Consider the following 53,751-nt stretch of genomic DNA (forward strand, 5'->3'; position numbering starts at 1 on the left):
CCTTCACGCAACGCCATCGTAGAACTCGCCGCGCTCGCGCGCATGTGTCAATCAGGCGGCCTTCGTCGTATGCGTACCTTCTTCCCAATGTGATCGCGGTGCTCAATTTGTCTGCCGCTTTTGAACCGAAGCCTGGTGGATTAGGAAATCGTCCAACTCCCGGCCACCTCGAAGCTGCGGCCACAGCCACCGAGGCAGCCTGGCGCGTCCCGACCATGTCTCCGCGGGGTTCTTTGGATTGCTATATTTGGGGCGAACGGGCGCGTATGGACGGCGCTTACGATCGAGCCGTACGGCTTTCTCGGCCCGGCCAATTTTGTGGAGCCGCTCCTCCAACCGTGTTTTTTGCACCAAAATTTTCTGACTGAGTGTGGCGGCGACCTGTGGTGAACTACCCAGAGCTCGTCAAGGGAAGGCGATCTGAAATGCTCGGTGTTCATCGCTCGATCCGATTCTTGGGAGATGGGCCACGCAGACAAGTCGGGAATGAAGGAACAGACAAGCCATGAGTTAAATAGTGGTCGTACGATCCACATTTATTTGAGCAAGTAGAACGGGAGAAAGGTGGACGGGGGGATATCGTGACGTAAGTATTTAATTTGGTGCGAGGGGCGGATCCTCGCTTAGGCCCGCACACCTGCATCGTGACATCCACAACCAACCGCTCGACCGGTTGCGCGTTCATTGCCATGGCCGCTGCGAAAATGAGCGCAACGCGGTCGCGTCGCGGATCGCGAGCGGGATCGACGCTGGGGTAACGCGTGTGGCTCGATTTAATCGAACGCATTGCCGCGCGTTGCAAGCGAAGAATGTTGGATAGACCGATTTAATTCGGATGCCACCAGCACAATAAATCCATCACGTTGCCAGATTTAGGCCGCACGGGAGCCCATCTCGCCGCGAAGGGTCGTGCGGAGTGGGGGGCGCCACACCGGGAGTTTTCGATGTCCCGTCGCATGAGACTTTACTTCGCCAGTCTTGCCCTTGTCGGAGGTCTTTCGGCGGCACCAGCGTGCTCGGACCCTTTTACCAACTTGTTCAATATTGCTCCTCGCGAGCCCGCTGCAACCTCGTCGGCGCAGCCGGAATGCTTGCCGCGGTCCGGCAATTCGCCCGGACCAAGCCAGCACTGGGTCTATCGGCGGGACGGTCATCGCAAATGCTGGTTCCTGACCGACAGCATCGCAACGGTGCGAAAGCGGGTGGCCAACCGCGCCGCCAGTCTTGACAAGAATGGGGCTGCGCTGCCAAGGCCGGCCCCGGTGATTGATGCGCGCGCGGAGTTGCTAAGCTCTTTGCCGTCCGAGGGAGCTCATCTGATGCCGTCGGCAACCGAAGTCATGGTTGCTGACGCCGCTTCTGTTTTCGATGCAGGCGCGCCGCCCCTGGCCCGGGCGGCTCCCGCCGCGGATCTTGCCACCGGCCAACTCACGTCAGAGCACTCCGTACCGTCCCACGTTGACGTAGAGAAGCTTACCGTGGCCGTACGAGCCGGGGACTCACCTCCACTTATGCCGATGGACGCGAGCAATGCAGAGGCGCGCGATGAGTCGCGCAGTTGGGCGGTGACCTGGCTAGGCGTGCTGCTGATTACGATGGGGGGCTTTTCGATCTTAAGCTCGAGCCGCACGATCCGGCACACGGTGAGAGTACGCCACTGAAGCGCGCTTTACGGGGCAGGTTGTTACTCTGACTTGCCGGACACAAAAGCGATCCCGATGCCCTTGGCCGAGCGCCACACGGCTCGACACGGCCGGTCCAATTCTGCCGTCGGAATTCTTAGACTGAACTCGTGCGGAATACCAAGCTGACTCGGTACCTCCAGGAGGGCCCCGGTCTCGGAGAGGTCACGCACAACGCAACTGACGGCGCCACCGGGCAATTGGATCAATGCGGCTTTGAAGACGCGCCGCCGGCGTACTTTGCGGTTTTCCATGACCCCGAGATTACGAGGCATAAATGAGAAGTTGTTGAAACTTGTCGCGGAAAGTTACGCGACAATTCCGGCGGTCACTTAAGGGTGCAGTAACCACGAGTGGCATGCAATGGGGTATACCGACACACGAAGCGGCCAGTGAAACGCCCTGTTGCAGGAGGAAGCGCAATGCACGCGACAACGCAATATTCTTGGTTCTTGTTACGACAACGTTGGCTCTCGTGGTCGTTAAGCTCCGCATTCTCAAAGGACGGCCGGAATGATCTGTGCAGTCGTGGGGGCCGTACCTCGGGCGCGAGCTTTGAAGCACCGCGATCGACGCTGCAATCTGCTCCCTGACCGCCACAGACAGGGAAAAGCCGCAGCATGCCGGGAGGTGCCAGGCTGCCCGTGTGAGCCGGGGGGCCAATCGAAAGGCCAACTCCTCCCAACGACCTCCAAGACGCCATCGCCGGGAACAATTCGCACGTTGCCGAGAATTATCCCGATGACGTTTCCCCAATAACGTCAAGTACACTATGGCCTCAGCTCACCCCTCTTGCCCCGGGGCTGAGGCCGTTGTCTTGCAGCCATTGTGAGATCGAACCTCGGCTAAGACCGACGCACCGTTAGCAACCCCTTTGTCGTTTTTGGCTCGCGATGACCACTTTGCTCCCGATGCGGCCGCTGATCCGATAAAGCAGTTTGCATGTCGAGTGCCGTAAAATGATTGATCCGCACCAGGTGAATACAATCATGTCCACGACGATTTGCGGGTTTTTTGCACATCACCCGGACGCGAAAATTGGAATTGAAGAAGCTAAGCAGCACGCGAAGCAGATTGCGGAGGCTCTCAACGAGGCAGGACTGCAGATTGCCGCCGCCGATTCGACGAGTGCAACTGACTAGTATGCTCGTGGCGATCAATCGTTCTGGCTTGTCTTGATATCATGCTGAACAGTCATGACATGCGGCTCGTCAGTGGCGGGGTTTCTGCACGCCTGCGTCTTCGATGATATGGCTCGCATCCGGCTCTTCAATTCCCGCGTCTATGTCCGGCGACCTGTTGCAGGCGCACGGCTCACCCGCGCCGCACTGGCAGCCAAGTTCCTCGCTCCAGGCTCGGTCCGGGTGGTTCTCGCAGACAAAGCCTAAGCCGAAGCAGATGGGGCAGGTGGGATTGATCATGGCATGAAAAGCGCGCGGGCCTTGCTCCAGAGAACGCAAGCATACCGCGCGCCTCGGTTACGCCGCCAATTGTTTGCGAACGGCGGCGGCCGAATTGCCTACTTTGTCGACGGACTTCTGCAGCTCGTCCTTCGAAACACCGAGTGCCTTAGTCCAGTACTTGACCTCGAAGTCTTCATGCATGTTGATCTTGCTACGGTCGCGCTGGTCCCGTTTGGTGAGATTGTCGCTCATCTTCCTCCTCCATCGCCTGTACAAGCCGCTCATCGTCGAGAACGGCCAGCAGGTCGTTGATCGTGTTTTCGCTGTCCCTCGGCCCAGGCTCGACATAGCGAGCCAGGATGGCTTGGGCTTCTTTTACCGCTCGGGTTACGCGATCCGGCATGCCGGTACTCCACTCACTGGTGGAGAAAACGCCGTCAGGAACGCCGCGTTCCTTTGCTAAGCCCCTTGAATGAGCTGGCCCGCAGCAGGCCTTCGGAGGTGATGTCCCGATATTCGATGTCGGCGTAGAACTTCGGCTCGACCCAGGTCGCCTTCGGTTTCCTGACAGGTTTGGTGAGCTTCTGCTTCGGGCTGACGACGGTATCGAGCGCCTTGCGGATCTCCGCCGATTTCGTCCGGCTCCAGCCCGTCCCGACCTTGCCCATGTAGCGCAGCTCTTTTCCTTCCTGCTTGCCGAGGTAGAGCGCGGCGACTCCGGACGGGTCCTTGACGAAACCGACAACAGGGAATTTTTCGCGCTGCACCGTCTTGATCTTCTGCCAGGCTTCCACCCGGTCAGACCGGTACGGCGCATCTACTCGCTTCGAGACGATGCCCTCGTAGTTGAGCTTGCTCGCCGCCTCGAATAGCGCCTGCCCGTCACCTTCATGGTGCTCGCTGTAGAAGATCGGTGCTTCCAGCTCATTCTCTTCGATCAGCTCCTTCAGCAGCTCTTTGCGGGCAAGCTGCGCATGTTTTCGGAGGTCTACGCCGTCCAGCCACAGGAGATCGAAGGCGAAGTACTGTAGACGGTCCTGGTCGCCTCTGCCGAGGTCTGCCTGGAGTTCGGAGAAGTTGGTGCGCTCTTCGTGGATGACGACCACCTCACCATCGACAATGGCTTGCCCTTCGATGTCGAAGGCGCCGGCAATGGCCGAGAACCGGTTGATCCAGTTATGGCCGTTCCTGGTGAAGGCTTTACGGCTGTCGCGGTCAATGTGGAGCTGGATGCGGTAGCCGTCGTATTTGACTTCGTGAATCCACTGAGCCCCCGAAGGAGCTTTCATCTTCAGGGTCGCAAGCTGGGGGCTGATAAAGCCCGGCATGAAAGCTTGCGGCTTCTTGGCCGGTGCTCGGGTACGCTTTGCCACTAACGCAACTCACAAAAAGCCCGCCGTCGGTGGGGGGAGCCGACGGCGGGCAGTCTACCTATACCTTACTTAGGACTCTCCAACCGCGAAGCCCACGCGGCGTTCCCACGCGTTCTAGATACAACCGCAATCGCGATTCCAGGTTGTATTTTCAACGTCAACGAGAACGGCAGACGAACGGCTAGAGAACGCGGTGTGATAGAGCGTTCGTCCAGAGGAACGCCCTCAATACTGCGGCCTCTTCAAAAGCTCCGGCAGCCGGGAGATGGCCTTTGCGATCCGCCTCGCCTCGTCACGAGTAAGGAATTGCGCGGCGTACTGTGGTATGGGCGGCGGTGAAGGCCTCGCGGTGAGGCACAGAGCAAACGGAGAAGCCATTTGCATCCTTCACCCGGAAACATTGCTCCTCCTCCACCATCACCCACGGCGCCGGAAACCGCCGGAGGTTATCCATCACGCCCTTCGGTTTGCCGGTGTGCCACGTATCCGTTTACCGGATGAATAGGTCGGGCCTTCCTTTGCCGTCCTAACCTGCCGGTCACGCTCAGCGCAGAGATCGTCAACCTTGCTCAGCATCCGCTGAAGCAGGGTCTCAGCCGAGGCGGTCGATATCCCCGCCCATTGAAGCTGGAGGATTTCCTTGCGCTGGCGGCTTACCTGCGCGCGCATACGCTCGATTTCCGAGCGGAGATAGTCGAGTGTGGGCATGGGCAAACCTGGGATTTCGCTCCAATTGAACGAAACAAGAACAAAGAGTCAAGCAGGGCGTTTAGTCCCTTCTGGCCACGGCTCGTTTTAACTCGTCAATCCCTTGCCTGTCGGGGGCTGGCTCAGATCCCGAATGACGTTTTGGATTATTGGGGAATGCTGCTGACGCTACCCACGCAGCGGCCTCCGTTTATTGCCCGCTTGTTCGTGGAGTGAGTCAAAGTTGCTTTCAGAAAAGCTCAGCGAGCGGGCCATCTCTAAATGGATGTGGCACTGGAGGCCTACAGGCTCATACTGGTCGCATTTGAAGCGCCTCCGCGCGCGTAAATGCAATCCAAGAACGATCGGCGATCCGGCATTTCCGCTACACTTGCCAATTCACCTGCGTGAAGACCGTATTCATCCGGGCGAGAACAAAGGCTAACTTGGCCCTACGAACGCGGACCAACCCACTAGCTGGTTTGATGTCGCGCCTCGCAGATAGCGCTGAACCCCGGGGGAGCCGAAATGTGTACCCAGAGAGACAGCTAGGTCGGCTGACTACTTCATTAAATATGCTGCGGACCCCTGCCGTACCTTGCTCCTCTCCAGCAGAAGTCGTTCCATCGCCGCGAGTCCACCTCGTAGTTCGTCCAGCGCCTTCACCAATTTCTGCTTCGCATCCGACTCTTGCGGCGTCAGGTCCTCGCGTCCGCGCAGCCGTTCGATTTCCCTGTTCGCTGCCACGCTGACGCTATCGAACGGCCTGAACACGGCCAACTGCTTAATCGCCCGGCGGCCGACCTCAGCGCGGCGTCGCACGATCTCGTCACGGGCGAGCTGTCTGCTTCCTTCGATCTCGATGCAGTCGTTGTCAAAGGCGTGGGCGAAGTCGTAAAGCTGCTGTACGCACTCATGCAGCTGCCTCCAAACGGCGCTCGTGGAAGCGTCGGGCCAGCGCAGATGGGTTGGTACGATGCGAATGGCTATCTCGTTCTGGGTCAAGCGCTTCATTGTGGTTCCCTCTTTTTTCAGGCCTCGTGTTATTGCGATTGATTCACCTTCAGCCACCTAATGCGCTCTCGCTCAATCGGGCGCATAGTCTTTGGATCGAGCTCGCAGCCCGGGCTGCTGCCCACCACCGGATAAGTAAAAACCCGGAGCCGTGGACGGACTGCGAGGTTGGAAGCCAGGACGCCGGCGACCGCGTTTGCTAGATCGTCGTGAGCCCCCGGGGGATGGTCGATCGATTCTCGACCGCTCCTGGCAGTGCGCCGCTCTAAGGCGGTGAGCTGGGCGACGAGTCGCGGGTTGTCGAGCAACTCAACCCGACGGCTATTCAGCAGCGGCAGCAGGTCGAGATACAGCTCGCTCTTCGACTTGTTTGAGACATCGTAGCTGATGCCATGCTTGCGAAACTGCTCGCGTGGAAACTCGCCTGCGTACCTGTCCCCTACGATCCGTGAGACACGGTACGACCTGCAGGTAGTGGCGAACTCTGCGATTGCGGCCTCCGGAGAGAACGGCGGCTTGATCTCGCGAAGACAGTCTAGGATTAGGCTGTCGTTCTCTCGATGCGCGACAGCGAGCGTGAAGCTGTCGGATGACCCGCCACTCGGGTCAGTGAAGACGAGGTAGCGTAGGCTTGATCTCGGCTGGCGCTCGAACGTGCCTCTACTGATGCACGCCTGCACGGCTTCGAGGTTGATGAAGGACTCGACGTCGGATCTGAACTCCGCGCCGAACTCTGCGCTCGCAGAGGCGGGATCGCGCTCATACGCCTGGTCAATCAAGCTCTGCGGGATCGTCGGGTTCATCACCCTGGTCGGTGCTTGCCAGACCAGAACCGGATCAGCATCGCGGCCGAAGTGCCTGCGGTGAGCGTCCCACAGCGCGCCGCGTCGCGCGTAGGGGCTGGAAGCGCAGAGCAGCAGCGAGTTCGGGAACTGCGCCATGCCGGGCCGCAGCGCGTTTATGATCTCGAAGTCGGGCTCCGCCGCGTCGTCGGTTGGCCAGAAGGCAATCTCGTCGCAGAGCGCGGCAACAATGCTGTAGCCGCGGGTACTCCGGAATGAGGCGACATGAACCTCGATGGTGATCTGGTTGTCGAGATCGAATGCCTCCGCCGTCTCGCGCTCGATCATCTGGGCAAGGAGCGGAACGCGCAGCAGTGCCCGGATGTATCTGAGAATGATACGGGCCTGCTGCCGGTCGCGGGCGATCACCATGATCGTGCCGCGCTCGCCGGGCGCCAGGAATTGTCGGCAGTCGCGGAAGCAGGCGATGAATACCGCCAGCATTGCCAAGACGAACGATTTACCGCCCCTTCTTCCGACGGCCAGCCAGGCCTCGGCCGCCGCTGTGGTAGGCAGCGCTTCGCGCCCCGTGCAGGCTCGATACACTGAAGCTTGCTCCTCCGTCATTTCGAGCGCGAACAGCGCAGCAAGAAAGGCGAACCACGCGGCCCAGTGTTCGCGGTTCTTGAACCAAGGCGCGAAGAGATGTCGGTCGAGAGCTGCGTCGAGGATCGAGATCATGTCTCGTCCTCCTCGTCCCCATCCAACTTGCCTTTGAGATAGCTCTCCAGCGAAGGCAGGACCTCCCGCGCCCTGCGGTTGATGCCGATCCGCTGGGCGACCCGGACCATCGTCGACGTAAGCGTCGAGTGGGTGGCCACGTCGATGGGGTGGCCCAGCGCGAGCTGCGCCTCCATCTGCTCGGCGACAACAGCGCTGGCCGCGAAGCGGCGGATCAGCTGAAGCCGAGTCTCGCTCAGGTGATCGGCCCCGCCCTGGTCTGCGGCGACGGCATCGGCCACGTCCCGGAACCTGCGGGCGATCAGGCTTCGGCCATCGACGCCCGGCAGGACCTCCTTACCGTTAGTCACCCGGCTCTGAGCCTCCGGCTTCCGCTTAGCTAGTTTTCGGCTTGTTGTCGGCATTCCTCCACCTATCAAAGGGGAATAATTTTCTCCTTCAATTAGGTCAGAGCTTGGTGACATGTGCCAGGAAAATGAGGCCTTTGGCGTTACCCTGGAGGCACCCCGGTCAGGGAGTGTCGCTGTTTTTGTCAGGCAAATCTATGATATTGCTACGTTTTTAATTATTGAGCTCCGGACTACTAGACCGTAGCCCGAAACCTTGGCCTCCGTCCTTGGGTTCTAGGACGAAGAAGAATATTCTAAAAGCGAGCGCAATTTTGGGACGGCGGCGGCCTATAGGATTTTCTTAGTCTCTCGACGTCTGAGGCAGGGGCCCAAGGGCCAGCAGCCTGTAGCTTGGGGGCCCTTTTCCCTCAGTACCGAAAGAACTGCCCACGTGACCTCCCTGGTCGGCCCGTGGCTCCCTTTCGGAGGGAACCTTTGGGGCAGGCGGGGGCTCCTGGTCTAAGCAGGTCAAGGCATTAGCGGACCCTATCGCGGGGAAGGAAGGAAACTTACCTCATTATAAGGGAAGGTTCGGAAATACCCTGCCATGCTTGGACCGGACACCCTCACATCACATGCGCGATGCCGCTATACCGCCGCTTTCGGCGGTCGCCCTCGCGGAGCTTGGGGGTGGCTAACTGGCCCGGAAGGGCAGTGTGTAGATCGCGCCCGAACCACTGCTTGCTGTTCGGCTTGAGTCCTGCTTCTTGACACCATCGCTCATAAGCCTTGTACAGCTCATCGACCTCGACGCTGTGGGTCGGCCCGACGACGCATTCGTCGCGAATGAAAGCCTTGATCGGAGAGCCGAGCGTCTCCATCGCATCTATCGCCTCGATGGCGTTGTCCGGCTGGACGAAGTGCCCGCGCTTCCGCAATGCGTCGTAGCCGTCCAGCGCCCAGTTCAAGATGCCCGGCAGCTCCAGCAGCAGCTCGTTGGTGAGCCCGACATTCTCTTGACCGTAGAAGCTCTTCGTAAACAGCAGCACGATGAACCTGCCGACGAGGGCGCCGGAGCCGTCGGTCAACGACAGCATCTCGTTGGTCAAGATCACCACCCGCGTCGCCAGCTGTCCCGACCACGCTTGCTTGTATTTGCGTCCCACGGTCAGCTGATCCTCACCTGAGATCGTCAGCAATCGCTCGACGATGACGGACTTGTCGGAGCGCTGGCCGATCCGCGCGTCGGAGATGATGGCCAGCGACTTGGCCAACCAGGGCTCCAGGCCGAAGGGCTCGCTAAGAGAACCCATGGTCGGTCCGACGACCGAATTCTTGCCCAGTAAGGCCGTCAGCACGCGGGCGACGGTGCCCTTGCCTGACCTCTTCGGCCCGATGCCTAGCAGTATCTTCTGCCGCGACGTGTCGACCGAGAGCGCGTAGCCGAACCATTCTTGCAGCATCGAGATGGCGGTCTCGTCCGCAAGAACCTCCTTGAGAAAAGCCAGCCATCGCTTTGGTTCGTCCGCCTGCATGTCGAAGGCGACGGTGGATGCGTTGAGATTGAAGAACAGCGGGGTCGGCAGCAGCAAGTCCCGCGTCGGCAAGTGCAGCAGTCCATTGGCTACGGCCAGGCACTCACGCGCAGGCGGGTGAGTCCCTTCGTCCAACCAGCTCGGAGCGTCGATCCCGTTGTCAAGCTGGCAGATCGCGCCAAGCGCCTCCAGCACGTTGGCGACGGACGTCTTGTTGGGCTTGAACGGCACCGGCTTGCCTTCCTTGTCCAGGCGGTCGGCCTTCTCCAAGAATTCCCAGATGCCGGAGCGGATCACCTCGTCGTCTGCGCTCCGGTAGTGGCTTGTGCTCCATCGCCAGAACTCGCCGCGATAGCGATGGATGATGCGCGCGTCGCCCTTGGTGTAAAGCGAACGCATCAGCGCCCTGGCAGTGCGCATCGGGTTGCTGGGATCGAGCGTCGGGATGCCCTCGGCGCGATCAACCATGTGGATGATCTTCTCGTTCAAGGCCTGCCTCCCTCACGCAGCAGGTCGTTAAAGTCCTTGCCGAGCGGTGCCCTGGCGATGCGCACCTCTCGCTTTTCGTTTCTCCAGCGCCTCGCCGCGGCCCTGGCGGCCTGTTCCCCTGGGTCGTCGCCGTCGGCGAGGATCGTGACTCTCCTGACCTCTTCCGGCAAGATGACGTGGCGCATCATGACGGCGCTGCCCGCCGCCCAGCCGTGCTTGCCGGTGGCCTGCATCACCGAGAGCGTGGTCTCGATGCCTTCGCCCACCATCAGTTCGTTCGATACTGGTGAGAGACGGATCGCCGTTCCCTTGACGTTGCCGAGGTCCATGCGCGGCGGCTCGACGTTCGCCTTTCCGCTGCCGTCGTGCCTCAGAAAGGTACGGTGGATCGCGACGACTGCTCCGGCCACGTCACGCCGCTCGGCCACTATCGCCGGGAGGAAGGAACCGCTGGGCCCGTGCCGGAGCAGCCCGTGAAAGCGCAGGCAGGGCGGCGGCGGCAGTGTCAGCGCCCTGGCGCGGAGGTATCGCTCGACAAGGGTTCTTGACGCCTCTTCGGACTCGAACAAGATTTTCTTGATGTGGTCGCTGCTGTCCCGGGGCGGCTCTGCTACGAGGCCCAGCCCCCGGCGTACGTGCGCGTAGGCCGCGCCCAGGCGCCCCGAGCACTCGTAGATGAAGAACGACGCCGGTCCGGTGAACTGCACCCACATTGAGCGGTCGTTGTCGTCGCACCCGGGGCTGGGGCACCTGACGAACTTGCCGTCGACGTCGCCGCCCAGCAGGGCTGCGAGCTCATGCAGGTCGACATCGACGCGGCCGGCGGGGTTCTCGCGCAGCTCGAAGGCGAGCTTCTTGAAGCCGCTCATCTCGTCATGGCCTTAATAAAATGATGATCAACCACCTCTTCGCTGCATCGTCACCGCTTATCGCCGTGTGGCCTTGCCCCGAAACGATCGGCTCGGCTTGGCCTAGTCGCGGCCACCGTGTTCTTGATCGCCCTGTCCCTCAGCCAGGCATCCCACTCTGCGATGTCGTTGTACTCAGTGCCGTTGATCACGACGGCCTTGGGACACTTGAGATCGTCGTCGTGCTTCCATCGCCACAAACACATGGTGGTGACGCCCATGTAGTCGGCGAGCTGCTTATTGCGGGCATATTTTTGATTTGGCTTCAGGAGAGCAGGCATGTCTCTTTCCTTGATGTTCGAAAATCCAGAAGCCTATGATTAGGGCAAGCGGCCGGGGCGTTCCCACCCCGGCAGATGGAGGTCTGGTTAGGAAAAAAATTACAGGGAGGGGAATTCCGCCTACTGGAGGCCGGACCATCTCACCAGCGTGAGACCTATTCCCGGTAAGTAGAGGGCATTGCCGCCCCGGCCATCGGGAACGATCTCGCACGCGAGCTCAAGTTCGCCGCCGTTCTCTGCGGCCATCTGGACCAGATGTTCTCCTAGCTCCGGTGGCAAGCATTCGAGTGAGATTCTGAAATCATCACCTGCGTCTTCGAGCTTACTCGTGCCAAGTAGGATGCCGGGGTCGTATTGCTTCTTAGACATTCGCATGTTCCTCTTGATAGATTGTAACGAGGAACAACTTGGTCGAACTGAGCGCCGATTTTCTATCTCGGCAGATGGGACTCTGGTTGTAAGAATTAGGAGGAGGCCTTCGAGCTGATTCTCTTCACGGCCCGCTTGACGCCGTCTTCGGAGACGCCCCATCGCTCAGCGGCGAACCACTCCACGGACCTCTCGCCCTTGCGAGTTTTGCGGTTCGTCTTGCCGGTGTACTCGTGTAAGAACCGGCGGATCAGCGACAACTCGCGCGCTGCGGCCATCTCCCGATCTTCGACGCTTAGTTTCTCCTCGCGGGCCGCGACGTCCGGTCTCGCATCGGCCTCTAGGGACAGGTTTGGACGCCACCTTGCCCGCCGCTTCCTTACACTGTCATGGGTTTCCCCGTGCTTCATCGTCGGTAGGCAGAGCATCCCGAACCTCGCGAGTTCGGGCAACCGCTTGCTGATCGGCCTGAGGTCGCCTTCCAGGGCCGCCTTTATGTCGTCGGCATACTCGCCGGCGGGAGGGGCTTCGCCGTAGATGTCTAGCTCCCTCTCTTCGCGAAGCTGCCTGACGTCCTCAAACGGCGGCGCATTGCGTGCCGTCTCGCTCACGCGCGACGCGTAATATTCGTCGAGCCTGTCACGCAGCCAGCGAAGCGTGGCATGGTCTGTAGCGTTACTGCCAGGTCTGGTCATCGCTTCGCCTCCCAGATGGAGACGACGTTGCTAGCCGCGACATCGCCGACGAGCCGGTCGAGGTGCGAGGCCCAAGCCGCCAGTGCCTCGCGTTTCTCGTCCTCATACTCATAGACGTTGTAGTTGCCGGCGACGCCGGCCCTGAAGCCGCTGACATGATTGAGGCAGGCCTCGGCGACGTGAGGAGGGACCTTAATCGATGCCATCCCGGTACTGACGGTTCTCCGGAGGTCGTGAATCCTCCATTCCCGAAAGCTCTCCCTAAGCTCCTCCCGCATCATCTGGTCGATGCGCGGCTTGATCTTGCTAAAGCCGCTGACAGGTGTCTTGCCAGTAGTGGTGAAGATGAGGCCGGAGCCGCCGCTGAACTTAGAAGCATCGACGAGGAGGTCGCGGCTCTCTCTCGATAGCGGGATTAGGTGGGGCAGCTTATTCTTTGTCCGCTCGCTAGGGATTATCCAGCGCTCGCCATTCTCGCTGATCTCGCTCTGGTGAACGCCGGCGACCTCGTCCCTACGGCAGCCGGTGTACAGCAGACCTCGGATCAGCGGACCGAACGGATAGCCAAGCTTCTCGGTCGCCTTCCAGAGTGCCCTAATCTCGGCGGCGGTCAGTGAACGCTGTCGCTTCGCGGGCGGGGAAGGGACGAAGGTGTCGTCGGTCGGATCGACCGCGATCTTGCGCTGCTGCTTGAGCCAGCCGAAGAGCTTGCCCAGTGCCCGGCCGAGGTGTCTGCCCCGAGCATCGGACACGCCCTTAGCTCGCCGCTCAAGTCCGGGGATGCCCTTCCTCCGGGCCTCCTCGACAGCGGCGTGAATGTCCGCCTCGGTGATCTCTCCAACCGGGCGATCGGACCAGCGCGCGGAAAGAGAGCCCTTGATGATCGAAAGCTCGTCGTTCTTTTCGTGACGTGCGAGGCCGAGGACTCTCGCAACATCGGCCCAGCCCCTGTTGATCCCGTGCTTCTTTCGGGGATTCCTCAGGTACTGGTCGACGAACTGCCGTACGGCGATGGGAAAGGTGAGGGCGCGGGCGTCGAGGTCGATCCGCCGCCTGGCCTTCGCGGCCGAGAGGTCAGCGATCACATCGTTGCCCATCGCCCGCTGTCGGTTCACCTCCGCCGCAAGCCAGCGGGCAGAGGCGAGGGTCAGCCTCATGCCGACCTGCGGCGCCCCCTCCAGCTCCGGCGCGTCCGGGTCGAACTCTCCCAACGTCAGCTTGGCGCTGCGGCCGTCTGGTCTCCTGAACCTCATGATGAAGCTCTTGTGGCCGGATGGCTGGATCAAGAGGGAGAGCCCGCTGGCTGCGTCCCGCACCTCCCGCCGGCTCTTGCCGGCCTTGAGCTTGGCAACGGCGGCGGCTGTCAGTTGCTTGGTCACGCTTTGGCCTCTTCTAGTTGCTCTGGCAAAACGCGCCGCTGCGGGTCCAGCCGGAGGGGCAGGAGTTGCCAATGCGCGGGATCGCCGGTTGGGAGCGAGGGCTGGTCGGGCTGCAGTAGTTTCCCGTGCTGTAGAAGCCAGACGGGCAGGAGGGAGGAGCCTTGAGGCTTGGCCACTGGCAAGGGAGCCAGGGCTGCCGCCACAAGGACGATGAAGAGTGTCAGGGTAAACATGGGGTATACTGAAATAATGGTTAAGTAGTGTTACCCCGGGTTATAACCCTATTTAAAAATAAGTACATAGCTTAGCAAAACCAATACCTTGGTCAGGTAAGAAGTTATTCCCGGTTAAGGCCGGTTAAGAGCTAGCACCGGTCTCCAAAACCGGGGGTCGCAGGTTCGAGCCCTGCCACTCCTGCCAGCGAAATCAAACACTTAGCTAGAACGTGGGCGATCAGCCATCGGCCGGATATTGCTGCCGGACGGCGTGAATCCTAGCCGCTGACCTGCCGTTTCCAGATCGCCTCTGCAAGGGCGATCTCGGCCACGGAATCTGCGCCGGAAGCCACGGCGTCCTCTGCTCCACGATATCGGCGACGAATGCCTCGGCCTGACGCCGAAACGCCCAACTCTTGCCGCGCGACAATTCAGTGGGTTGTCCTTGCTGATGGAGAACGACCTCTGCCTCCTGCTCGGCAAAGGCGGGGGCAATTCGATGGTCAGCGCGCCCAGCTCGAACGCGTTGGGCTGCGACCTTGGGACGGCGCATTGCAGGCGGCAGATAAACCCTTGATCGGCCTGATCTCTGGTCCGTCGCCCGTGGAGGCCGTTTTGCCCACGCCGGCCCTCTCTATCTTGACCTTTGGTCCCATCCGCAGTAGATACCGCGCACTCGCAGCCGGCCCGTTAGACGCGGATCTCCGGCGCGGCTTTGAAATCCCCGAACAATCGAGCCCGATTTCCGGCTCATCCTTCGACAGAGGGCTGGGCCAACGGCGGCTGTTCGGATCCCTGAAATTCATTCGCGTCTGTCGACGGACGTTGGACATCAAACGATGGCAGTCAGCCCGTTCAAGTTCTTGCAGGAAGTCCGCTCGGAGACCGCCAAGGTCACCTGGCCGACCCGCCGCGAGACCACGATCACCACCATCATGGTGTTCGTCATGGTCGCCGTGGCCTCGATCTTCTTCTTCGCCGCCGACCAGATCATCCGCGTCCTCATCACCTTCCTTCTGGGCATTCACTGATGGCAACAGCAACGGCTCAATTGTCTGACAAGCGCTGGTACATCGTCCACGCCTATTCGAACTTCGAGAAGAAGGTCGCCGAATCGATCCGCGAGCAGGCCAAGCAGCGCGGGCTTGAGGAGTTGTTCGAGCTGGTGCTGGTCCCGACCGAGAAGGTCACGGAAGTGCGCCGCGGCCGCAAGATCGACGCCGAGCGCAAGTTCTTCCCGGGCTACGTGCTGGTGAAGATGAAGCTGACCGACGAGGCGTTTCATCTGATCAAGAACACGCCGAAGGTGACCGGCTTCCTTGGCGCGGAAAACAAGCCGATGCCGATCTCGGAAGCCGAGGCCATGCGCATTCTGCACCAGGTGCAGGAGGGCGTGGAACGGCCGAAGGCGTCGGTGTCGTTCGAGATCGGCGAGAACGTGCGCGTGGCCGATGGCCCGTTTGCCTCGTTCTCGGGTGTGGTCGAGGAAATCGACGAGGCGCGCTCGCGCGTGAAGGTCGCGGTGTCGATCTTCGGCCGCGCCACGCCGGTCGAACTGGAATTCGGTCAGGTCGAGAAGGTCTGATCGGGTAGGCGTGAGGCTTCGGTCTCGCGCAACAAGAGGCCGTGGGAGGGAGAGGGCGGTTGCCAGCCGCATCCGACCCAGACCACGAACCTGAAACCGCCGGCCCAGGCCGGCCCAACAGGAGTGATACATGGCAAAGAAAGTGACCGGATACCTGAAGCTTCAGGTCCCGGCCGGTGCGGCGAATCCTTCGCCCCCGATCGGTCCCGCGCTCGGTCAGCGCGGTCTCAACATCATGGAGTTCTGCAAGGCGTTCAACGCCCAGACCCAGAAGGAAGAGAAAAACACCCCGATTCCCGTCGTGATTACGATCTACGCCGATCGTTCCTTCACGTTCGAGATGAAGACGCCGCCGATGTCCTTCTTCCTCAAGCAGGCTGCCAAGATCCAGTCCGGCTCCAAGGCGCCGGGCCGTGACAAGGCGGGTGCGGTGACCAAAGCGCAGGTGCGCGAGATCGCCGAGAAGAAGATGAAGGATCTCAATTGCGATTCCATCGAAGCGGCCATGAAGATGGTCGAGGGCTCTGCCCGCTCGATGGGTCTGGAAGTGGCAGGGTAAGCGGTCATGGCAATCGGAAAACGTTTGAACAAAGCCCGCGAAGGTATTGATCGCGAAAAGCTTTACCCGCTCGCAGACGCCATCAAGATGGTCAAGGAACGCGCGAAAGCGAAGTTCGACGAGACCATCGAGGTCGCGATCAATCTCGGCGTCGATCCGCGTCACGCCGACCAGATGGTCCGCGGCGTTGTGACCCTGCCGAACGGCACCGGCCGTACGCTCCGCGTCGGCGTGTTCGCCCGCGGCGCCAAGGCCGACGAGGCCAAGGCTGCCGGAGCCGACGTCGTCGGCGCCGAGGACCTGGTCGAGAAGGTGCAGAACGGCACGATCGATTTCGACCGCTGTATCGCAACCCCCGACATGATGCCGCTGGTCGGCCGCCTTGGTAAGGTGCTCGGCCCGCGCGGCCTGATGCCGAACCCGAAGATCGGCACCGTGACCATGGACGTCACCGGCGCCGTGAAGGGCGCCAAGGGCGGCTCGGTCGAGTTCCGCGTCGAGAAGGCCGGCATCTTGCAGGCGGGCGTCGGCAAGGCCTCGTTCACCGAGGAAAAACTGGTCGAGAACATCAAGGCCTTGGCTGACGCTGTGTCCAAGGCCAAGCCGGCCGGTTCCAAGGGCACCTACATCCAGCGCGTTGCGGTGTCCTCGTCGATGGGCCCCGGCGTGAAGGTCGAGCCGGGCACCATTCTCGGCTAAGGTTTGCAAATGACATGAGGCGAGGGGCGGAATTGGGCAACCGATTCCGCCCCTCGTCGTTTGTGACGGCGTTCACCGGAAACAAGAACAATGACTGACAAGGTCCTGATCTACTCGCGCTTTCCCAAGACGATGATGGCGCGCTTCGCCGAGCGGTTCGAGCTGCTCGACACCGGCGGCAAGCCGGCGCGGGAGATGTTTTCGGCCGACGCGCTCGGCGATATCCGTGCAGTGCTCACCGCCGGCGGCACGCCGCTGGGCGCGGAGGCGATGGACCTGTTTCCCAAGCTCGGTGCCATCGTCTGCTACGGCACCGGCTATGACGGTGTTGACCTGAAGGCCGCTGCTGCCCGCAATATTGCGGTCGGACATAGCCCGGGTGCCAATGCGGCCTCCGTCGCCGACATCGCGATGACCCTGATGCTCGCGGCGACGCGGCGAATCCTGGTGGCCGACCAGTACGTCCGAAGCGGCGATTGGGCCGCGTCAAAGCCCTCGCCGATGATGCGCCCGCAGGCCGGGATGCCGGGCCGCCGCATCGGCGTCTACGGCATGGGCGAGATCGGCCGCAAGATCGCAGCGCGCTGCGCGTCCTTCGAGAGCGAGATCGGCTATTTCAGCCGCAGCAGGTACGATCTGCCCTATCAATATTTCCCGACCTTGGAGGCGCTGGCCGACTGGTGCAGCGTGCTGATGATCGCGGTCCGGGCAGGAGCCGAGACCCAGCATGCCGTCAGCGCCGATATCCTCAGGCGCCTCGGGGCGGACGGCTATGTCGTCAACATCTCCCGCGGCTCGGTGATCGATGAGAAAGCCCTGGTGCTGGCGCTTACCGAGAAGACCATCGCCGGAGCCGGTCTCGATGTCTATGACAAGGAACCGCACGCTCCTGACGCGCTGACGGCACTGCCCAACGTCGTGTTCTCCCCCCATATTGGCGGCCACACCCTGGAATCGCACGTCGCCATGCAGAACTGCGTGCTGGCGAACCTGACCGCGTTTTTCGAGGGCAAGAAGTTGCCTTACGCGGTCAAATGAGCGGAAACCGGCCCTTTTCGGCCATGGTTAAGCGCGAGCGGCAACGGATTGGAACTGGTGTGAATTTTGCTCTTGGCAAGCAGGCCCCGAGCGGTTAAAGAACCGCTTCCGGACGTGCCGGCCTCGGCTGGCGCGTTCGTGCACGCATTCCGAAAACAAGCGATGGAGATCATTCCTTTTCAGGGCGTCCGTGAGGATTTGCTGGAAAGGGAGGGAAAACCGTCGGGTGTGGGGTGCGGGCAGAGGTCGGGCGGTTCGCCGGCTGACCTTGTCCTGTCCAAGACTGCAGGCGCCCGCGGGGAATTCCGATTTCTCAACGGCTTAATCGCATGGCCTGCATAGACGGGTGAAGACCGGATTTCACTTCGTGGCCACCTTAGGGTCGGTTGCGGAATGGGTTTGGTTCGGACCTCGACACGCCGTGGGCTCTAATGGGCTCTCGGAGGGCAGGCTTTGAATTGTCGTCTTGCCCGGCGTGTCCGATGGGTTTGGCCCTGAGGTTCAGGTTTGGGCGGGACGATGGGTGCAACCCGGCGGTCCCGCTTTCGCGATGACCGCCAACCGGAAAGAGCTTGCTGTGGAACGAGCGGCAAAAAAGGAAGCGGTCGAACAGCTCAATGGGGTCTTCAAGACCACGAGCGTCGCGGTCGTTGCCCAATATTCCGGCCTGACCGTTGCCCAGATGCAGAAGCTGCGCTCGCAGATGAAGCAGGCTGGCGCCTCGGTGAAGGTCTCGAAGAACCGTCTCGCCAAAATTGCTCTTGAAGGCACTGACGTCGTTGCCATCGGCCCCATGCTGAAGGGACCGACCGTGATCGCCACTTCGGACGATCCGGTAGCGGCGCCAAAGGTCGCCGTCGAATTCGCCAAGGCGAACGAAAAGTTCGTCATCATTGGCGGCTCGATGGGAACGACCGTCCTGAATGTCGACGGCGTGAAGGCACTTGCCTCGCTGCCGTCGCTTGACGAACTGCGCGCCAAGATCGTCGGCCTGCTTGTGGCCCCGGCGACCAAGATCGCTCAGCTCGCCAACGCGCCCGCGGGCAAGCTCGCGCGTGTCATTCAGGCTTATGCCTCAAAGAGCGAAGCGGCCTGACGCCCTTCGCAAAACTCAAACCCGAACCAGACTTACATTCAAGGAAACTGAACAATGGCTGACCTGCAGAAGATCGTTGACGACCTCTCGAGCCTCACCGTGCTCGAAGCTGCCGAACTCGCGAAGCTCCTCGAAGAGAAGTGGGGCGTTTCGGCTGCCGCGGCTGTCGCCGTGGCCGGCCCGGCTGGTGGTGGCGCTGCCGCCGCTCCGGCCGAAGAGAAGACCGAGTTCACGGTCGTTCTTGCCGCCGCCGGCGACAAGAAGATCGAGGTCATCAAGGAAGTCCGCGCCATCACCGGCCTGGGCCTGAAGGAAGCAAAGGACCTCGTCGAGGGCGCGCCGAAGCCTGTCAAGGAAGGCGTGAACAAGGACGAAGCCGAGAAGCTCAAGGCCCAGCTCGAGAAGGCTGGCGCGAAGGTCGAGCTCAAGTAAGCAGCGCTTACTGGCACGAGATCCCGGTCAGCATCATCGCAACCGGGGTCTCGGTCCGCTCTCCGAAAGGGCGGGCCGGATGCAAAAGGCGTGCGACGGAACGACCCCACGCAGGCCGAACACGAAAAAGTGTGGGGATTTGAGGGTTTGTCCCTCGAATCTGCACTAATGTCGCCCCATATCGGGTCGGCAGCACGAAAGCGCGGTGGGCAGGGATGCCGCATTCCCTGTAAGCCGTTGGGAGAGCAAGCTATTTCGGGCTTTTGCAGTCCGTGAAGAGGTTGGTTGTGACGGGCGGGCGCGCTCCTGCGCCCCGCGCGTCGTTTTGCGTTTTGAAGGTCTGAAGAACAGATTCAGGACATTCCTGCCTGAAACTGAGTCTCCGGCCCCCAAGACGGGTTCGAAAAATTCAACCCGGGGAGCGGCGGTCGCCGCGTTCCGGAGGGCGCGCCCAAATCGGGCGACGAAAATGAGAGGCCACGATGGCGCAGCAGACATTCACCGGTCGCAAACGCGTTCGCAAGTTCTTCGGACACATCAAGGAAGTGGCCGAGATGCCGAACCTCATCGAGGTTCAGAAGGCGTCCTATGACCAGTTCCTGATGGTCGACGAGCCCCAGGGCGGTCGATCGGACGAGGGCTTGCAGGCGGTGTTCCGCTCGGTGTTCCCGATCTCCGACTTCTCGGGCACCTCGATGCTGGAATTCGTCCGCTACGAGTTCGAGCCGCCGAAATACGACGTCGACGAGTGCCGCCAGCGCGGCATGACCTTCGCGGCCCCCCTCAAGGTGACGCTACGCCTCATCGTGTTCGATATCGACGAGGAAACCGGCGCGAAGTCCGTCAAGGACATCAAGGAGCAGGACGTCTACATGGGCGACATCCCGCTCATGACGATGAACGGCACCTTCATCGTCAACGGCACCGAGCGCGTCATCGTCTCGCAGATGCACCGTTCGCCGGGCGTGTTCTTCGACCACGACAAGGGCAAGACCCATTCGTCGGGCAAGCTGCTGTTCGCCGCTCGCGTGATCCCGTATCGCGGCTCCTGGCTCGACATCGAGTTCGACGCCAAGGACATCGTCTATGCGCGTATCGACCGTCGCCGCAAGCTTCCGGTGACGTCGCTGATGTTCGCGCTTGGTCTCGACGGCGAGGCGATCCTCAGCACCTTCTACAAGAAGATCCAGTACAAGCGGATCAAGGAAGGCTGGCGCGTTCCGTTCGACGCCAATCGTTTCCGCGGCTACTCGACCATTAACGACCTGATCGATGCCGATACCGGCAAGGTCGTGCTCGAAGCCGGCAAGAAGCTCACCGTGCGCGGTGCGCGTCAGATGCAGGAGAAGGGGCTGAAGGCGCTGCGCCTCTCGGATGCTGAGCTCGTCGGCAACTACATCGCCGAGGACCTCGTCAATCCCAAGACCGGCGAGATCTACGCGGAAGCCGGTGAAGAGATCACCGACAAGTCGATCAAGGTTCTCAACGAGCACGGCTACAAGGAGCTGCCGCTGCTCGACATCGACCACGTCAATGTCGGCGCCTACATCCGCAACACGCTCGCGGCCGACAAGAACATGACGCGCGAGGACGCGCTGTTCGACATCTACCGCGTGATGCGTCCCGGCGAGCCGCCGACGCTGGATTCGGCGCAGGCAATGTTCCAGTCACTGTTCTTCGACGCCGAGCGCTACGACCTCTCGGCGGTCGGTCGCGTCAAGATGAACATGCGCCTCGACCTCGATGCGCCCGACACCCAGCGCACGCTACGCAAGGAAGACATCCTCTCCGTCATCAAGACGCTGGTGGATTTGCGCGACGGCAAGGGCGAGATCGACGACATCGACCATCTCGGCAACCGCCGTGTGCGTTCGGTCGGCGAGCTCATGGAGAACCAGTACCGCATCGGCTTGCTCCGCATGGAGCGCGCGATCAAGGAGCGCATGTCTTCGGTCGACATCGACACGGTCATGCCGCAGGACCTGATCAACGCCAAGCCGGCGGCCGCCGCCGTGCGCGAGTTCTTCGGCTCCTCGCAGCTCTCGCAGTTCATGGACCAGACCAACCCGCTGTCGGAGATCACCCACAAGCGCCGCCTGTCGGCACTTGGACCGGGCGGTCTGACCCGCGAGCGCGCCGGCTTCGAGGTCCGCGACGTGCATCCGACGCATTACGGCCGCATCTGCCCGATCGAGACGCCGGAAGGTCCGAACATCGGCCTGATCAACTCGCTCGCGACCTTCGCGCGCGTGAACAAGTACGGCTTCGTCGAGACGCCTTACCGCAAGGTCAAGGACGGCCGCGTCACCGACGAGGTCGTGTACCTCTCGGCGATGGAAGAGGGCCGCTATACGGTCGCGCAGGCCAACGTGCCGCTCGATCCGAAGGGCCGCTTCACCGAAGATCTCGTGGTCTGCCGTCACGCCGGCGAAGTCTTGCCGGTGACCCCGGACAAGGTCGACTACATGGACGTGTCGCCGAAGCAGCTCGTTTCGGTCGCGGCCGCGCTGATCCCGTTCCTCGAGAACGACGACGCCAACCGCGCGCTGATGGGCTCGAACATGCAGCGCCAGGCGGTGCCGCTGGTTCGCGCCGAAGCGCCGTTCGTCGGCACCGGCATGGAAGGCGTGGTTGCGCGTGACTCGGGTGCTGCGATCGCGGCGCGCCGTTCGGGCGTGATCGACCAGATCGACGCCACCCGCGTCGTGATCCGCGCCACGGAAGATCTCGATCCGACCAAGTCGGGCGTCGATATCTACCGGCTGATGAAGTACCAGCGCTCCAACCAGTCGACCTGCATCAACCAGCGTCCGCTGGTGAAGGTCGGCGACATCGTCAAGAAGGGCGACATCATCGCCGACGGTCCGTCGACCGATCTCGGCGAGCTCGCGCTCGGCCGGAACGTGCTCGTCGCGTTCATGCCGTGGAACGGCTACAACTTCGAAGACTCGATCCTGCTCTCCGAACGGATCGTGAAGGAAGACGTGTTTACCTCAATTCATATCGAAGAATTCGAGGTGATGGCCCGCGACACCAAGCTCGGACCCGAGGAAATCACCCGCGACATTCCGAACGTCTCGGAAGAAGCGCTGAAGAACCTCGACGAAGCCGGCATCGTGTACATCGGCGCGGAAGTACGCGCCGGCGACATCCTGGTCGGCAAGATCACGCCGAAGGGCGAAAGCCCGATGACGCCGGAAGAAAAGCTCCTGCGCGCCATCTTCGGCGAGAAGGCTTCCGACGTCCGCGACACCTCGCTGCGCGTTCCTCCGGGCGTGCAGGGCACCATCGTCGAAGTGCGCGTGTTCAACCGGCACGGCGTCGACAAGGACGAGCGTGCGCTGGCGATCGAGCGGGAAGAGATCGAGCGTCTGGCCAAGGACCGCGACGACGAGCAGGCGATCCTGGACCGCAACGTCTACAACCGTCTTGCCGAGCTGCTCGAAGGACGGCAGGGCATCGCCGGTCCGAAGGGCTTCAAGAAGGACACCAAGATCACCCGTGCGGTGCTCGAGGAGTACCCGAAGTCGCAGTGGTGGCTGTTCGCTTCGCCGAACGACAAGCTGATGGCCGAGATCGAGGCCATGCGGAAGCAGTACGACGAGTCGAAGAAGGGGCTGGAACAGCGCTTCCTCGACAAGGTCGAAAAGCTTCAGCGCGGTGACGAATTGCCGCCCGGCGTGATGAAGATGGTCAAGGTCTTCGTCGCGGTGAAGCGCAAGATCCAGCCCGGCGACAAGATGGCCGGCCGCCACGGCAACAAGGGCGTGGTGTCGAAGATCGTGCCGATCGAGGACATGCCGTTCCTCGAAGACGGTACGCATGCCGACATCGTGCTCAATCCGCTCGGCGTGCCTTCGCGCATGAACGTCGGACAGATCCTCGAGACCCATCTTGGCTGGGCCTGCGCCGGCCTCGGCAAGCGTATCGGCCAGACAGTCGATGCCTATTTGTCGAAGCAGGACATCAGGCCGCTGAAGGAAACCTTGAAGAAGGTCTACGGCGAGGACGAGACGATCAAGTCGCTCAACGACAACGAATTGATCGAGCTCGGCCACAATCTGAGCCGCGGCGTTCCGATCGCGACGCCGGTGTTCGACGGCGCCAAGGAAGCCGACATCGAGGAGATGCTGAAGCTTGCCGGTCTCGACGCTTCGGGTCAGTCGACCGTCTATGACGGCCGCACCGGCGATGCCTTCGATCGCAAGGTGACGGTGGGCTACATCTACATGCTCAAGCTGCACCATCTCGTCGACGACAAGATCCACGCGCGTTCGATCGGTCCGTACTCGCTCGTTACCCAGCAACCGCTGGGTGGCAAGGCGCAGTTCGGCGGCCAGCGCTTCGGCGAAATGGAAGTGTGGGCGCTCGAGGCTTACGGCGCGGCGTACACGCTCCAGGAGATGCTGACCGTGAAGTCGGACGACGTCGCCGGCCGTACCAAGGTGTACGAGGCGATCGTGCGTGGCGACGACACCTTCGAGGCCGGTATTCCGGAATCGTTCAACGTGCTGGTCAAGGAAATGCGCTCGCTCGGCCTCAACGTCGATCTGCACAATTCCAAGGTCGGACCGGGGACGGCGGAAGCGGCCGAGTAATACGACCCTCATGCCCGGCCTGAATGGCCGGGCATCGGCGCCCAGTCCTGGAATCGCAAGGGCAGGGTGCCCCGCATAGTGATTTTCGAATTTGCTGCCGGAGGCGACCGGCACGCGAGGAGAAGACGATGAACCAAGAAATTATGAATCTCTTTAATCCGACGACGCCGGCTCAGGTCTTCGACCAGATCCGGATCTCGATCGCGAGCCCCGAGAAGATTCTGTCCTGGTCGTACGGCGAGATCAAGAAGCCGGAAACCATCAACTACCGTACCTTCAAGCCCGAGCGCGACGGCCTGTTCTGCGCCCGCATCTTCGGGCCGATCAAGGACTACGAGTGCTTGTGCGGCAAGTACAAGCGCATGAAGTACAAGGGCATCATCTGCGAGAAGTGCTCGGTCGAGGTCACGCTGTCGCGCGTCCGGCGCGAGCGCATGGGCCATATCGAGCTCGCGGCCCCCGTCGCCCACATCTGGTTCCTGAAGTCGCTGCCCTCGCGCATCGGCCTCCTGCTCGACATGACGTTGAAGGATCTCGAGCGGATCCTCTACTTCGAATATTACGTCGTGCTCGAGCCGGGCCTCACCGCGCTGAAGGACCGTCAGCTCTTGTCGGAAGACGAGTATCTGAAGGCGCAGGACGAATACGGCCAGGATTCCTTCACCGCCATGATCGGCGCGGAAGCGATTCGCGAGCTGCTCAAGGGCATGGACCTCGAGAAGCTCGAGCTGACCTTGCGTGCGGAGATGCAGGAGACCGACTCCGACATCAAGCACAAGAAGCTCGCCAAGCGCCTGAAGATCGTGGAAGCGTTCCGCCACTCCGGCAACAAGCCGGAATGGATGATCATGACGGTGGTTCCGGTGATTCCGCCGGACCTGCGTCCGCTGGTGCCGCTGGATGGCGGCCGCTTCGCGACCTCGGACCTCAACGATCTCTACCGCCGCGTCATTAACCGCAACAACCGCCTGAAGCGGCTGATGGAGCTGCGCGCGCCGGACATCATCATCCGCAACGAGAAGCGCATGCTTCAGGAGGCCGTCGACGCGCTGTTCGACAACGGCCGCCGCGGCCGCGTCATCACCGGTGCCAACAAGCGTCCGCTGAAGTCGCTCGCCGACATGCTCAAAGGCAAGCAGGGCCGGTTCCGTCAGAACCTGCTCGGCAAGCGCGTCGACTATTCGGGCCGTTCGGTGATCGTGGTCGGTCCCGAGCTGCGCCTGCATCAGTGCGGTCTGCCGAAGAAGATGGCGCTCGAACTGTTCAAGCCGTTCATCTACTCGCGGCTTGACGCCAAGGGCCTGTCCACCACCGTGAAGCAGGCCAAGAAGCTGGTCGAGAAGGAGCGGCCCGAGGTCTGGGACATCCTGGACGAGGTCATCCGCGAGCATCCCGTGCTGCTCAACCGCGCACCGACGCTGCATCGCCTCGGCATCCAGGCGTTCGAGCCCGTGCTGATCGAGGGCAAGGCGATCCAACTCCACCCGCTGGTCTGCGCCGCGTTCAACGCCGACTTCGACGGCGACCAGATGGCCGTGCACGTTCCGCTGTCGCTGGAAGCGCAGCTGGAAGCGCGCGTCCTGATGATGTCGACCAACAACATCCTGCATCCGGCGAACGGCCAGCCGATCATCGTGCCGTCGCAGGACATCGTGCTCGGTCTCTACTACGTCTCCATCATGCGCGAAGGCCTGCCCGGCGAGGGCAAGATCTTCGGCGAGATGGCGGAGCTCGAGCACGCGCTGCACGCGAAGGTCATCCACCTCCACACCAAGATCAAGTACCGGTGGGAAGGCATCGACGAGACCGGCAAGATCTCCAGGCGCTGGATCGAGACCACCGCCGGCCGCGTAATGCTGGGCAATTTGCTGCCGAAGAACCCGCGCGTTCCGTACGAGATCATCAACAAGCTGATGACCAAGCGCGAGATCTCCGGCGTCATCGACCAGGTCTACCGCCACTGCGGCCAGAAGGAGACGGTGATCTTCTGCGACCGCATCATGGCGCTCGGCTTCTACAACGCGTTCAAGGCCGGCATCTCGTTCGGCAAGGACGACATGGTCGTGCCGCACTCCAAGTGGAAGATCGTCGACGCTACCCGTACGCTGGCGAAGGATTTCGAGCAGCAGTACAACGACGGTCTGATTACCCATGGCGAGAAGTACAACAAGGTCGTCGACGCCTGGTCGAAGGCCACGGAAGAAATCGCCAAGGCGATGATGAAGGAGATCTCCTCGACCAAGAAGACGGCGAGTGGGGCGGATGCCGACATCAACTCGATCTACATGATGGCTCACTCCGGTGCCCGCGGTTCGCCGGCCCAGATGCGCCAGCTCGCCGGCATGCGCGGCCTGATGGCCAAGCCGTCGGGCGAGATCATCGAGACGCCGATCATCTCGAACTTCAAGGAAGGCCTCTCGGTGCTCGAGTACTTCAACTCGACCCACGGCGCCCGCAAGGGCCTCGCGGACACCGCGTTGAAGACCGCGAACTCCGGCTATCTGACCCGTCGTCTCGTCGACGTCGCGCAGGATTGCATCATCACGCAGGACGATTGCGGCACCAAGCTCGGCATCAAGATGCGCGCCATCGTCGATGCCGGCACCGTGGTCGCTTCGCTCGGCTCGCGCATCCTCGGACGCACGGCCTGCGAAGACGTGCGTGACAGCACGGGCAAGGTGATCTTCAAGCGCGGTACGCTGATGGAAGAGAGCCATCTGGATGCCATCCATCAGGGCGGCGTCCAGGAGGTGAAGATCCGCTCGGCGCTGACCTGCGAGCTCGTCAACGGCATCTGCGGCAAGTGCTACGGCCGCGATCTCGCTCGCGGCACGCCGGTCAACCACGGCGAAGCGGTCGGGGTCATCGCGGCCCAGTCGATCGGCGAGCCGGGCACCCAGCTCACCATGCGCACCTTCCACATCGGCGGTGCGGCGCAGCTGAACGAGCAATCTTTCGTCGAATCCAACTTCGACGGCAAGATCGTGATCAGGAACAAGGCCATCGCCCGCAATAGCGAAGGCCACCTGGTCGCGATGGTTCGCAACATGGTGATCGCGATCGTCGATGCCGACGGCACCGAGCGTGCGACGCACCGTATTCAGTACGGTTCGCGCCTGCACGTCGACGAGGGCGACATGGTCAAGCGTGGCCAGCGTATCGTGGAATGGGATCCCTACACCCGTCCGCTCCTCACCGAGGTCGAAGGTACTATCGGCTTCGAGGATCTGGTCGAGGGACAGTCGATCTCGGAAACGCTCGACGAGGCCACCGGTATTGCCAAGCGCGTGGTCATCGACTGGCGCTCGATGCGCGGCGGCGGGGACCTGCGTCCCGCCATCGTGATCAAGGGCAAGGACGGCAAGGTGCTCAAGCTCGCCCGTGGCGGCGATGCCCGCTACATGCTGTCGGTCGATGCCATTCTGTCGGTCGATGTCGGCGCCAAGGTCCAGGCGGGCGACATTCTCGCCCGTGTCTCGACCGAAAGCGCCAAGACGCGCGACATCACCGGCGGTCTGCCGCGGGTGGCGGAACTGTTCGAGGCTCGGCGTCCGAAGGATGCGGCGATCATCGCCGAAATCGCGGGCACCATCCGGTTTGGGCGCGACTACAAGAACAAGCGTCGCATCTCGATCGAGCCGATGGACAAGACCGAAGAGGCGCGCGAGTACCTGATCCCGAAGGGCAAGCACATCCACCTTCAGGACGGCGACGTCGTCGAAAAGGGCGACTTCATCGTGGAAGGCAATCCGGCGCCGCACGACATTTTGGCGGTCAAGGGCATCGAGGAACTCGCGGCCTATCTGGTCAACGAGATCCAGGAGGTCTATCGGCTCCAGGGCGTGCTCATCAACGATAAGCACATCGAGGTGATCGTCCGTCAGATGCTCCAGAAGGTGGAAGTCACCGACCAGGGCGACACGGACATGATCTCGGGCGAGCAGATCGACAAGATCGAGTTCGACCAGATCAACGCGAAGGCCAAGGAAGAGGGCAAGAAGATCGCCACGGGGACGCCGGTTCTGCTCGGCATCACCAAGGCGAGCCTTCAGACCCGCTCCTTCTTCTCGGCGGCCTCGTTCCAGGAGACCACCCGCGTCCTCACGGAAGCGGCGGTCAACGGCAAGGTCGATCCGCTCGAAGGCCTCAAGGAGAACGTCATCGTCGGCCGGCTGATTCCGGCAGGCACCGGCGCCTCCATGGCGAAGATCCGCGAAGTCGCTGTGAAGCGCGACAAGATGATCCTCGACGAGCGCGAGAAGCAGGCGGCGGTCGTGCCGCCGGCGCCGGAAGTGGAGCCGATGGCGCTGCCACCTGCGGAATGATCGTTCATCCGTAGGAATACCGAGGACACTGAAAAGGCCGGCGAAAGCCGGCCTTTTTGCTGCTTTGTTTCCCTGTTGCGGTGCAGGATCAACCTTTGTTCATCTTTCCTTCAGGCGCAAAAGCGCTTCTGCTAGGAGAGCTTAGACCGGTGGTCCCGTGAAGGGGGCGGGCCGGAGACCACGGAATTCTCATGCTTGATCTCGCAATCGTAGGCGGCGGCCCCGGCGGGCTGATGAGCGCTTGGTATCTGAAGCGCAAGCTTGGCGACCTCTGCCGCGTCACCATCTACGAGGCATCCGACCGGCTCGGCGGCAAGATCGTCACGCGCAAATTCGATTCCGCGCCCGCGATGTACGAGGCCGGCGTTGCCGAGATCTACGACTACTCGATGACCGGGCCGGATCCGTTGCGCGAGTTGATCCAGCATTTCGGCCTGCAGACCATTCCGATGGATGCCGAGCAGGTGCAGTTCGGCGGTGAGCTCCTCAACGACGTCGCGGGCATGCGCCGCAAATACGGTGCCAAGACCGCAGCCGCAATCGAGGCGTTCCGTAAGCGCTGCGCCGAGGCGATGACGCCGATCGAGTACTACGAGGGTGTCGGCGCGCACGACAACGAGAATCCCTGGGCCTACAAGACCGCCGAACAGGTGCTCGACGAGGAGGTCGAGGACGAGACCGCAAAGCGATTCTTCAAGGTGATGGCGCGCTCGGACCTCGCGACCGAGAGCCACAACACCAACGGGCTCAACGCGCTCAAGAACTACCTGATGGATGTCGACGGCTATATCGGCCTCTATTCCATCCAGAACGGCAACGAGCAGCTCATCGAGTGCCTCCAGTCGGAGGTCAATGCCGACATCCAGCTCAATCACCGAATCCTCACGGTCGGCAAGGCGCCGACCGGCCGCTATCAACTCAAGATGATGAACGGCAAGGGGCCGGAGACGCGCGACTTCGACCTTGTGCTGGTCTGTCTGCCGCATTCCTGGCTCGGGACCGTCGGCTGGGAAGGCGAACAGCTCCGCAAGTCGATGGTCAAGCACGTCGCGTACTTCGACCGTCCTGCGCACTATTTGCGTGTCTCGATCCTGTTCGACACGCCGTTCTGGGGCGACAAGATCGCCGGCGCCTGGTTCATGTCGGAAGCCTTTGGCGGTTGCTGCGTCTATAACGAGGGCGTCCGCCATGATGTGGGCAAGCACGGCGTGCTGAACTGGCTGATTCCGGGCTCCGATGCGCTGGCCTTTGCGAATCTCTCCGACCGGGAGCTGATCGATGCCGCGCTGAAATCGCTTCCGGCATCGCTCGGCGATGCACGCGCGCATTTCATAGAAGGCAAGATCCACCGCTGGCTGTCCTCGGTGAACGCGATTCCGGGCGGCTTGCCCGTGCGCGACGTCATGACCAACCACCGGCCCGAGCCGAAGGAACATCCCGGAATCGTGGTGGTCGGCGACTATCTGTTCGACTCGACGCTGAACGGCCTGCTCGATTCCTCGGACGCGGCGACCGACATCATCTTGACCGAGATGATGCGCTTGCGCCGCGAGCGTTCGCAGGACGACAAGCCGCTCTCGGACAAGATCGATCGTGCCTATTTTGACAATTATCGCGGCCAGGGCCCCTACAGCGAGGTGTGGCAACACTTCACGGATCCCGACTATCTCACAAAACTGATCGGCATCGTCTGGGGCAAGGCCAAAGGCACGAAGCTCTTGATCGCGGGCTCGGCCAGCGGCGAGCTTGTCGGCGCGCTACGTGATCGCGGCATCGATGCCTTCGGTATCGAGAACAACCGCACCATTCACGCCAGAACGCCGAAGGCGCTGAGGAAGTACAACAAGCTCGGTTCGATCACCGACATGCCGTTCAAGGACGGTGCGTTCGACTTCGTGTTCGAGACCAGCCTCTGCCATGTTTCCCCGAAGCAGGTGGTCCGTGCGATCAGGGAGCTGAACCGTGTGGTCAAGACCGGGCTCGTGTTCGGCTCGATCACCTCGGACATGGCGCCGGCACTGATCGACCGCTACGACCTTCTGCGCGGCGTCAAGAAGCTCGGCACCTGGTGGGAATGGTCCGAACTGTTCTTCGGCAACGGCTTCGAGCTGTCGATGCACCGCAAGGACTGCACCGACGCGCTCTGGGAGACCACGCTCGCCGCCAACAAGGGCCCGGGCCAGTGGTACGCCGACGCCGATTCCTTGCGCTATTCCTTTTTCGACAAGGTCGAGGATGAGGAAGACGACTAGCCGCCTGAAGCGGGCGCCTTCGCCAATTGTTTTGCCGAATTCATCTTGATCGCATAGAATCGATGCAGTAGCGGTTGGCGCTATTTCCTGCTTTCTCTGCGGTCATGCCGGCCGTCAGCATCGGTTGGTTTCATGGCGTCCAAGCCCCTCCCGCCCGACAAACAGAAGCTCGCCGCGGAAGAGGCGGCCGAGCTCGACGACAAGCTTGTCCCTACCGCCAAGCCGGACCTTGAAGACGACGAGGACGATGAAGACGAGGAGGATGGCGGGCTGGAGCTCGATGACGACGATGAGGACGAGGACCTCGTCGTCTTTACCGCGCGCGAGGCCGCCGGCGCGCTCGCGACCATCCTGGGTTTCGTCAAACCCTTCCTGTTCAACTACAAGCAGATGCTGTCCTTCGTGGCGTTCGGCGTCTTCGTCGAGACGCTCTTCAACGTCATCATGCCGCTCAGCCTGAAGTACCTGATCGACGACGCGCTCGGCGAGGAGGATTTTCAGGCGCTGTACAAGATCCTCGGCGTGCTCGCGGTCGCGGGCATATTCACCTCGATCGTCGCGGTCTGGTACGAGCGCTGGGATGCGCGGCTCGCGGCGTGCATCATTTCCGACGTCCGCAAACGGCTGTTCGAGCACGTCCAGGACCTGCCGGCGGCCTATTTCGGCCGCACCAAGCGCGGCGAGATCCTGTCGCGCTTCTCAGTCGACCTCGCGGCCTTCGAGGGTTCGGTCAAGACCTTCGCCAACAGCGCGGCATTGCCGTTCCTGGAGCTGATCGCGGGCATCATCCTGATGGTGTTCCTGAACTGGCAGCTCGCGGCGGTTGCGCTGCTGGTGTTCCCGATCACGCTGATCGGTCCCCGCATGCTGACGCCGAAGGCTGTCCAGGCGAATTACGAGCAGAAGCTCAATGAATCTGCGCTGCTCGGCATGGTGCAGGAGAACGTGGCGGCGCAGGCCGTGATCAAGGCGTTCAGCCTGCAACGCCGGATGTTCGGCTTCTTCAAATTCCGCAACGACGAGACGCGAAACAGGATGGCCTCGGCGGCGTTCCTGTCGACCATGGTGGAGCGGACGGTCACCATCTCGGTGCTGCTCTTGCATCTCGTCGTGCTCGCGATCGGCGCATATCTGGCGACGAAGGGGCAGATTACCATCGGCACCTTCGTCACCTTCGAGAGTGCGTTCTGGGAGGTGTCCTACAACATCGCCCATGTGATGCATTTCATCCCCGTGTCGATCTCCGCGGCAGCCGCGATCCGTCATATGCAGGAGTTGCTCGACGAGCCCACGCGCAGCGCCGATCGTGCCGGCGCGCCCGATCTGCCCCGCATCACCAACGACATCACCTTCGACCACGTGACGTTCCAGTACGAAGGCAGCCAGACGCCGGTGCTGGACAATCTCAGCCTCAAGCTCAATGTCGGCAAGCGCATTGCCATCGTCGGTCCGTCCGGCTCCGGCAAGAGCACGCTGCTGAATCTGATCCTGCGGCTCTATGTGCCGGACGAGGGGCGCGTCACCATCGACGGCGTCGACGTCCGCAAGGTGACGCTGGACTCCCTGCGCCGGAGCATGGCGGTGGTGTTCCAGGAGAATATGCTGTTCAACATGTCGATCCGGGAGAACATTCGGCTCGGCAAGGAGGGCGCGACCGATGAGGAGGTGGAGGAGGCGGCCAGGAAAGCCGAGATCCACCGTTACATCATGAGCCTGCCGCAACGATACGACACGCCGGTGGGCGAGCGCGGCGATACCTTGTCGGGCGGCCAGCGCCAGCGCATCGCGATCGCGCGCGCGGTCATCCGTAATCCTTCCGTGCTGCTGCTCGACGAAGCCACTTCGGCGCTCGACCAGACCACGGAAGCTGCGATCAACCGCACGCTGCTGAAGGTCGCCAAGGGCCGCACCATGATCTGGTCGACCCACCGCCTGACCTCGGTGGTCGAGATGGACGAGATCATCGTGATTTCAGGGGGCAGGGCGATCGAGCGCGGCTCGCATGCCGAGCTGCTCGCCAAGAACGGCACCTATCGCAAGCTGTGGAACGACCAGATCCACCAACCGCATGGCGCGCCGGCTCACGTCGACGAGGACAGCGACGAAGACGACGAGGATGAAGACGACCTCGACGAGGACGATGAGGAGGAGTGACCGAGGAAGTTCGGCTCCAGATCGAAGGCTGCTCCAAGCGGCCGCAATAGTCCCTGAACCGACCAGGCAATGAAGCGTGCCCAGCGCTGCGCCGTCCAATAAGGGCTTGTCGCAATGGAGACTGAGCGGAAATCGAAGGCCTTCGCGGCCGACCAATCGTCGCACTCCCGCTTGACCGGGTCTGCGTAGAAGGCGGCGATCTTGCTTGTATCCATCCCGTCGGAGGCCAGCCACTGCGGGATATAGACGTTGCAGAGCCGCTCGACGTCGGTGAAGACCTTGTCGCACCCGGTGCCGGCGGCCGGGCAGGAGGTCGAGAAGGCATCGCCCACCAGCACGAGACCCGGCTGGCCGCTGGCATCGTTCACATAGAGATCGACCGGACGGATTTTCAGCTCACTGGGAATGTCGAATGGTCCGGTGATGTGCTTGAGCCGTGGCAGCGCAGCGTTCAACGTCTCGGCCGGCGCGCGGCGCAGCTCACGCAGCCAGGGATCGTCGAAGCTGCGATAGACGAACAGATTGGCGCGCATCCGCGTCCCGATCGGAAAAAGCGTGAGGTAGGGGATGCGGTCGCTCGGCCGTTCCGAGAAATAGGTCAGCGCAGGGAAGTCGAACGAGTCCCGTCCCGCGGGCACCACGTCGAACCCGATCGAAATCGAATGGCAGGCACTGACGACTTTTCGGGCGATTCCCAGCTGGTGGCGCAGGCCGACATTGAGTCCGTTGGCGAGCACGACCAGCCGGGCGGAGACCATCGCGTCGTTGGAGAGAGTGACCTTCTGCCGCTCCGCACTCGTCTCGACCGAGACAGCCTTGGCGCAGATGCGCTCGACGCCGGCAGGAATTTCGTCGCGGACAGCGTTGACGAGGGAATCGTAGAGGATGTTGAACTGCCGGCTCGGCGCCTTGTCGAGAAGGCGGCCGAAGCGCGCGATCCAGTTCTCACCCACAAAGGTCGCGCGGTGCAACACCGATTCGGCGATTCCCGTCTGCAGGAATCGCCCGACCTGCACGTGACCGCTGAGTTTTTCGACCCGAAAGTCCGCCGAATAGCTCTCATGCGGATCGATCAGGATGGTCGAAATGCCGCTACGGCCGAGCATCGCGGCGGCGGTCGAGCCGGACAATCCCCCGCCGATAATGGCAATGTCGGTGTACCGCATGGCGCTAATCTCTGCCCAAGGCGGCACATTGGCGCTCCAACAGGAAAGAAAGCCTTAGCCAATGGTTATAAAAGTATATTTAGCCCGGGTATAAATAGGTTTCGGAGGTGGCGGGACGCGCTCTTCATTTCTATCTCACGAAGGCGCAGCGAGCGGCCCAAGAAGCGATTTCGGCAGGTGCGGGAAGCGCTTCTGACTGACGTTTCGCCTTGACTTGACCGACTCCCACTTATAGAACCCCCTCACTTAACGACAGGCGGTGAGCATCGCCAACGTCGGAACGGGCCACCTGTTTGATCCCCTGGGATCACCAAGACAGGCACCAACCTCGACGAATGCCGCTCAAACGCTGTCGATCATAGCTAGGCAATGCCAGTGCGATTTTAGTTCTCTTGAGCATGTTCTCTCGAGATCGAATTCGGATGCATGACCTCGGTGCGCGGGCCGCAGCTTCAAGCTGACCGGTTCAACTACTGCGGTCCTCTGTGGCGTCGAAGCGCTTTCCGCCCGTTGATGGGTGGTTGGCGCGATTTCGCTTTGTGCGGATTGTTCCGCGGAAGGCGGCCTCGTCGGGCGGGTAGCTCGAAAGAATTTGCGGACCCGGTGACGGGCCGCGGCAGAACACAAAGGGTAATGCCAGGATGCCGACGATCAACCAGCTGATCGCTCAACCGCGGGAAGTGCAGAAGTCGCGCAAGAAGGTGCCGGCGCTGCAGCAGTCGCCGCAGAAGCGCGGTGTTTGCACGCGCGTTTACACCACGACCCCGAAGAAGCCGAACTCGGCGCTTCGTAAGGTTGCCAAGGTGCGCCTGACCAACGGCTTCGAGGTGATCGGCTACATCCCCGGTGAGGGCCATAACCTCCAGGAGCACTCGGTGGTCATGATCCGCGGCGGTCGCGTCAAGGACTTGCCCGGCGTGCGCTACCACATCCTCCGCGGCGTTCTGGATACCCAGGGCGTCAAGAACCGTAAGCAGCGCCGTTCGAAGTACGGCGCCAAGCGTCCGAAGTAAGCGGGAACCAGGTCCATGTCTCGTCGCCATTCTGCCGAAAAGCGCGAAGTCCTTCCCGATCCGAAGTTCGGGAATATCATCGTCACGAAGTTCATGAATTCGGTGATGTACGCCGGAAAGAAGTCGGTCGCCGAAGGCATCGTCTACGGCGCGTTCGGCCTCATCGAAAGCAAGACCAAGCAGAACCCGCTCGGCGTGTTCGAGCAGGCACTCGAGAACGTCATGCCGACGATCGAAGTGCGCTCCCGCCGCGTCGGCGGCGCGACCTATCAGGTTCCGGTCGAAGTTCGCTCGGTGCGCCGTCAGGCGCTGGGCATTCGCTGGCTGATCTCGGCTGCGCGCGATCGCAACGAGAAGACGATGACCGAGCGGCTCTCTGCGGAGCTCCTGGATGCGTCGAACAACCGGGGTAACGCCGTCAAGAAGCGCGAAGACGTGCACCGGATGGCGGAAGCCAACCGCGCCTTCTCGCACTATCGCTGGTAACGGCGACACACGGAATCTAAGGAACACTCCATGCCCCGCGTTCATGCCATAGAGAATTACCGCAACTTCGGTATCATGGCGCATATCGATGCCGGCAAGACCACGACCACCGAGCGCATCCTCTATTACACCGGCAAGAGCCACAAAATCGGCGAAGTGCACGAAGGTGCCGCGACGATGGACTGGATGGAGCAGGAGCAGGAGCGCGGCATTACGATTACGTCGGCCGCGACCACCGCGTTCTGGGAAGGCAAGCGTCTCAACATCATCGACACTCCCGGCCACGTCGACTTCACCATCGAAGTCGAGCGCAGCCTGCGCGTGCTCGACGGCGCCGTGTGCGTGCTCGACTCGAACCAGGGCGTCGAGCCCCAGACCGAGACGGTCTGGCGCCAGGGCGACAAGTACAAAGTTCCGCGCATCGTCTTCGCCAACAAGATGGATAAGACCGGCGCTGACTTCTACAAGTGCATGCAGGACATCGTCGACCGCCTCGGCGCAAAGCCGATCGCGATCCAGCTTCCGATCGGCTCCGAGAACAACTTCAAGGGCCTGGTCGACCTCGTTCGCATGAAGGGCGTGGTCTGGGAAGAAGAGAAGCTCGACGCCAAGTTCGTGGACATCGATATTCCCGAGGACATGGTCGAGAAGGCCAAGGAATATCGCGAGAAGTTGTTGGAAGCCGCCGTCGAGCTCGACGACGAAGTTCTCGCCGCTTACCTCGACGGCAAGGAGCCCGATGAGCCGACGTTGAAGCGCTTGATCCGCAAGGCCGTGCTGACTGGCGCGTTCTTCCCGGTATTGTGCGGCTCGGCGTTCAAGAACAAGGGCGTGCAGCCTCTGCTCGACGCGGTCGTGGATTATCTGCCGTCGCCGGTTGACGTGCCCGCCATCAAGGGCGTCGATGAAGACGGCAACGAGGTCGTTCGCCTGCCGGACGACAAGGAGCCGCTGGCTCTGTTGGCCTTCAAGATCATGGACGACCCGTTCGTCGGCACCATCACCTTCTGCCGCATCTATTCCGGCACGCTGCTGTCGGGCACCGGCGTCATCAATTCGACGCGCGACCGCAAGGAGCGCATCGGCCGCATGTTGCTGATGCATGCGAACAACCGCGAAGACATCAAGGAAGCCTATGCCGGCGACATCGTCGCACTGGCTGGCCTGAAGGAAGCGCGCACCGGTGACACGCTGTGCGATCCCGACAAGGCGGTGATCCTCGAAAAGATGGAATTCCCCGAGCCCGTCATCGAGATCGCGATCGAGCCCAAGTCCAAGGCCGACCAGGAAAAGCTGGGCGTGGCGCTGGCGAAGCTCGCCGCGGAGGATCCGTCCTTCCGCGTGTCGACCGATCAGGAGTCCGGCCAGACCATCCTCAAGGGCATGGGCGAGCTCCATCTCGACATCAAGGTCGACATTCTCCGCCGCACCTACAAGGTCGATGCCAACATCGGCGCGCCGCAGGTGGCGTTCCGTGAGCGCGTCACCAAGAGGTCCGAAGTCAAGTACACCCACAAGAAGCAGACCGGCGGTACCGGACAGTTCGCGGAAGTGTCGATCATCGTGGAGCCGAACGAGCCCGGCAAGGGCTACGAGTTCGAGTCCAAGGTCGTCGGCGGTGCGGTGCCGAAGGAATACATCCCCGGCGTCGAGAAGGGCATCAACAGCGTGCTGAGTTCCGGCGTGGTCGCGGGCTTCCCCGTGGTCGACGTCAAGGTTCAGCTCGTCGACGGCAAGTATCACGACGTCGATTCGTCGGCGCTCGCCTTCGAAATCGCATCGCGTGCTGCATTCCGCGAAGCCTTGCAGAAGGGCAAGTCCGTCCTGCTCGAGCCGATCATGAAGGTCGAAGTGGTGACCCCGGAAGATTACACCGGCTCCGTCATCGGCGACCTGAATTCGCGGCGCGGTCAGATCCAGGGTCAGGACATGCGCGGCAACGCCAACGTCATCAACGCGATGGTGCCGCTCATGAACATGTTCGGTTACGTGAATAACCTGCGCTCGATGAGCCAGGGTCGCGCAACCTTCACCATGCAGTTCGACCACTACGCAGAAGCGCCGGCCAACGTGTCGGCAGAAGTCCAGAAGAAGTTTGCCTGATTGTCGTCGGTCTCGAACTGACGATTGAACGGAGAGTCAAATGGCCAAAGCAAAGTTTGAACGTAACAAGCCGCACTGCAACATCGGCACCATCGGTCACGTCGACCATGGCAAGACGTCGCTGACCGCGGCGATCACCAAGGTCCTCGCCGAAGCCGGCGGCGCGACGTTCACCGCGTACGACCAGATCGACAAGGCGCCGGAAGAGAAGGCGCGCGGCATCACGATCTCGACGGCGCACGTCGAATACGAGACCAAGAACCGCCACTACGCGCACGTCGACTGCCCCGGCCACGCCGACTACGTGAAGAACATGATCACCGGCGCCGCCCAGATGGACGGTGCGATCCTGGTCGTGTCGGCCGCCGACGGTCCGATGCCGCAGACCCGCGAGCACATCCTGCTCGCCCGCCAGGTCGGCGTTCCCGCGCTCGTCGTGTTCCTCAACAAGTGCGACATGGTCGACGATCCGGAACTGCTCGAGCTCGTCGAGCTCGAGGTCCGCGAGCTGCTCTCGAAGTACGAATTCCCGGGCGACACCATCCCGATCATCAAGGGCTCGGCGCTTGCCGCCCTCGAAGATTCCGATAAGACGCTCGGCCATGACGCCATCCTCGAGCTGATGAAGCAGGTCGACGCTTACATTCCGCAGCCGGAGCGTCCGGTCGATCTGCCGTTCCTGATGCCGGTTGAAGACGTGTTCTCGATCTCGGGCCGCGGCACCGTCGTGACCGGCCGTGTCGAGCGCGGTATCGTCAAGGTCGGCGAGGAAATCGAGATCGTCGGTCTGCGCGCCACGCAGAAGACCACGGTCACCGGTGTCGAAATGTTCCGCAAGCTGCTCGATCAAGGCCAGGCCGGCGACAACATCGGTGCGCTGCTTCGCGGTACCAAGCGCGAGGACGTCGAGCGCGGCCAGGTGCTGTGCAAGCCGGGTTCGGTCAAGCCGCACACCAAGTTCAAGGCTGAGGCCTACATCCTCACCAAGGAAGAGGGCGGCCGCCACACTCCCTTCTTCACCAACTACCGTCCGCAGTTCTACTTCCGCACCACCGACGTGACCGGTGTCGTGCATCTGCCGGAAGGCACCGAGATGGTGATGCCGGGCGACAACATCGCGATGGAAGTGCACCTGATCGTGCCGATCGCGATGGAAGAGAAGCTCCGCTTCGCGATCCGCGAAGGTGGCCGCACCGTCGGCGCCGGCGTCGTCGCCTCGATCATCGAGTAATTACGAGAATAGGGATCGGCGAATAGCGAATGTGACATTCGCTATTCGCTATTCGCCACCCCATTGAAGAAAGACCACGGCAATGAACGGCCAAAACATTCGCATCCGTCTCAAGGCGTTCGACCATCGTATCCTCGATACGTCGACCCGCGAGATCGTGAACACGGCGAAGCGCACCGGCGCGCAGGTCCGCGGACCCATTCCGCTGCCCACCCGCATCGAGAAGTTCACCGTCAACCGTTCGCCGCACGTCGACAAGAAGAGCCGCGAGCAGTTCGAGATGCGCACTCACAAGCGCCTGCTCGACATCGTCGATCCGACCCCGCAGACCGTCGATGCTTTGATGAAGCTCGACTTGGCCGCCGGTGTCGACGTCGAGATCAAGCTCTAAGATTTTTGGATCACGTTCGCCACTAGCGGACAGAAAGAACAGGAAGCACGCCGATGCGCTCCGGAGTGATCGCACAAAAGGTCGGGATGACGCGGGTCTTTACAGAGGCCGGCGAACATATCCCCGTGACCGTGCTGAAGCTCGGCAATTGCCAGGTCGTAGGCCACCGCACCGAAGAGAAAAACGGTTATGTCGCGCTCCAGCTTGGTTCTGGCAGCCGCAAGACCGTGTACATGCCCAAGGCGGAGCGCGGCCAGTTCGCGGTCGCCAAGGTCGAGCCGAAGCGGCAGGTCGAGGAATTCCGCGTCTCCGCGGATCAGATGATCCCCGTCGGTGCAGAGATCCTGGCCGACCACTTTGTCGTCGGTCAGTTCGTCGACGTCACCGGTACTTCGGTCGGTAAGGGTTTTGCCGGCGGTATGAAGCGCTGGAACTTCGGCGGTCTGCGCGCCACTCACGGCGTCTCGGTCTCGCACCGTTCGATCGGTTCGACCGGTGGCCGTCAGGACCCGGGCAAGACCTGGAAGAACAAGAAGATGCCCGGTCACATGGGCGTCGACCGCATCACCACGCTCAACCTTCGGGTCGTCCAGCTCGATGTCGAACGCGGTCTGATCCTCGTCGAAGGCGCCGTTCCCGGCTCCAAGGGCGGCTGGATCCGCGTGCGCGACGCCGTCAAGAAGCCGCTGCCTAAGGAAGCTCCGAAGCCCGGCAAGTTCAAGGTTGCTGGCGAAGCGGACGCTGCTCCGGCTGCGCAGGAGGCGTGAGATGGAATTGAAGGTCACGACCCTTGAAGGTAAGGAAGCCGGCTCGGTCCAGCTTTCCGACACCATTTTCGGCCTCGAGCCGCGCCAGGACATCATTGCACGTTGCGTGCAGTGGCAACTCAACAAGCGCCAGGCCGGTACGCACAAGGCCAAGGGCCGCGCCGAGATCTGGCGCACCGGCAAGAAGATGTACAAGCAGAAGGGTACCGGTGGTGCTCGTCACGGCTCGGCCCGGGTGCCGCAGTTCCGCGGCGGTGGCCGTGCCTTCGGTCCGGTGGTGCGTTCGCACGCCACCGACCTGCCGAAGAAGGTCCGTGCGCTCGCCCTCAAGCATGCGCTCTCGGCCAAGGCCAAGGACGGCGATCTCATCGTGATCGACAAGGCCGCCCTGGAAGCTGCCAAGACCAAGGCGCTGCTCGGTCATTTCTCCGGTCTGGGTTTGACCAACGCGCTGATCATCGACGGCGCCGAGCTCAACAACGGCTTCGCCGCTGCGGCCCGCAACATCCCGAACATGGACGTGCTGCCGATCCAGGGCATCAACGTCTATGACATCCTGCGCCGTCGGAAGCTTGTTCTGACCAAGGCCGCCATCGATGCGCTGGAGGCGCGCTTCAAATGACGAAGAACATCGAGCCTCGCCACTACGACGTGATCCTGTCGCCGGTCGTGACCGAAAAGGCCACGATCGCCTCGGAGCACAACAAGGTGCTGTTCAAGGTGGCCGCGAAGGCGACCAAGCCGCAGATCAAGGAAGCGATCGAGAAGCTGTTCGACGTCAAGGTCAAGAGTGTCAACACGCTGGTCCGCAAGGGCAAGACCAAGATCTTCCGCGGCAATCTCGGCTCGCAGTCGAACTCCAAGCGCGCGATCGTGACTCTCGAAGAGGGTCACCGGATCGACGTGACCACCGGTCTGTAAGGTCGTACGACGATGGCACTGAAGACATTCAATCCCACGACGCCGGGCCAGCGCCAGCTGGTCATGGTCGATCGTTCGGCCCTCTACAAGGGCAAGCCGGTCAAGGCGCTCACCGAAGGCAAGCACTCCTCCGGCGGCCGTAACAACACCGGTCGCATCACCGTGCGCTTCCGCGGCGGTGGTCATAAGCGAACGTTGCGTACCGTCGATTTCAAGCGCGACAAGGTCGATGCGCCCGCGACGGTCGAGCGGCTGGAGTACGATCCGAACCGCACCGCATTCATCGCGTTGGTCAAGTACGAAGACGGCACCCAGGCCTATATCCTGGCGCCGCAGCGTTTGGCCGTCGGTGATTCCGTCGTCGCCGGCAACTATGTCGACGTGAAGCCGGGCAATGTCATGCCGCTCGGCAACATGCCGGTCGGCACGATCATCCACAACATCGAGGTCAAGATCGGGAAGGGCGGCCAGCTCGCCCGTTCCGCGGGCACCTATGCCCAGCTCGTCGGTCGCGACCAGGACTACGTGATCATCCGCCTGAACTCGGGCGAACAGCGCCTGGTGCACGGCCGTTGCCGCGGCACGATCGGCGCGGTGTCGAACCCGGATCACATGAACACGTCGATCGGCAAGGCCGGCCGCAACCGTTGGCTGGGCCGCAAGCCGCACAACCGCGGCGTTTCGATGAACCCGATCGACCATCCGCACGGCGGTGGTGAAGGTCGTACCTCGGGCGGCCGCCACCCGGTTACTCCGTGGGGCAAGCCGACCAAGGGCAAGAAGACCCGCTCCAACAAGTCGACCAACAAATTCATTCTCCTAAGCCGCCACAAGCGGAAGAAGTAAGGAACGCCGGACATGGTTCGTTCAGTCTGGAAAGGCCCGTTCGTCGAGGGTTCTCTGCTCAAGAAGGCAGATGCCGCGCGCTCGTCCGGCCGTCACGACGTCATCAAGATCTGGAGCCGTCGCTCGACGATCCTGCCGCAATTCGTCGGCCTGACCTTCGGCGTCTACAACGGTCAGAAGCACGTGCCGGTGGCCGTCAACGAGGAAATGGTCGGTCACAAGTTCGGCGAGTTCTCGCCGACCCGCACCTTCCATGGCCACTCCGGGGACAAGAAAGCCAAGAAGGCTTGAGGATTAAACGATGAGCAAACCTAAGCGCGAACGGAGCCTCGCCGAGAACGAGGCCAAGGCGGTCGCCCGGATGCTGCGGGTGAGCCCGCAGAAGCTCAACCTGGTCGCCCAGCTCATTCGCGGCCGGAAGGCGGCTGCTGCGCTCGCCGACCTGCAGTTTTCGCGCAAGCGGATCGCGGTTGACGTGAAGAAGTGCCTGGAATCGGCTATTGCCAACGCCGAGAACAACCACGACCTCGACGTCGACGATCTCGTCGTGGCGCAGGCCTTCGTCGGCAACGGCCTCGTGATGAAGCGCTTTGCCGCCCGCGGCCGTGGCCGTTCGGGCCGTGTCTACAAACCATTTTCACAGCTGACGATCATCGTTCGTCAGGTCGAAGCCGCAGCAGCGGCTTAAGGGACGCAGGAGAACACGATGGGTCAAAAGATCAATCCGATCGGTCTGCGTCTCGGCATCAACCGGACCTGGGATTCCCGCTGGTACGCCGGCAAGCAGGAATACGGCAAGCTGCTGCACGAGGACGTCAAGATTCGTGAGATCCTGCACAAGGAGCTCAAGCAGGCAGCCGTTGCCCGCATCGTGATCGAGCGTCCGCACAAGAAGTGCCGCGTCACCATCCACTCGGCTCGTCCGGGCGTGGTGATCGGCAAGAAGGGCGCCGACATCGACAAGCTGCGCAAGAAGGTCGCGGACATCACGGCGTCCGACGTGGTCATCAACATCGTCGAAATCCGCAAGCCGGAGCTCGATGCGACGCTGGTGGCCGAGTCGATCGCGCAGCAGCTGGAGCGCCGCGTGGCGTTCCGCCGCGCCATGAAGCGCGCCGTGCAGTCAGCGATGCGTCTCGGTGCGGAAGGCATCCGCATCAACTGCTCGGGACGTCTGGGCGGCGCGGAAATCGCGCGCATGGAGTGGTACCGCGAAGGTCGCGTGCCGCTGCACACGCTGCGCGCAGACATCGACTACGGGGTTGCGACCGCGTTCACGACCTTCGGCACCTGCGGTGTCAAGGTCTGGATCTTCAAGGGCGAGATCCTCGAGCACGATCCGATGGCCCAGGACAAGAGAATGGCCGAAGGTGAGACTGGTGGCGGCGGCGATCGCGGCGGCCGGCAGCGCCGGGACAACGCTGCAGCCTGACGCCAGCACAGAGAATTTGAGGGCTTGAAGCCATGATGCAACCTAAGAAAACGAAGTTCCGGAAGGCGCATAAGGGCCGTATCCACGGCGTTGCGTCTTCGGGCGCGACGTTGGCGTTCGGCCAGTTCGGTCTGAAGGCGACCGAGCCTGAGCGCGTCACCGCGCGCCAGATCGAAGCCGCTCGCCGCGCGCTGACCCGCCACATGAAGCGCGCCGGCCGCGTCTGGATCCGCATATTCCCCGACGTTCCCGTGTCGAAGAAGCCTGCCGAAGTCCGCATGGGTTCCGGCAAGGGCGCGCCGGAATTGTGGGTCGCGCGCGTCAAGCCGGGCCGGGTGCTGTTCGAGATCGACGGCGTCAACACCCAGACGGCGCGTGAAGCGCTGACCCTGGCGGCAGCCAAGCTGCCGATCAAGACGCGCTTCGTCGAGCGCATTGCGGAGTAATGGCCATGGCCCAGATGAAAATCGAAGACATCCGCGCGTTGAGCCCCGATCAGCAGGACGACGCCATCCTGAACCTGAAGAAGGAGCGCTTCAACCTGCGCTTCCAGCGCGCCACCGGGCAGCTCGAGAACACCTCGCGCCTGCGCGAAGCCCGCCGTGACATCGCCCGGATCAAGACCGTCGCCGCGCAGACGCGCGCGAAGAAGAAGTAAGAGGCTTACGAAGATGCCGAAACGTACTTTGCAGGGCGTGGTCGTCAGCGACAAGCAAGCCAAGACCATCGTGGTGCGCGTCGATCGCCGCTTTACGCACCCGATCTACAAGAAGACGATCCGCCGTTCGAAGAACTACCACGCGCACGACGAGAGCAACGAGTTCAAGCCGGGCGACATGGTGTGGATCGAGGAATCGAAGCCGATTTCGAAGTTGAAGCGCTGGGTCGTGATCCGGGGCGAACACAAGAAAAGCGCCTGATCTGTTGGCTTTAGCCGACTGACTTCAGGTTAATGTTGAGCGCCGGCTGGGCTGGCGCAAAGAGAAGAGGACGAGGTGCATCAATGATTCAGATGCAGACCAACCTCGACGTGGCCGATAATTCTGGCGCACGCCGTGTCATGTGTATCAAGGTGCTCGGGGGCTCCAAGCGCCGCTACGCCACGATCGGCGACATCATCGTTGTCTCGATCAAGGAAGCTATTCCGCGCGGCAAGGTGAAGAAGGGCGACGTGATGAAGGCCGTCGTGGTGCGCGTCCGCAAGGACATTCGCCGCGCCGACGGTTCGGTCATCCGCTTCGACCGCAACGCCGCCGTTCTGATCAACAATCAGTCCGAGCCGGTCGGTACCCGTATCTTCGGGCCCGTGCCGCGCGAGCTGCGCGCCAAGAACCACATGAAGATCATCTCGCTCGCGCCGGAGGTGCTGTGATGGCTGCGAAGATCCGCAAGGGCGACAAGGTCGTCGTGCTGACCGGCCGCGACAAAGGCCGCACCGGCGAGGTGTTCGAAGTGCGTCCCGACGCCGGTACGGCGCTGGTGCGCGGCATCAACATGGTCAAGCGTCACCAGAAGCAGACGCAGGCCCAGGAGGGCGGCATCATCTCGAAAGAGTCGCCGATCCAACTGTCCAACATCGCGTATGTCGGCAAGGACGGGAAGCCGACCCGCGTCGGATTCAAGATTCTGGCGGACGGCAAGAAGGTCCGCATCGCCAAGAGCTCGGGAGCTGAGATCGATGGCTGAGGCCGCTTACACACCGCGCCTGCGCGCGGAATACGACGCGAAGATCCGGACGGAAATGACCGAGAAGTTCGGTTATGAGAACGTCATGCAGGTTCCGCGCCTGGACAAGGTCGTGCTGAACATGGGCGTTGGCGATTCCGTCAACGACCGCAAGAAGGCCGAGAACGCCGCTGCGGAATTGACCCAGATCGCCGGCCAGAAGGCGATCGTGACCTATTCGCGGATCGCGATCGCGACCTTCAAGTTGCGTGAGAACCAGCCGATCGGCTGCAAGGTCACGCTGCGCAAGGCCCGTATGTACGAGTTCATCGATCGTCTGGTGACGGTCGCGCTGCCCCGCGTCCGCGACTTCCGCGGCTTGAACCCGAAGAGCTTCGATGGCCGCGGCAACTACTCGCTCGGCCTCAAGGAACACATCATTTTCCCCGAGATCGACTTCGACAAGGTCACGGAATCCCGCGGTATGGACATCACCGTCTGCACCACGGCCAAGACCGACGACGAGGCGAGGGCCTTGTTGACCGCATTCAATTTCCCGTTCCGGCAGTGAGACGCTGACCTAAAGCCTCTCAAACGCGGATACCCAGGAGCCAAGCATGGCAAAGAAGAGTTCAATCGAGAAGAACAACCGGCGCAAGCGGATGACGAAGAACGCCGCCCCGAAGCGCGAGCGGTTGAAGGCGATCATCGCCGACAAGACGTTGCCGATGGAGGAGCGGTTCGCTGCGACCCTGAAGCTGGCGGAAATGCCGCGCAACTCGTCGGCGACCCGCATCCGTCTGCGTTGCGAGCTGTCGGGCCGTTCGCGCTCGAACTATCGCTTGACCAAACTGTCCCGCATCGCAATGCGGGACCTTGGCTCCAAGGGCATGGTCCCGGGCCTCGTGAAGTCCAGCTGGTAAGGAGGGTCGTTTAGATGTCTACGCACGATCCAATCAGCGATCTGATCACCCGCATCCGTAACGCGCAGATGCGCTCCAAGAACAAGGTCTCCACGCCTGGCTCGAAGATGCGCGAGAACGTGCTCGAGGTGCTGAAGAGCGAAGGCTACATCCGCGGTTACGCGACGCTCGAGCATTCCTCGGGCCGCAGCGAGATCGAGATCGAGCTGAAGTATTTCGACGGCGAGCCCGTTATCCGTGAGATCGAGCGTGTCTCCAAGCCCGGACGTCGCGTGTACGCCTCGGTGAAGAACCTGCCGCGGGTCAATAACGGACTCGGCATTTCGGTGTTGTCGACGCCGAAGGGAATCATGGCTGACCACAGTGCGCGTGAAGCGAACGTGGGCGGCGAAGTTCTCTTCACGGTGTTCTGAGAAGGATTTTTGATCCATGTCACGTGTTGGCAAAAGACCGGTAGCGGTGCCGTCGGGTGTGACCGCGACCGTCGACGGGCAGACCGTCAAGATGAAGGGGCCGAAGGGCCAGCTTCAGTTCGTCGTCCATAACGACGTCGAGGTGAAGCTCGACAACGGCCAGGTCAAGGTGAACCCGCGGGTCGAGACCAACCGCGCGCGGGCCCTGTACGGGACCGCTCGCGCCCAGGTCGCGAATCTGGTCGAGGGTGTCACCAAGGGTTTCGAGAAGAAGCTCGAAATCACCGGCGTCGGTTACCGCGCCGCGCTGCAGGGCAAGAACCTGCAGCTCGCGCTCGGCTACAGCCACGATGTGGTCTACGCGATCCCGGAGGGGATCACGATCACCGTGCCGAAGCCGACCGAGATCACGGTGACCGGCAGCGACATTCAGCGCGTCGGCCAGGTCGCCGCCGAGATTCGCTCCTATCGTCCGCCGGAGCCCTACAAGGGCAAGGGCGTGAAGTATGTTGGCGAATTCATCTTCCGCAAGGAAGGCAAGAAGAAGTAACGGAGCCGGTCATGTCGAAAGCCAAGGTTACGAATGCCCGGCGCAAGCGCAGTGTACGACTGAAGCTGCGCCGCTCGGGTGGCGGCCGTCCGCGCCTGTCGGTGTTCCGCTCGTCCAAGCACATCTACGCCCAGGTCATCGACGACCTGAAGGGCGAGACGCTGGCCTCTGCCTCGTCGCTCGAGAAGTCGATGCGCGATGGCGGCAAGACCGGCGCCGACATCGATGCGGCGAAGGCGGTCGGCAAGCTGCTGGCCGAGCGCGCCGCCGAGAAGGGTGTCAAGGAAGTCGTGTTCGATCGCGGCAGCTATCTCTATCACGGGCGCGTCAAGGCTCTTGCCGACGCGGCGCGTGAAAGCGGGCTGAGCTTCTAACAGAATTTGAGGATTGAGGCGTAAGCCTCTGAAGGACTGGAAAAACCATGGCAGAACGCGAACAACGTGGTGGACGCGATCAACGCGGCGGCGGACGTGAACGCAGGGAAGAGCGCGACAGCGAGTTCGTTGACAAGCTCGTCCACATCAATCGCGTCGCCAAGGTCGTCAAGGGCGGCAAGCGCTTCGGTTTCGCAGCGCTGGTCGTGATCGGCGACCAGAAGGGCCGCGCCGGCTTCGGTCACGGCAAGGCGCGCGAAGTGCCCGAGGCGATCCGCAAGGCAACCGAATCCGCCAAGCGCAACCTGACCCGCGTGTCGTTGCGCGAGGGCCGCACGCTGCATCACGACATCGCCGGCCGTCATGGCGCGGGCCGTGTTTACCTGCGCGCAGCTCCGGCCGGTACCGGCATCATCGCCGGCGGTCCGATGCGCGCCGTGTTCGAGACGCTCGGCGTCCAGGACGTGGTTGCGAAGTCGATCGGCTCGTCGAACCCGTACAACATGGTTCGCGCGACCTTCGATGCGCTGAAGCATCAGGATTCGCCGCGCTCGGTCGCTGCCCGCCGCAACATCAAGGTGTCCACCCTCCAGTCCCGCCGCATCGGTGGTGACGCCGAGGCGGTTGCCGAATAACGGAAGCTTTTCGGAGTAGACGCCTATGGCCAAGAGTGCCGTTACGACCGCAAAGACGATCAAGCTCGAGCAGACCGGCAGCGCGATCCGCCGCCATCACTCGCAGCGTTCGACGCTGATCGGGCTCAAGCTCAACAAGATCGGCCGCATCAGCGAACTGCCGGACACCCCGGCGGTCCGCGGCATGATCTTGAAAGTTCACCATCTCGTTCGCATTGTCGACGAGAAGTAAGCAAAGGCGCACGATCCCGAAGCGGGACCCGTTTTCGGTGAAGGTCATGCGCAAGAAACAAGGAGCAGGGCGATGAAGCTCAGCGATATCGCCGACAATGCCGGCTCGCGCAAGAAGCGTATGCGCGTCGGCCGCGGCATTGGTTCGGGCAAGGGCAAGCAGGCCGGCCGCGGTGGCAAGGGCCAGACCGCGCGTTCGGGCGTGCGCATCAAGGGTTTCGAAGGCGGCCAGATGCCCTTGCATCGCCGTCTGCCCAAGCGCGGCTTCAACAACATCTTCCGCGTGGAGTTCGCCGAGATCAATCTCGACCGGCTCCAGGATGCGGTCGATGCCAAGAAGATCGACGCCGGCAGCGTCGTGAACGTCGAATCCCTGGTCAAGGCCGGCGTGCTGCGCCGCGCCAAGGGTGGCCTGCGGCTGCTCGGCCGCGGCGAGTTCAAGGCCAAGCTCAACATCGAAGTGCACGGCGCCTCGAAGACCGCGATCGCGGCAGTCGAGAAGGCCGGCGGCTCGGTGAAGATCCTCGCGCGTGCCAAGGAAGAAGGCGAGGCGGCGTAACAACTGCGTCATCGGCCCGCGGCTCGCGGGCCTTTACGCACGCGGGACGATGGACTTATCGAAGCCGTAGCCCCAGATAATGTCCGGTGTCCGGTATAATGTAGCCCGGCCGCGGGCATAACGGCGCAATAAGCGGCGGGAGAAAGTCCAAGATGGCCTCTGCAGCGGAACAACTGGCAGCCAATCTCAATTTCGGTGCGTTTGCCAAGGCCGACGAACTGAAGAAGCGCATCTGGTTCACCCTGGGCGCGCTGCTCGTTTATCGGCTCGGGACCTACATCCCGTTGCCCGGCATCGATCCCAACATCTGGGAGCAGGTGTTCCGCTCCCAGGCGGGCGGCATCCTCGGCATGTTCAATATGTTCGCTGGCGGCGGCATTCACCGCATGGCGATCTTTGCGCTGAACATCATGCCGTACATCTCCGCCTCCATCATCATCCAGCTCCTGACCACCGTCTCGCCGCAGCTCGAGGCGCTGAAGAAGGAAGGCGAGTCCGGCCGCAAGCTGCTGAACCAGTACACCCGTTATCTCACGGTGATCCTGGCCGCGTTCCAGTCCTACGGCATTGCGGTGGGCCTCGAAGGCGCTGGCAACGTCGTCAGCGACCCCGGCATGTTCTTCCGCCTGTCGACGGCGATCACGCTGACCGGCGGCACCATGTTCCTGATGTGGCTGGGCGAGCAGATCACGTCGCGCGGCATCGGCAACGGCATTTCCCTGATCATTCTCTCCGGCATCGTCGCCGAGCTGCCCGCGGCGCTCGCCAACATGCTCGAGCTCGGCCGTCAGGGTGCGATGTCGACCGGCCTGATTCTGGTCGTCATCATCATGGCGGTGGCCGTGATCGCCTTCATCGTGTTCGTGGAGCGCGCCCAGCGCCGGCTCTTGATCCAGTATCCGAAGCGCCAGGTCGGCAACAAGATGTTCGAGGGGCAGTCCTCGCATCTGCCGCTCAAGCTCAACACCTCGGGCGTGATCCCGCCGATCTTCGCGTCCTCGCTGCTGCTGCTGCCGACCACGGTCGCGAACTTCAACGCGGGCAGTGGGCCGGAATGGTTCCAGTGGATCAACACCCAGCTCGGCCACGGCCGTCCGCTGTTCCTGATCATGTATCTGGCGCTGATCGTGTTCTTCGCCTTCTTCTACACCGCGATCGTGTTCAATCCGACCGAGACCGCGGACAATCTGAAGAAGCACGGCGGCTTCATTCCGGGTATCCGCCCGGGCGAGCGTACCGCGGAATATATCGACTACGTGCTGTCGCGGATCACCGTGCTCGGCGCGGTCTATCTGGCGATCGTCTGCTTGATTCCGGAAATCCTGATCTCCTACGCCTCGGTGCCGTTCTACTTTGGCGGCACTTCGCTGCTGATCGTCGTCAGCGTCACCATGGACACGGTGGCGCAGGTGCAGGGCTATCTGCTGGCGCATCAGTACGAGGGCCTGATCCGGAAGTCGAAGCTGCGCGGCCGGCGCCGTTAAGCGCGGCGTCCTCTCAGGCGGCGCAATTGCGCCGCCGATTCGCCGCGCGAGTAACGCGCGGCGCCTGCGGGAGCGGCCAGCCATCGATCCGGTGGCATCGGCAGAGCCACTCGCACTGAAGCGCAATCACTGATCTCAAAGGCTTCTTGGCGTCCGGCCATTTGCTCCCCTATGATATGGGTAGCGGTGCGCCGCTGATTATGATTTGCACTGTAACTGGACTTCAAAACACAGGTGCGCGACGTATCGCGCACCAATCGGGGGGCGTACGCCGATGAGAATTATACTTCTGGGGCCGCCGGGATCGGGCAAGGGCACCCAGGCGCAGCTGCTGGTGCAGCGCTATGGCATCGTCCAACTCTCGACCGGCGAGATGTTGCGTGCGGCGGTGGCGGCCGGAACGCCGGTCGGTCTCAAGGCCAAGGAGATCATGGCCAGCGGCGGTCTTGTGCCCGACGATGTCGTGGTCGGAATCATCTCCGATCGGATCGATCAGCCGGATGCCAAAAACGGTTTCATCCTTGACGGTTTCCCGCGGACCGTGCCGCAGGCCGAGGCGCTGGATGAGCTGCTCAAGCACAAGCACCTCAAGCTCGATGCCGTGATCGAGCTCCGCGTCAACGAGAGCGCGCTCCTGAACCGCGTCGAGACTCGCGTCGCCCAGATGCGCGAGCGCGGGGAAGAGGTCCGACTCGACGACACCCCGGAGGTCCTGACCAAGCGACTCGCCAGCTACCGCAGCCAGACGGAACCGCTGATTCACTACTATTCCGAGCGGCGCAAGCTCTCGACCATCGACGGCATGATGGCCATCGACGAGGTCACCCGCGCCATCCATCGCCAGCTCCTGGCGCTCGGGGCGGTCGAGCCCAAGACGCATGGCAAGACGCATGCCCGGAGTGCCACAAAGGCGGCCCCGGCCAGAAAGGCCAAGGCGGCGAAGAAATCGGCCAAAAAGCCTGCGAAAGCGGCCAAAAAGGCCGCCAAATCCAGGAAAGCGGCCAAGAAGGCCACGAAGGCAGGCAAGAGAATCGTCAAGAAAGCCGCCAAGAAGGCGGGGAAGAAGAAGGCAGCCAAAAAGACCGTCAGGAAGGCTGTCAAGAAAGGTGCCAAAAAGGCCGCAAAAAAGGTCACGAAAAGGCGAGCTAAGCGCTAGCAGCGGTTGACGAAAGCCCCCTGAATCCCCTAATAAGCCCCGCATCCAAGTCGGATAGTTTCAAACGATGCCGGGCCCCAGGAAGACCAGGGGTGGGCGTCGTGTTCGCGTTTGTGAACACCTGCCCGAGAAACCAAGCACTTAAAGCCCGATTCCTGACGAGGGATTGGCGACAGGAGAGAAGGCCGTGGCCCGTATTGCCGGCGTGAACATCCCGACCAACAAGCGCGTGCTGATCGCGCTCCAGTACATCCATGGCATCGGTCAGAAGATCGCCGGTGAGATTCTGGAGAAGGTGAAGATCCCGGTGGATCGTCGCGTCAATCAGCTCAGCGACGCCGAAGTGCTCCAGATCCGCGAAGTGATCGACCGCGACTATATGGTCGAGGGCGATTTGCGTCGTGAGGTTGGCATCAACATCAAGCGTCTGATGGACCTCGGCTGCTATCGCGGCCTGCGCCATCGTCGCGGTCTGCCGGTGCGTGGCCAGCGTACCCACACCAACGCGCGTACGCGCAAGGGTCCGGCCAAGGCCATCGCCGGCAAGAAGAAGTAAGTTTTCGCATCCAATCACGGCGTGTGGCGACCCGGGGATGACCCGTTCGCCACGCGCCTTTCGTTCCACAGGTGTAGCCGCTGGCATTACGGCGGCGTTGAGATCTTCAGGAAAGGTAGTCTATGGGCAAGGAAGCCACCCGCGTTCGTCGTCGTGAGCGCAAGAACATCGCCTCCGGCGTCGCGCACGTGAACTCGTCGTTCAACAACACGACCATCACCATCACCGACGCGCAGGGCAACACGATTGCCTGGTCCTCCGCCGGCACGATGGGCTTCAAGGGCTCGCGCAAGTCGACCCCGTATGCCGCACAGGTTGCCGCCGAGGACGTGTCGAAGAAGGCGCAGGAGCACGGCATGCGCACGCTGGAAGTCGAAGTCGCCGGTCCCGGTTCGGGCCGCGAATCGGCGCTCCGGGCGCTGCAGGCCGCGGGCTTCACCGTCACCTCGATCCGCGACGTGACCACGATCCCGCACAACGGTTGCCGTCCCCGTAAGCGTCGGCGCGTTTGATACCAGATTGCGGGCGCATTGGCGCCCGCGATGATTTTTTGCAAAGCCGTGGAAATGATCTGCGGCCTTTCTCCAACGCCAGTGCCTGCAACAGCAGTCTGACTGGCCTGTATGGGTGAAACAGTGACGATCCAGAAAAATTGGCAAGAACTGATTCGGCCGAACAAGCTGCAGGTACAGCCCGGCAGCGATCCGACCCGTTTCGCGACCATCGTCGCCGAACCGCTCGAGCGCGGCTTCGGCCAGACGCTCGGCAACGCGCTACGCCGCATCCTGCTGTCCTCGCTCCAGGGCGCGGCAGTGCAGTCGGTGCACATCGACGGCGTGCTGCACGAGTTCTCCTCGATCGCGGGCGTCCGTGAGGACGTCACCGACATCGTGCTCAACATCAAGGACATCTCGATCAAGATGCAGGGCGAAGGCCCCAAGCGCATGGTCGTCAAGAAGTCCGGACCGGGCGTCGTCACCGCCGGCGACATCCAGACCGTGGGCGACGTCGTCGTGCTCAATCCCGACCTGCAGATCTGCACGCTCGATGAGGGCGCCGAGATCCGTATGGAGTTCACGGTCGCAACCGGCAAGGGCTACGTTCCCGCCGAGCGCAACCGCCCCGAGGACGCACCGATCGGCCTGATCCCGGTCGACAGCCTGTACTCGCCGGTCCGCAAGGTCTCCTACAAGGTCGAGAACACCCGCGAGGGCCAGATCCTCGACTACGACAAGCTGACCATGACGATCGAGACCAACGGCGCGCTGACGCCGGATGATTCCGTGGCCTACGCGGCGCGCATCCTGCAGGATCAGCTCAACGTGTTCGTCAACTTCGAAGAGCCGCGCAAGGAAGTCGCCCAGGAGATCATCCCGGACCTCGCCTTCAACCCGGCCTTCCTCAAGAAGGTGGACGAGCTCGAGCTGTCGGTGCGTTCGGCCAACTGCTTGAAGAACGACAACATCGTCTACATCGGCGACCTCGTGCAGAAGAGCGAAGCGGAAATGCTCCGCACCCCCAACTTCGGCCGCAAGTCGCTGAACGAAATCAAGGAAGTGCTGGCCCAGATGGGGCTGCACCTCGGCATGGAAGTGCCGGGCTGGCCGCCGGAGAACATCGACGAGCTCGCCAAGCGCTTCGAGGATCACTACTGATCCGAGCGACAACAGGCTGAGGCGCGAATTCATCGCGCCTCAGCGGGCGAACGCAGGCAGCCCACCTGAGCAACTGGTCCGACGAACCGTCGCGACGAATGAAATTCAAGGAATAGATAAATGCGTCACGGCAAGGTTCATCGCAAGCTCAACCGCACCGCCGAGCATCGCCGCGCGATGTTCGCCAACATGTGCGCCGCGCTGATCAAGCACGAGCAGATCGTCACCACGCTGCCGAAGGCGAAGGAATTGCGTCCGATCGTCGAGAAGCTGATTACCCTCGGCAAGAAGGGCGGGCTGGCCATGCGCCGTCAGGCCATCTCGGAGATGCGTGACAAGGATCAGGTCAGGAAGCTGTTCGACACGCTCGCGCCCCGCTACAAGGATCGCCAGGGTGGCTACACCCGCATCATCAAGGCCGGCTTCCGCTACGGCGACAACGCCCCGATGGCCGTGATCGAGTTTGTCGATCGTGATGTCGATGCCAAGGGCCTGGATTCCGGTCCGGTGCAGGAAAAGGAAGCCGAGGCGGCATAAGCCGACCGGCAGAGAGTTTTCAGAAAGCGGCGCCTTC

The 53,751-nt window shown here is 62.1% G+C and carries 59 protein-coding genes; 44 read left to right on the forward strand and 15 right to left on the reverse strand.

Annotated elements, in window-relative coordinates:
* Positions 1-102: 102 nt before the first annotated feature.
* On the reverse strand, positions 103-351 hold the full coding sequence (locus tag AC0L23_RS32390) for an H-NS histone family protein (RefSeq protein ID WP_473357914.1): 249 nt from the start codon (positions 349-351) through the stop codon (positions 103-105).
* A gap of 593 nt (positions 352-944) precedes the next feature.
* On the opposite strand from AC0L23_RS32390, the gene AC0L23_RS32395 reads away from it, so the two are divergent.
* Positions 945-1,661, forward strand: a complete 717-nt coding sequence (locus AC0L23_RS32395; protein ID WP_473357915.1) for a hypothetical protein — start codon at positions 945-947, stop codon at positions 1,659-1,661.
* Between the two features lie 23 nt (positions 1,662-1,684).
* Here AC0L23_RS32395 and AC0L23_RS32400 read toward each other — a convergent pair whose 3' ends face one another.
* The gene (locus AC0L23_RS32400) at positions 1,685-1,957 is read right to left on the reverse strand and encodes a PilZ domain-containing protein (RefSeq protein WP_473357916.1); all 273 of its coding nucleotides are present in this window, start codon (positions 1,955-1,957) and stop codon (positions 1,685-1,687) included.
* Positions 1,958-2,641: 684 nt separating this feature from the next.
* On the opposite strand from AC0L23_RS32400, the gene AC0L23_RS32405 reads away from it, so the two are divergent.
* The gene (locus tag AC0L23_RS32405; RefSeq protein ID WP_473357917.1) at positions 2,642-2,824 is read left to right on the forward strand and encodes a hypothetical protein; all 183 of its coding nucleotides are present in this window, start codon (positions 2,642-2,644) and stop codon (positions 2,822-2,824) included.
* A 336-nt stretch (positions 2,825-3,160) separates the two neighbouring features.
* On the opposite strand, the gene AC0L23_RS32410 is transcribed toward AC0L23_RS32405, so the two are convergent.
* The 12 genes from AC0L23_RS32410 to AC0L23_RS32465 form a co-directional block, all read right to left on the reverse strand.
* Complete coding sequence (locus AC0L23_RS32410; protein WP_473357918.1) at positions 3,161-3,337, reverse strand: DUF3606 domain-containing protein; 177 nt, start codon at positions 3,335-3,337, stop codon at positions 3,161-3,163.
* A 185-nt stretch (positions 3,338-3,522) separates the two neighbouring features.
* On the reverse strand, positions 3,523-4,458 hold the full coding sequence (gene ligD, locus AC0L23_RS32415) for a non-homologous end-joining DNA ligase (RefSeq protein ID WP_473357919.1): 936 nt from the start codon (positions 4,456-4,458) through the stop codon (positions 3,523-3,525).
* A 453-nt stretch (positions 4,459-4,911) separates the two neighbouring features.
* A complete protein-coding gene (locus tag AC0L23_RS32420) occupies positions 4,912-5,166 on the reverse strand; it encodes a hypothetical protein (protein ID WP_473357920.1) in 255 nt (84 codons plus the stop codon).
* 540 nt (positions 5,167-5,706) lie between these two features.
* Complete coding sequence (locus tag AC0L23_RS32425) at positions 5,707-6,159, reverse strand: hypothetical protein (protein WP_473357921.1); 453 nt, start codon at positions 6,157-6,159, stop codon at positions 5,707-5,709.
* 29 nt (positions 6,160-6,188) lie between these two features.
* Positions 6,189-7,682 (reverse strand): hypothetical protein, encoded by a 1,494-nt coding sequence (locus AC0L23_RS32430; RefSeq protein ID WP_473357922.1) that lies wholly within the window; start codon positions 7,680-7,682, stop codon positions 6,189-6,191.
* Positions 7,679-8,032 (reverse strand): hypothetical protein, encoded by a 354-nt coding sequence (locus tag AC0L23_RS32435; protein ID WP_473357923.1) that lies wholly within the window; start codon positions 8,030-8,032, stop codon positions 7,679-7,681. The genes AC0L23_RS32430 and AC0L23_RS32435 overlap by 4 nt, the downstream gene beginning before the upstream one ends.
* A 605-nt stretch (positions 8,033-8,637) precedes the next feature.
* Entirely contained in the window at positions 8,638-10,035 is a 1,398-nt protein-coding gene (locus AC0L23_RS32440; RefSeq protein ID WP_473357924.1) for a DNA primase family protein, read from the reverse strand.
* Positions 10,032-10,904 (reverse strand): DUF7146 domain-containing protein, encoded by an 873-nt coding sequence (locus tag AC0L23_RS32445; protein ID WP_473357925.1) that lies wholly within the window; start codon positions 10,902-10,904, stop codon positions 10,032-10,034. The genes AC0L23_RS32440 and AC0L23_RS32445 overlap by 4 nt, the downstream gene beginning before the upstream one ends.
* Positions 10,905-10,954: 50 nt before the next feature.
* Positions 10,955-11,224 carry a hypothetical protein gene (locus AC0L23_RS32450; RefSeq protein ID WP_473357926.1) on the reverse strand — a complete coding sequence of 90 codons (270 nt, stop codon included), beginning with the start codon at positions 11,222-11,224 and terminating at the stop codon, positions 10,955-10,957.
* Between the two features lie 120 nt (positions 11,225-11,344).
* Positions 11,345-11,593 (reverse strand): hypothetical protein, encoded by a 249-nt coding sequence (locus tag AC0L23_RS32455; protein WP_473357927.1) that lies wholly within the window; start codon positions 11,591-11,593, stop codon positions 11,345-11,347.
* Positions 11,594-11,688: 95 nt separating this feature from the next.
* The gene (locus tag AC0L23_RS32460) at positions 11,689-12,288 is read right to left on the reverse strand and encodes a hypothetical protein (protein ID WP_473357928.1); all 600 of its coding nucleotides are present in this window, start codon (positions 12,286-12,288) and stop codon (positions 11,689-11,691) included.
* Positions 12,285-13,667, reverse strand: coding sequence for a tyrosine-type recombinase/integrase (locus AC0L23_RS32465; protein ID WP_473357929.1), 1,383 nt, complete (start codon positions 13,665-13,667; stop codon positions 12,285-12,287). The genes AC0L23_RS32460 and AC0L23_RS32465 overlap by 4 nt, the downstream gene beginning before the upstream one ends.
* Before the next feature lie 1,054 nt (positions 13,668-14,721).
* On the opposite strand from AC0L23_RS32465, the gene secE reads away from it, so the two are divergent.
* The 11 genes from secE (at position 14,722) to AC0L23_RS32520 (ending at position 32,620) form a co-directional block, all read left to right on the forward strand.
* On the forward strand, positions 14,722-14,913 hold the full coding sequence (secE, locus tag AC0L23_RS32470) for a preprotein translocase subunit SecE (RefSeq protein WP_007602984.1): 192 nt from the start codon (positions 14,722-14,724) through the stop codon (positions 14,911-14,913).
* Entirely contained in the window at positions 14,913-15,467 is a 555-nt protein-coding gene (gene nusG / locus AC0L23_RS32475) for a transcription termination/antitermination protein NusG (protein ID WP_007602985.1), read from the forward strand. The genes secE and nusG overlap by 1 nt, the downstream gene beginning before the upstream one ends.
* 130 nt (positions 15,468-15,597) lie before the next feature.
* Positions 15,598-16,026, forward strand: a complete 429-nt coding sequence (gene rplK / locus AC0L23_RS32480) for a 50S ribosomal protein L11 (RefSeq protein WP_018456444.1) — start codon at positions 15,598-15,600, stop codon at positions 16,024-16,026.
* Between the two features lie 6 nt (positions 16,027-16,032).
* Positions 16,033-16,725: a 50S ribosomal protein L1 gene (gene rplA / locus AC0L23_RS32485; protein WP_007602988.1), complete on the forward strand. Its 693-nt coding sequence runs from the start codon at positions 16,033-16,035 to the stop codon at positions 16,723-16,725.
* Between the two features lie 90 nt (positions 16,726-16,815).
* Positions 16,816-17,763 carry a 2-hydroxyacid dehydrogenase gene (locus AC0L23_RS32490; RefSeq protein ID WP_085351281.1) on the forward strand — a complete coding sequence of 316 codons (948 nt, stop codon included), beginning with the start codon at positions 16,816-16,818 and terminating at the stop codon, positions 17,761-17,763.
* Between the two features lie 577 nt (positions 17,764-18,340).
* Positions 18,341-18,859 (forward strand): 50S ribosomal protein L10, encoded by a 519-nt coding sequence (gene rplJ, locus AC0L23_RS32495; RefSeq protein ID WP_026233178.1) that lies wholly within the window; start codon positions 18,341-18,343, stop codon positions 18,857-18,859.
* A gap of 54 nt (positions 18,860-18,913) precedes the next feature.
* Entirely contained in the window at positions 18,914-19,291 is a 378-nt protein-coding gene (gene rplL, locus AC0L23_RS32500) for a 50S ribosomal protein L7/L12 (RefSeq protein WP_007602994.1), read from the forward strand.
* A gap of 482 nt (positions 19,292-19,773) precedes the next feature.
* The gene (gene rpoB / locus AC0L23_RS32505) at positions 19,774-23,889 is read left to right on the forward strand and encodes a DNA-directed RNA polymerase subunit beta (RefSeq protein WP_377787407.1); all 4,116 of its coding nucleotides are present in this window, start codon (positions 19,774-19,776) and stop codon (positions 23,887-23,889) included.
* Positions 23,890-24,017: 128 nt separating this feature from the next.
* The gene (gene rpoC, locus AC0L23_RS32510; protein ID WP_026233179.1) at positions 24,018-28,214 is read left to right on the forward strand and encodes a DNA-directed RNA polymerase subunit beta'; all 4,197 of its coding nucleotides are present in this window, start codon (positions 24,018-24,020) and stop codon (positions 28,212-28,214) included.
* A 191-nt stretch (positions 28,215-28,405) separates the two neighbouring features.
* Entirely contained in the window at positions 28,406-30,466 is a 2,061-nt protein-coding gene (locus tag AC0L23_RS32515; protein ID WP_473357930.1) for an FAD-dependent oxidoreductase, read from the forward strand.
* 132 nt (positions 30,467-30,598) lie between these two features.
* Positions 30,599-32,620 carry an ABC transporter ATP-binding protein gene (locus AC0L23_RS32520; protein ID WP_377787400.1) on the forward strand — a complete coding sequence of 674 codons (2,022 nt, stop codon included), beginning with the start codon at positions 30,599-30,601 and terminating at the stop codon, positions 32,618-32,620.
* On the opposite strand, the gene AC0L23_RS32525 is transcribed toward AC0L23_RS32520, so the two are convergent.
* A complete protein-coding gene (locus AC0L23_RS32525; RefSeq protein WP_085351283.1) occupies positions 32,548-33,786 on the reverse strand; it encodes an FAD-dependent oxidoreductase in 1,239 nt (412 codons plus the stop codon). The two genes, AC0L23_RS32520 and AC0L23_RS32525, sit on opposite strands and share 73 nt — an antisense overlap.
* Positions 33,787-34,427: 641 nt before the next feature.
* Here AC0L23_RS32525 and rpsL point away from each other — a divergent pair.
* The 31 genes from rpsL (at position 34,428) to rplQ (ending at position 53,714) form a co-directional block, all read left to right on the forward strand.
* The gene (gene rpsL, locus AC0L23_RS32530; RefSeq protein ID WP_007603006.1) at positions 34,428-34,799 is read left to right on the forward strand and encodes a 30S ribosomal protein S12; all 372 of its coding nucleotides are present in this window, start codon (positions 34,428-34,430) and stop codon (positions 34,797-34,799) included.
* A gap of 15 nt (positions 34,800-34,814) precedes the next feature.
* Positions 34,815-35,285, forward strand: a complete 471-nt coding sequence (gene rpsG / locus AC0L23_RS32535; RefSeq protein WP_007603009.1) for a 30S ribosomal protein S7 — start codon at positions 34,815-34,817, stop codon at positions 35,283-35,285.
* 30 nt (positions 35,286-35,315) lie between these two features.
* Positions 35,316-37,388, forward strand: a complete 2,073-nt coding sequence (gene fusA, locus AC0L23_RS32540) for an elongation factor G (RefSeq protein ID WP_026233180.1) — start codon at positions 35,316-35,318, stop codon at positions 37,386-37,388.
* Positions 37,389-37,428: 40 nt separating this feature from the next.
* The gene (gene tuf / locus AC0L23_RS32545) at positions 37,429-38,619 is read left to right on the forward strand and encodes an elongation factor Tu (protein WP_018456453.1); all 1,191 of its coding nucleotides are present in this window, start codon (positions 37,429-37,431) and stop codon (positions 38,617-38,619) included.
* An 82-nt stretch (positions 38,620-38,701) separates the two neighbouring features.
* On the forward strand, positions 38,702-39,010 hold the full coding sequence (rpsJ, locus tag AC0L23_RS32550) for a 30S ribosomal protein S10 (RefSeq protein WP_002712302.1): 309 nt from the start codon (positions 38,702-38,704) through the stop codon (positions 39,008-39,010).
* 53 nt (positions 39,011-39,063) lie between these two features.
* The gene (rplC, locus tag AC0L23_RS32555; protein WP_007603016.1) at positions 39,064-39,777 is read left to right on the forward strand and encodes a 50S ribosomal protein L3; all 714 of its coding nucleotides are present in this window, start codon (positions 39,064-39,066) and stop codon (positions 39,775-39,777) included.
* A 1-nt stretch (position 39,778) separates the two neighbouring features.
* Positions 39,779-40,399, forward strand: a complete 621-nt coding sequence (gene rplD / locus AC0L23_RS32560; RefSeq protein ID WP_007603018.1) for a 50S ribosomal protein L4 — start codon at positions 39,779-39,781, stop codon at positions 40,397-40,399.
* Entirely contained in the window at positions 40,396-40,698 is a 303-nt protein-coding gene (locus AC0L23_RS32565; RefSeq protein ID WP_007603019.1) for a 50S ribosomal protein L23, read from the forward strand. Before rplD ends, AC0L23_RS32565 begins: the two co-directional genes overlap by 4 nt.
* Positions 40,699-40,710: 12 nt before the next feature.
* Positions 40,711-41,544 carry a 50S ribosomal protein L2 gene (gene rplB / locus AC0L23_RS32570; protein WP_007611609.1) on the forward strand — a complete coding sequence of 278 codons (834 nt, stop codon included), beginning with the start codon at positions 40,711-40,713 and terminating at the stop codon, positions 41,542-41,544.
* Positions 41,545-41,556: 12 nt separating this feature from the next.
* Positions 41,557-41,835, forward strand: a complete 279-nt coding sequence (gene rpsS, locus AC0L23_RS32575) for a 30S ribosomal protein S19 (RefSeq protein WP_007603021.1) — start codon at positions 41,557-41,559, stop codon at positions 41,833-41,835.
* A 10-nt stretch (positions 41,836-41,845) separates the two neighbouring features.
* Complete coding sequence (gene rplV / locus AC0L23_RS32580; protein WP_007603022.1) at positions 41,846-42,232, forward strand: 50S ribosomal protein L22; 387 nt, start codon at positions 41,846-41,848, stop codon at positions 42,230-42,232.
* A gap of 18 nt (positions 42,233-42,250) precedes the next feature.
* Positions 42,251-42,976: a 30S ribosomal protein S3 gene (gene rpsC / locus AC0L23_RS32585; protein WP_007603023.1), complete on the forward strand. Its 726-nt coding sequence runs from the start codon at positions 42,251-42,253 to the stop codon at positions 42,974-42,976.
* Between the two features lie 32 nt (positions 42,977-43,008).
* Positions 43,009-43,422 (forward strand): 50S ribosomal protein L16, encoded by a 414-nt coding sequence (gene rplP / locus AC0L23_RS32590; RefSeq protein ID WP_007603024.1) that lies wholly within the window; start codon positions 43,009-43,011, stop codon positions 43,420-43,422.
* 5 nt (positions 43,423-43,427) lie between these two features.
* Entirely contained in the window at positions 43,428-43,634 is a 207-nt protein-coding gene (gene rpmC, locus AC0L23_RS32595; RefSeq protein ID WP_007603026.1) for a 50S ribosomal protein L29, read from the forward strand.
* 13 nt (positions 43,635-43,647) lie between these two features.
* The gene (rpsQ, locus tag AC0L23_RS32600; protein ID WP_007603028.1) at positions 43,648-43,896 is read left to right on the forward strand and encodes a 30S ribosomal protein S17; all 249 of its coding nucleotides are present in this window, start codon (positions 43,648-43,650) and stop codon (positions 43,894-43,896) included.
* Between the two features lie 83 nt (positions 43,897-43,979).
* Positions 43,980-44,348, forward strand: a complete 369-nt coding sequence (gene rplN / locus AC0L23_RS32605) for a 50S ribosomal protein L14 (RefSeq protein WP_007603030.1) — start codon at positions 43,980-43,982, stop codon at positions 44,346-44,348.
* A complete protein-coding gene (gene rplX / locus AC0L23_RS32610; protein WP_007603031.1) occupies positions 44,348-44,662 on the forward strand; it encodes a 50S ribosomal protein L24 in 315 nt (104 codons plus the stop codon). The genes rplN and rplX overlap by 1 nt, the downstream gene beginning before the upstream one ends.
* Positions 44,655-45,212 carry a 50S ribosomal protein L5 gene (gene rplE / locus AC0L23_RS32615; protein WP_007603032.1) on the forward strand — a complete coding sequence of 186 codons (558 nt, stop codon included), beginning with the start codon at positions 44,655-44,657 and terminating at the stop codon, positions 45,210-45,212. The genes rplX and rplE overlap by 8 nt, the downstream gene beginning before the upstream one ends.
* A gap of 46 nt (positions 45,213-45,258) precedes the next feature.
* Positions 45,259-45,564, forward strand: coding sequence for a 30S ribosomal protein S14 (gene rpsN / locus AC0L23_RS32620; RefSeq protein WP_007611604.1), 306 nt, complete (start codon positions 45,259-45,261; stop codon positions 45,562-45,564).
* A 14-nt stretch (positions 45,565-45,578) separates the two neighbouring features.
* Complete coding sequence (gene rpsH, locus AC0L23_RS32625; protein ID WP_007603034.1) at positions 45,579-45,977, forward strand: 30S ribosomal protein S8; 399 nt, start codon at positions 45,579-45,581, stop codon at positions 45,975-45,977.
* 16 nt (positions 45,978-45,993) lie between these two features.
* Positions 45,994-46,527 carry a 50S ribosomal protein L6 gene (gene rplF / locus AC0L23_RS32630; protein ID WP_007603035.1) on the forward strand — a complete coding sequence of 178 codons (534 nt, stop codon included), beginning with the start codon at positions 45,994-45,996 and terminating at the stop codon, positions 46,525-46,527.
* A gap of 11 nt (positions 46,528-46,538) precedes the next feature.
* Positions 46,539-46,901 (forward strand): 50S ribosomal protein L18, encoded by a 363-nt coding sequence (rplR, locus tag AC0L23_RS32635; RefSeq protein ID WP_007603036.1) that lies wholly within the window; start codon positions 46,539-46,541, stop codon positions 46,899-46,901.
* 47 nt (positions 46,902-46,948) lie between these two features.
* The gene (gene rpsE, locus AC0L23_RS32640; protein ID WP_007603037.1) at positions 46,949-47,536 is read left to right on the forward strand and encodes a 30S ribosomal protein S5; all 588 of its coding nucleotides are present in this window, start codon (positions 46,949-46,951) and stop codon (positions 47,534-47,536) included.
* Between the two features lie 25 nt (positions 47,537-47,561).
* The gene (rpmD, locus tag AC0L23_RS32645; RefSeq protein WP_018456457.1) at positions 47,562-47,768 is read left to right on the forward strand and encodes a 50S ribosomal protein L30; all 207 of its coding nucleotides are present in this window, start codon (positions 47,562-47,564) and stop codon (positions 47,766-47,768) included.
* A gap of 72 nt (positions 47,769-47,840) precedes the next feature.
* A complete protein-coding gene (gene rplO, locus AC0L23_RS32650) occupies positions 47,841-48,326 on the forward strand; it encodes a 50S ribosomal protein L15 (protein ID WP_473357931.1) in 486 nt (161 codons plus the stop codon).
* Positions 48,327-48,478: 152 nt separating this feature from the next.
* Positions 48,479-49,810, forward strand: coding sequence for a preprotein translocase subunit SecY (secY, locus tag AC0L23_RS32655; protein WP_007611601.1), 1,332 nt, complete (start codon positions 48,479-48,481; stop codon positions 49,808-49,810).
* Positions 49,811-50,084: 274 nt separating this feature from the next.
* On the forward strand, positions 50,085-50,966 hold the full coding sequence (locus AC0L23_RS32660) for an adenylate kinase (RefSeq protein WP_473357932.1): 882 nt from the start codon (positions 50,085-50,087) through the stop codon (positions 50,964-50,966).
* Positions 50,967-51,153: 187 nt separating this feature from the next.
* A complete protein-coding gene (rpsM, locus tag AC0L23_RS32665) occupies positions 51,154-51,522 on the forward strand; it encodes a 30S ribosomal protein S13 (RefSeq protein ID WP_018456460.1) in 369 nt (122 codons plus the stop codon).
* Between the two features lie 122 nt (positions 51,523-51,644).
* Positions 51,645-52,034 (forward strand): 30S ribosomal protein S11, encoded by a 390-nt coding sequence (rpsK, locus tag AC0L23_RS32670; protein ID WP_007603045.1) that lies wholly within the window; start codon positions 51,645-51,647, stop codon positions 52,032-52,034.
* 111 nt (positions 52,035-52,145) lie between these two features.
* Positions 52,146-53,177 (forward strand): DNA-directed RNA polymerase subunit alpha, encoded by a 1,032-nt coding sequence (locus AC0L23_RS32675; protein ID WP_007603046.1) that lies wholly within the window; start codon positions 52,146-52,148, stop codon positions 53,175-53,177.
* Between the two features lie 120 nt (positions 53,178-53,297).
* Entirely contained in the window at positions 53,298-53,714 is a 417-nt protein-coding gene (gene rplQ / locus AC0L23_RS32680; protein WP_018456461.1) for a 50S ribosomal protein L17, read from the forward strand.
* The last annotated feature ends 37 nt before the right edge of the window (positions 53,715-53,751 follow it).

It is taken from the genome of Bradyrhizobium sp. MI1.4 (assembly GCF_055811315.1).

Excerpts from the sequence above, each read along its gene's own strand:
- AC0L23_RS32395 (WP_473357915.1), top strand. The coding sequence starts at position 945 with ATGTCCCGTCGCATGAGACTTTACTTCGCCAGTCTTGCCCTTGTCGGA.
- AC0L23_RS32400 (WP_473357916.1), bottom strand. The coding sequence starts at position 1,957 with ATGCCTCGTAATCTCGGGGTCATGGAAAACCGCAAAGTACGCCGGCGG.
- AC0L23_RS32405 (WP_473357917.1), top strand. The coding sequence starts at position 2,642 with ATGATTGATCCGCACCAGGTGAATACAATCATGTCCACGACGATTTGC.
- AC0L23_RS32410 (WP_473357918.1), bottom strand. The coding sequence starts at position 3,337 with ATGAGCGACAATCTCACCAAACGGGACCAGCGCGACCGTAGCAAGATC.
- AC0L23_RS32420 (WP_473357920.1), bottom strand. The coding sequence starts at position 5,166 with ATGCCCACACTCGACTATCTCCGCTCGGAAATCGAGCGTATGCGCGCG.
- AC0L23_RS32425 (WP_473357921.1), bottom strand. The coding sequence starts at position 6,159 with ATGAAGCGCTTGACCCAGAACGAGATAGCCATTCGCATCGTACCAACC.
- AC0L23_RS32430 (WP_473357922.1), bottom strand. The coding sequence starts at position 7,682 with ATGATCTCGATCCTCGACGCAGCTCTCGACCGACATCTCTTCGCGCCT.
- AC0L23_RS32445 (WP_473357925.1), bottom strand. The coding sequence starts at position 10,904 with ATGAGCGGCTTCAAGAAGCTCGCCTTCGAGCTGCGCGAGAACCCCGCC.
- AC0L23_RS32450 (WP_473357926.1), bottom strand. The coding sequence starts at position 11,224 with ATGCCTGCTCTCCTGAAGCCAAATCAAAAATATGCCCGCAATAAGCAG.
- AC0L23_RS32455 (WP_473357927.1), bottom strand. The coding sequence starts at position 11,593 with ATGTCTAAGAAGCAATACGACCCCGGCATCCTACTTGGCACGAGTAAG.
- AC0L23_RS32460 (WP_473357928.1), bottom strand. The coding sequence starts at position 12,288 with ATGACCAGACCTGGCAGTAACGCTACAGACCATGCCACGCTTCGCTGG.
- secE (WP_007602984.1), top strand. The coding sequence starts at position 14,722 with ATGGCAGTCAGCCCGTTCAAGTTCTTGCAGGAAGTCCGCTCGGAGACC.
- nusG (WP_007602985.1), top strand. The coding sequence starts at position 14,913 with ATGGCAACAGCAACGGCTCAATTGTCTGACAAGCGCTGGTACATCGTC.
- rplK (WP_018456444.1), top strand. The coding sequence starts at position 15,598 with ATGGCAAAGAAAGTGACCGGATACCTGAAGCTTCAGGTCCCGGCCGGT.
- rplA (WP_007602988.1), top strand. The coding sequence starts at position 16,033 with ATGGCAATCGGAAAACGTTTGAACAAAGCCCGCGAAGGTATTGATCGC.
- AC0L23_RS32490 (WP_085351281.1), top strand. The coding sequence starts at position 16,816 with ATGACTGACAAGGTCCTGATCTACTCGCGCTTTCCCAAGACGATGATG.
- rplL (WP_007602994.1), top strand. The coding sequence starts at position 18,914 with ATGGCTGACCTGCAGAAGATCGTTGACGACCTCTCGAGCCTCACCGTG.
- rpoB (WP_377787407.1), top strand. The coding sequence starts at position 19,774 with ATGGCGCAGCAGACATTCACCGGTCGCAAACGCGTTCGCAAGTTCTTC.
- rpoC (WP_026233179.1), top strand. The coding sequence starts at position 24,018 with ATGAACCAAGAAATTATGAATCTCTTTAATCCGACGACGCCGGCTCAG.
- AC0L23_RS32515 (WP_473357930.1), top strand. The coding sequence starts at position 28,406 with ATGCTTGATCTCGCAATCGTAGGCGGCGGCCCCGGCGGGCTGATGAGC.
- AC0L23_RS32520 (WP_377787400.1), top strand. The coding sequence starts at position 30,599 with ATGGCGTCCAAGCCCCTCCCGCCCGACAAACAGAAGCTCGCCGCGGAA.
- AC0L23_RS32525 (WP_085351283.1), bottom strand. The coding sequence starts at position 33,786 with ATGCGGTACACCGACATTGCCATTATCGGCGGGGGATTGTCCGGCTCG.
- rpsL (WP_007603006.1), top strand. The coding sequence starts at position 34,428 with ATGCCGACGATCAACCAGCTGATCGCTCAACCGCGGGAAGTGCAGAAG.
- rpsG (WP_007603009.1), top strand. The coding sequence starts at position 34,815 with ATGTCTCGTCGCCATTCTGCCGAAAAGCGCGAAGTCCTTCCCGATCCG.
- fusA (WP_026233180.1), top strand. The coding sequence starts at position 35,316 with ATGCCCCGCGTTCATGCCATAGAGAATTACCGCAACTTCGGTATCATG.
- tuf (WP_018456453.1), top strand. The coding sequence starts at position 37,429 with ATGGCCAAAGCAAAGTTTGAACGTAACAAGCCGCACTGCAACATCGGC.
- rpsJ (WP_002712302.1), top strand. The coding sequence starts at position 38,702 with ATGAACGGCCAAAACATTCGCATCCGTCTCAAGGCGTTCGACCATCGT.
- rplC (WP_007603016.1), top strand. The coding sequence starts at position 39,064 with ATGCGCTCCGGAGTGATCGCACAAAAGGTCGGGATGACGCGGGTCTTT.
- rplD (WP_007603018.1), top strand. The coding sequence starts at position 39,779 with ATGGAATTGAAGGTCACGACCCTTGAAGGTAAGGAAGCCGGCTCGGTC.
- AC0L23_RS32565 (WP_007603019.1), top strand. The coding sequence starts at position 40,396 with ATGACGAAGAACATCGAGCCTCGCCACTACGACGTGATCCTGTCGCCG.
- rplB (WP_007611609.1), top strand. The coding sequence starts at position 40,711 with ATGGCACTGAAGACATTCAATCCCACGACGCCGGGCCAGCGCCAGCTG.
- rpsS (WP_007603021.1), top strand. The coding sequence starts at position 41,557 with ATGGTTCGTTCAGTCTGGAAAGGCCCGTTCGTCGAGGGTTCTCTGCTC.
- rplV (WP_007603022.1), top strand. The coding sequence starts at position 41,846 with ATGAGCAAACCTAAGCGCGAACGGAGCCTCGCCGAGAACGAGGCCAAG.
- rpsC (WP_007603023.1), top strand. The coding sequence starts at position 42,251 with ATGGGTCAAAAGATCAATCCGATCGGTCTGCGTCTCGGCATCAACCGG.
- rplP (WP_007603024.1), top strand. The coding sequence starts at position 43,009 with ATGATGCAACCTAAGAAAACGAAGTTCCGGAAGGCGCATAAGGGCCGT.
- rpmC (WP_007603026.1), top strand. The coding sequence starts at position 43,428 with ATGGCCCAGATGAAAATCGAAGACATCCGCGCGTTGAGCCCCGATCAG.
- rpsQ (WP_007603028.1), top strand. The coding sequence starts at position 43,648 with ATGCCGAAACGTACTTTGCAGGGCGTGGTCGTCAGCGACAAGCAAGCC.
- rplN (WP_007603030.1), top strand. The coding sequence starts at position 43,980 with ATGATTCAGATGCAGACCAACCTCGACGTGGCCGATAATTCTGGCGCA.
- rplX (WP_007603031.1), top strand. The coding sequence starts at position 44,348 with ATGGCTGCGAAGATCCGCAAGGGCGACAAGGTCGTCGTGCTGACCGGC.
- rplE (WP_007603032.1), top strand. The coding sequence starts at position 44,655 with ATGGCTGAGGCCGCTTACACACCGCGCCTGCGCGCGGAATACGACGCG.
- rpsN (WP_007611604.1), top strand. The coding sequence starts at position 45,259 with ATGGCAAAGAAGAGTTCAATCGAGAAGAACAACCGGCGCAAGCGGATG.
- rpsH (WP_007603034.1), top strand. The coding sequence starts at position 45,579 with ATGTCTACGCACGATCCAATCAGCGATCTGATCACCCGCATCCGTAAC.
- rplF (WP_007603035.1), top strand. The coding sequence starts at position 45,994 with ATGTCACGTGTTGGCAAAAGACCGGTAGCGGTGCCGTCGGGTGTGACC.
- rplR (WP_007603036.1), top strand. The coding sequence starts at position 46,539 with ATGTCGAAAGCCAAGGTTACGAATGCCCGGCGCAAGCGCAGTGTACGA.
- rpsE (WP_007603037.1), top strand. The coding sequence starts at position 46,949 with ATGGCAGAACGCGAACAACGTGGTGGACGCGATCAACGCGGCGGCGGA.
- rpmD (WP_018456457.1), top strand. The coding sequence starts at position 47,562 with ATGGCCAAGAGTGCCGTTACGACCGCAAAGACGATCAAGCTCGAGCAG.
- rplO (WP_473357931.1), top strand. The coding sequence starts at position 47,841 with ATGAAGCTCAGCGATATCGCCGACAATGCCGGCTCGCGCAAGAAGCGT.
- secY (WP_007611601.1), top strand. The coding sequence starts at position 48,479 with ATGGCCTCTGCAGCGGAACAACTGGCAGCCAATCTCAATTTCGGTGCG.
- AC0L23_RS32660 (WP_473357932.1), top strand. The coding sequence starts at position 50,085 with ATGAGAATTATACTTCTGGGGCCGCCGGGATCGGGCAAGGGCACCCAG.
- rpsK (WP_007603045.1), top strand. The coding sequence starts at position 51,645 with ATGGGCAAGGAAGCCACCCGCGTTCGTCGTCGTGAGCGCAAGAACATC.
- AC0L23_RS32675 (WP_007603046.1), top strand. The coding sequence starts at position 52,146 with ATGGGTGAAACAGTGACGATCCAGAAAAATTGGCAAGAACTGATTCGG.
- rplQ (WP_018456461.1), top strand. The coding sequence starts at position 53,298 with ATGCGTCACGGCAAGGTTCATCGCAAGCTCAACCGCACCGCCGAGCAT.